This is a genomic window from Aquibium microcysteis (assembly GCF_014495845.1).
Lineage (GTDB): Bacteria > Pseudomonadota > Alphaproteobacteria > Rhizobiales > Rhizobiaceae > Aquibium > Aquibium microcysteis.
Genome location: NZ_CP061080.1, coordinates 5,615,224 through 5,671,987, shown reverse-complemented (window position 1 = coordinate 5,671,987; position 56,764 = coordinate 5,615,224). Strand labels below are relative to the sequence as shown.

The 56,764-nt window shown below is 69.2% G+C and carries 50 protein-coding genes (2 of these 50 running past the window's edge); 19 read left to right on the top strand and 31 right to left on the bottom strand.

Annotation, left to right across the window (positions count from 1 at the left end; genetic code table 11):
• The 10 genes from gp17 to IAI54_RS26660 form a co-directional block, all read right to left on the bottom strand.
• On the bottom strand, positions 1–200 hold the start of the coding sequence (gene gp17, locus IAI54_RS26705) for a tail completion protein gp17 (RefSeq protein ID WP_187970062.1). Its footprint begins 214 nt before the window's first position; 200 of the gene's 414 nt are visible here — the first part of the coding sequence; its start codon is at positions 198–200; the stop codon falls past the left edge of the window.
• The gene (locus IAI54_RS26700) at positions 197–616 is read right to left on the bottom strand and encodes an HK97-gp10 family putative phage morphogenesis protein (RefSeq protein ID WP_187970061.1); all 420 of its coding nucleotides are present in this window, start codon (positions 614–616) and stop codon (positions 197–199) included. Before IAI54_RS26700 ends, gp17 begins: the two co-directional genes overlap by 4 nt.
• Positions 617–618: 2 nt before the next feature.
• Entirely contained in the window at positions 619–972 is a 354-nt protein-coding gene (locus IAI54_RS26695) for a head-tail connector protein (protein ID WP_187970060.1), read from the bottom strand.
• Positions 969–1,562 (bottom strand): hypothetical protein, encoded by a 594-nt coding sequence (locus IAI54_RS26690; protein ID WP_187970059.1) that lies wholly within the window; start codon positions 1,560–1,562, stop codon positions 969–971. The genes IAI54_RS26695 and IAI54_RS26690 overlap by 4 nt, the downstream gene beginning before the upstream one ends.
• Positions 1,559–1,897 (bottom strand): endonuclease, encoded by a 339-nt coding sequence (locus IAI54_RS26685; protein ID WP_187970058.1) that lies wholly within the window; start codon positions 1,895–1,897, stop codon positions 1,559–1,561. The genes IAI54_RS26690 and IAI54_RS26685 overlap by 4 nt, the downstream gene beginning before the upstream one ends.
• Entirely contained in the window at positions 1,897–2,478 is a 582-nt protein-coding gene (locus IAI54_RS26680; protein ID WP_187970057.1) for a phage tail assembly chaperone, read from the bottom strand. The genes IAI54_RS26685 and IAI54_RS26680 overlap by 1 nt, the downstream gene beginning before the upstream one ends.
• 21 nt (positions 2,479–2,499) lie before the next feature.
• A complete protein-coding gene (locus IAI54_RS26675) occupies positions 2,500–4,068 on the bottom strand; it encodes a phage major capsid protein (protein ID WP_187970056.1) in 1,569 nt (522 codons plus the stop codon).
• Positions 4,061–4,384, bottom strand: coding sequence for a gene transfer agent family protein (locus tag IAI54_RS26670; RefSeq protein ID WP_187970055.1), 324 nt, complete (start codon positions 4,382–4,384; stop codon positions 4,061–4,063). The genes IAI54_RS26675 and IAI54_RS26670 overlap by 8 nt, the downstream gene beginning before the upstream one ends.
• Entirely contained in the window at positions 4,381–5,637 is a 1,257-nt protein-coding gene (locus tag IAI54_RS26665) for a phage portal protein (RefSeq protein ID WP_235679182.1), read from the bottom strand. Before IAI54_RS26665 ends, IAI54_RS26670 begins: the two co-directional genes overlap by 4 nt.
• A 156-nt stretch (positions 5,638–5,793) precedes the next feature.
• Complete coding sequence (locus IAI54_RS26660) at positions 5,794–7,581, bottom strand: site-specific integrase (RefSeq protein ID WP_187970054.1); 1,788 nt, start codon at positions 7,579–7,581, stop codon at positions 5,794–5,796.
• 115 nt (positions 7,582–7,696) lie between these two features.
• Between IAI54_RS26660 and IAI54_RS26655 the strand changes: the two genes are divergently transcribed.
• Together IAI54_RS26655 and IAI54_RS26650 are read left to right on the top strand one after the other, a co-directional pair.
• A complete protein-coding gene (locus IAI54_RS26655; RefSeq protein ID WP_187970053.1) occupies positions 7,697–8,047 on the top strand; it encodes a hypothetical protein in 351 nt (116 codons plus the stop codon).
• 255 nt (positions 8,048–8,302) lie between these two features.
• Positions 8,303–9,127 carry a manganese catalase family protein gene (locus IAI54_RS26650; protein ID WP_187970052.1) on the top strand — a complete coding sequence of 275 codons (825 nt, stop codon included), beginning with the start codon at positions 8,303–8,305 and terminating at the stop codon, positions 9,125–9,127.
• Positions 9,128–9,363: 236 nt separating this feature from the next.
• On the opposite strand, the gene IAI54_RS26645 is transcribed toward IAI54_RS26650, so the two are convergent.
• The 12 genes from IAI54_RS26645 to IAI54_RS26590 form a co-directional block, all read right to left on the bottom strand.
• Positions 9,364–10,164, bottom strand: a complete 801-nt coding sequence (locus IAI54_RS26645) for a 3-methyl-2-oxobutanoate hydroxymethyltransferase (RefSeq protein WP_187970051.1) — start codon at positions 10,162–10,164, stop codon at positions 9,364–9,366.
• A 24-nt stretch (positions 10,165–10,188) separates the two neighbouring features.
• The gene (locus tag IAI54_RS26640) at positions 10,189–11,421 is read right to left on the bottom strand and encodes an NAD(P)/FAD-dependent oxidoreductase (protein ID WP_187970050.1); all 1,233 of its coding nucleotides are present in this window, start codon (positions 11,419–11,421) and stop codon (positions 10,189–10,191) included.
• A 4-nt stretch (positions 11,422–11,425) separates the two neighbouring features.
• Positions 11,426–11,740, bottom strand: a complete 315-nt coding sequence (locus IAI54_RS26635; protein ID WP_187970049.1) for a MocE family 2Fe-2S type ferredoxin — start codon at positions 11,738–11,740, stop codon at positions 11,426–11,428.
• A 79-nt stretch (positions 11,741–11,819) separates the two neighbouring features.
• The gene (locus IAI54_RS26630; protein ID WP_187970048.1) at positions 11,820–12,914 is read right to left on the bottom strand and encodes a fatty acid desaturase family protein; all 1,095 of its coding nucleotides are present in this window, start codon (positions 12,912–12,914) and stop codon (positions 11,820–11,822) included.
• 85 nt (positions 12,915–12,999) lie between these two features.
• A complete protein-coding gene (locus IAI54_RS26625) occupies positions 13,000–14,187 on the bottom strand; it encodes an aldose 1-epimerase family protein (RefSeq protein WP_187970047.1) in 1,188 nt (395 codons plus the stop codon).
• A gap of 79 nt (positions 14,188–14,266) precedes the next feature.
• Positions 14,267–15,181: a sugar phosphate isomerase/epimerase family protein gene (locus tag IAI54_RS26620; protein ID WP_187970046.1), complete on the bottom strand. Its 915-nt coding sequence runs from the start codon at positions 15,179–15,181 to the stop codon at positions 14,267–14,269.
• 38 nt (positions 15,182–15,219) lie between these two features.
• Entirely contained in the window at positions 15,220–16,311 is a 1,092-nt protein-coding gene (locus IAI54_RS26615) for a Gfo/Idh/MocA family protein (RefSeq protein WP_187970045.1), read from the bottom strand.
• A 32-nt stretch (positions 16,312–16,343) separates the two neighbouring features.
• The gene (locus IAI54_RS26610; protein WP_187970044.1) at positions 16,344–17,402 is read right to left on the bottom strand and encodes an ABC transporter ATP-binding protein; all 1,059 of its coding nucleotides are present in this window, start codon (positions 17,400–17,402) and stop codon (positions 16,344–16,346) included.
• Positions 17,395–18,492: an ABC transporter ATP-binding protein gene (locus tag IAI54_RS26605; protein ID WP_187970043.1), complete on the bottom strand. Its 1,098-nt coding sequence runs from the start codon at positions 18,490–18,492 to the stop codon at positions 17,395–17,397. The genes IAI54_RS26610 and IAI54_RS26605 overlap by 8 nt, the downstream gene beginning before the upstream one ends.
• Positions 18,489–19,457, bottom strand: a complete 969-nt coding sequence (locus tag IAI54_RS26600; RefSeq protein ID WP_187970042.1) for a carbohydrate ABC transporter permease — start codon at positions 19,455–19,457, stop codon at positions 18,489–18,491. Before IAI54_RS26600 ends, IAI54_RS26605 begins: the two co-directional genes overlap by 4 nt.
• A gap of 640 nt (positions 19,458–20,097) precedes the next feature.
• Complete coding sequence (locus IAI54_RS26595) at positions 20,098–20,958, bottom strand: carbohydrate ABC transporter permease (protein WP_187970041.1); 861 nt, start codon at positions 20,956–20,958, stop codon at positions 20,098–20,100.
• 82 nt (positions 20,959–21,040) lie between these two features.
• Positions 21,041–22,648: an extracellular solute-binding protein gene (locus IAI54_RS26590; protein ID WP_187970040.1), complete on the bottom strand. Its 1,608-nt coding sequence runs from the start codon at positions 22,646–22,648 to the stop codon at positions 21,041–21,043.
• A gap of 356 nt (positions 22,649–23,004) precedes the next feature.
• Between IAI54_RS26590 and IAI54_RS26585 the strand changes: the two genes are divergently transcribed.
• On the top strand, positions 23,005–24,027 hold the full coding sequence (locus tag IAI54_RS26585; protein WP_187970039.1) for a LacI family DNA-binding transcriptional regulator: 1,023 nt from the start codon (positions 23,005–23,007) through the stop codon (positions 24,025–24,027).
• Between the two features lie 590 nt (positions 24,028–24,617).
• On the opposite strand, the gene IAI54_RS26580 is transcribed toward IAI54_RS26585, so the two are convergent.
• The 3 genes from IAI54_RS26580 to IAI54_RS26570 all read right to left on the bottom strand — a co-directional run bounded on the left by IAI54_RS26580 (position 24,618) and on the right by IAI54_RS26570 (position 27,291).
• Positions 24,618–25,022: a flagellar basal body rod protein FlgC gene (locus tag IAI54_RS26580; RefSeq protein ID WP_187970038.1), complete on the bottom strand. Its 405-nt coding sequence runs from the start codon at positions 25,020–25,022 to the stop codon at positions 24,618–24,620.
• 239 nt (positions 25,023–25,261) lie between these two features.
• A complete protein-coding gene (locus IAI54_RS26575) occupies positions 25,262–26,179 on the bottom strand; it encodes a 2-dehydro-3-deoxygalactonokinase (RefSeq protein ID WP_187970037.1) in 918 nt (305 codons plus the stop codon).
• 77 nt (positions 26,180–26,256) lie between these two features.
• Positions 26,257–27,291, bottom strand: a complete 1,035-nt coding sequence (locus IAI54_RS26570; RefSeq protein ID WP_187970036.1) for a LysR family transcriptional regulator — start codon at positions 27,289–27,291, stop codon at positions 26,257–26,259.
• A 223-nt stretch (positions 27,292–27,514) separates the two neighbouring features.
• Between IAI54_RS26570 and chvE the strand changes: the two genes are divergently transcribed.
• From chvE to IAI54_RS26520, 10 genes are all read left to right on the top strand, one after another.
• Positions 27,515–28,579 carry a multiple monosaccharide ABC transporter substrate-binding protein gene (gene chvE / locus IAI54_RS26565; protein ID WP_187970035.1) on the top strand — a complete coding sequence of 355 codons (1,065 nt, stop codon included), beginning with the start codon at positions 27,515–27,517 and terminating at the stop codon, positions 28,577–28,579.
• Between the two features lie 64 nt (positions 28,580–28,643).
• Positions 28,644–30,167, top strand: coding sequence for a multiple monosaccharide ABC transporter ATP-binding protein (gene mmsA / locus IAI54_RS26560; RefSeq protein WP_187970034.1), 1,524 nt, complete (start codon positions 28,644–28,646; stop codon positions 30,165–30,167).
• A gap of 10 nt (positions 30,168–30,177) precedes the next feature.
• Positions 30,178–31,419: a multiple monosaccharide ABC transporter permease gene (gene mmsB, locus IAI54_RS26555; RefSeq protein WP_187970033.1), complete on the top strand. Its 1,242-nt coding sequence runs from the start codon at positions 30,178–30,180 to the stop codon at positions 31,417–31,419.
• A 5-nt stretch (positions 31,420–31,424) separates the two neighbouring features.
• Positions 31,425–32,429: an AraD1 family protein gene (gene araD1, locus IAI54_RS26550; RefSeq protein ID WP_187970032.1), complete on the top strand. Its 1,005-nt coding sequence runs from the start codon at positions 31,425–31,427 to the stop codon at positions 32,427–32,429.
• Positions 32,430–32,444: 15 nt separating this feature from the next.
• Positions 32,445–34,187: an L-arabinonate dehydratase gene (araD, locus tag IAI54_RS26545; protein ID WP_187970031.1), complete on the top strand. Its 1,743-nt coding sequence runs from the start codon at positions 32,445–32,447 to the stop codon at positions 34,185–34,187.
• Entirely contained in the window at positions 34,174–35,109 is a 936-nt protein-coding gene (locus IAI54_RS26540) for a Gfo/Idh/MocA family protein (RefSeq protein WP_187970030.1), read from the top strand. Before araD ends, IAI54_RS26540 begins: the two co-directional genes overlap by 14 nt.
• A gap of 38 nt (positions 35,110–35,147) precedes the next feature.
• The gene (locus IAI54_RS26535) at positions 35,148–36,671 is read left to right on the top strand and encodes an aldehyde dehydrogenase (NADP(+)) (RefSeq protein WP_187970029.1); all 1,524 of its coding nucleotides are present in this window, start codon (positions 35,148–35,150) and stop codon (positions 36,669–36,671) included.
• Between the two features lie 983 nt (positions 36,672–37,654).
• Entirely contained in the window at positions 37,655–39,358 is a 1,704-nt protein-coding gene (locus tag IAI54_RS26530) for a thiamine pyrophosphate-requiring protein (protein ID WP_187970028.1), read from the top strand.
• Between the two features lie 91 nt (positions 39,359–39,449).
• Complete coding sequence (locus tag IAI54_RS26525; RefSeq protein WP_187970027.1) at positions 39,450–39,788, top strand: hypothetical protein; 339 nt, start codon at positions 39,450–39,452, stop codon at positions 39,786–39,788.
• An 83-nt stretch (positions 39,789–39,871) separates the two neighbouring features.
• Positions 39,872–40,222 (top strand): VOC family protein, encoded by a 351-nt coding sequence (locus tag IAI54_RS26520; RefSeq protein WP_187970026.1) that lies wholly within the window; start codon positions 39,872–39,874, stop codon positions 40,220–40,222.
• A 68-nt stretch (positions 40,223–40,290) separates the two neighbouring features.
• Here IAI54_RS26520 and IAI54_RS26515 read toward each other — a convergent pair whose 3' ends face one another.
• On the bottom strand, positions 40,291–40,680 hold the full coding sequence (locus IAI54_RS26515; RefSeq protein ID WP_187970025.1) for a hypothetical protein: 390 nt from the start codon (positions 40,678–40,680) through the stop codon (positions 40,291–40,293).
• A 2,430-nt stretch (positions 40,681–43,110) separates the two neighbouring features.
• On the opposite strand from IAI54_RS26515, the gene IAI54_RS26510 reads away from it, so the two are divergent.
• The gene (locus tag IAI54_RS26510; protein WP_187970024.1) at positions 43,111–44,361 is read left to right on the top strand and encodes an IS110 family RNA-guided transposase; all 1,251 of its coding nucleotides are present in this window, start codon (positions 43,111–43,113) and stop codon (positions 44,359–44,361) included.
• A 69-nt stretch (positions 44,362–44,430) separates the two neighbouring features.
• On the opposite strand, the gene smc is transcribed toward IAI54_RS26510, so the two are convergent.
• The 3 genes from smc to IAI54_RS26495 all read right to left on the bottom strand — a co-directional run bounded on the left by smc (position 44,431) and on the right by IAI54_RS26495 (position 49,293).
• On the bottom strand, positions 44,431–47,889 hold the full coding sequence (smc, locus tag IAI54_RS26505) for a chromosome segregation protein SMC (protein WP_187970023.1): 3,459 nt from the start codon (positions 47,887–47,889) through the stop codon (positions 44,431–44,433).
• Between the two features lie 60 nt (positions 47,890–47,949).
• Entirely contained in the window at positions 47,950–48,651 is a 702-nt protein-coding gene (locus tag IAI54_RS26500; protein WP_187970022.1) for a DsbA family protein, read from the bottom strand.
• 144 nt (positions 48,652–48,795) lie between these two features.
• The gene (locus IAI54_RS26495; protein WP_187970021.1) at positions 48,796–49,293 is read right to left on the bottom strand and encodes a DUF721 domain-containing protein; all 498 of its coding nucleotides are present in this window, start codon (positions 49,291–49,293) and stop codon (positions 48,796–48,798) included.
• 74 nt (positions 49,294–49,367) lie between these two features.
• On the opposite strand from IAI54_RS26495, the gene mutY reads away from it, so the two are divergent.
• From mutY to IAI54_RS26475, 4 genes are all read left to right on the top strand, one after another.
• Complete coding sequence (gene mutY, locus IAI54_RS26490; protein ID WP_187970020.1) at positions 49,368–50,495, top strand: A/G-specific adenine glycosylase; 1,128 nt, start codon at positions 49,368–49,370, stop codon at positions 50,493–50,495.
• Positions 50,492–51,109 (top strand): HAD family hydrolase, encoded by a 618-nt coding sequence (locus IAI54_RS26485; protein WP_187970019.1) that lies wholly within the window; start codon positions 50,492–50,494, stop codon positions 51,107–51,109. Before mutY ends, IAI54_RS26485 begins: the two co-directional genes overlap by 4 nt.
• Before the next feature lie 771 nt (positions 51,110–51,880).
• Positions 51,881–52,144, top strand: coding sequence for a helix-turn-helix domain-containing protein (locus IAI54_RS26480; protein WP_210321188.1), 264 nt, complete (start codon positions 51,881–51,883; stop codon positions 52,142–52,144).
• Positions 52,134–53,009, top strand: coding sequence for a reverse transcriptase family protein (locus tag IAI54_RS26475; RefSeq protein WP_187970017.1), 876 nt, complete (start codon positions 52,134–52,136; stop codon positions 53,007–53,009). The genes IAI54_RS26480 and IAI54_RS26475 overlap by 11 nt, the downstream gene beginning before the upstream one ends.
• A 161-nt stretch (positions 53,010–53,170) precedes the next feature.
• On the opposite strand, the gene IAI54_RS26470 is transcribed toward IAI54_RS26475, so the two are convergent.
• The gene (locus IAI54_RS26470; protein WP_210321187.1) at positions 53,171–53,623 is read right to left on the bottom strand and encodes a hypothetical protein; all 453 of its coding nucleotides are present in this window, start codon (positions 53,621–53,623) and stop codon (positions 53,171–53,173) included.
• Positions 53,624–53,952: 329 nt separating this feature from the next.
• On the opposite strand from IAI54_RS26470, the gene IAI54_RS26465 reads away from it, so the two are divergent.
• A complete protein-coding gene (locus IAI54_RS26465; RefSeq protein ID WP_187970016.1) occupies positions 53,953–55,059 on the top strand; it encodes an IS4 family transposase in 1,107 nt (368 codons plus the stop codon).
• Positions 55,060–56,070: 1,011 nt separating this feature from the next.
• Here IAI54_RS26465 and IAI54_RS26460 read toward each other — a convergent pair.
• Positions 56,071–56,764, bottom strand: the 3' portion of a protein-coding gene (locus IAI54_RS26460) for a site-specific DNA-methyltransferase (RefSeq protein WP_187970015.1). The gene runs 440 nt beyond the window's last position; the window shows 694 of its 1,134 coding nt (coding positions 441–1,134); the start codon falls outside the window, past its right edge; the stop codon is at positions 56,071–56,073.

Below are 56,764 nucleotides of genomic sequence, written 5' to 3'. Positions count from 1 at the left end.
AAGACACGCGCGACGAACTGGCCACCGGCCGCACGACCGAGATACTCTGTCTGCGCACCGGCCATGATGATCGAAGGGAAGTCGTCGGGTCTGGTAGGGCCGGCGCGCACCTGATCGGCCGCGACATGCGCGAGCACGCCCGGCGCGTTGATCAGGTGCGAGCGGATAGCCGTCTGAAGGGCAAGGGTCGGTTCGATCATGACTTGTTCCAGTGGTCGCGCACGGCCTTCGCAACGGCGCGTTTGGTGCGGCTCTTGAGCCGCTTCTGAAGCAGGCGCACGGCGGGCCAGAAGAACGGCTGCGCCTCATGGCGCGCGGTGCCGTATTCCTGAAGGTGCGGGTAGCGCACTGCGTCGTTGCCGGCCGTGACGAGCACTTCAAGCTCGGCGGCCACGCGTGCGCCGCCGGGCTGCGAATAGGCCGGCGTGGATGCGCCCGGCATGGTGACGGCGATCGACGCCTTGAGGTCGCCTTCGTCTTCAGGCGCAAGCGTGTGCATCATGTCGGCAAGCTCTTCGCCGGACTTCGCGAGCGCCGGCAGGACGGCCTTGCGCACCTCCTGCGGAATCGCTTCGATGCGGCGTTGCAGCCGCGCGACTTGCGACGACGTGGCCATGACTACATGGACCAGACGCGGAAGGGGCGAATGAGGTCGACCACGCCGAACGGCAGTTCGGCAGCCGTGACGCCGACCAGGCTCGCCTCACGGTTCTCGTAGAAGTGGCCGGCGAGCATGAGCACGGCCATGCGCACGGCGTCCGGCACCGGGTCGAGATCGGCAAGCGGCGTGCCGAGATAGGCGCCAATCCAGCTTTCGGCCGCGCGCTGCATACGGTGAAGCTGCGCGTTCTCGCCTGCGCAGTCGTTGACGTTCAGGTGCGCGCGAAGGTCTGCCGTGGCGACGCGGATTGCTTCCTGCGCTTCCCAGTCGGCTTGTTGCGCGAGTTCGTCTTCGATCGTTGCGTCGCTCATTTCCGGTCCATTTCAGAAAAATCTAATTCAGGAGTCTCTTGCGCGGCGCTCCCCGCGCCGGTCCCCTCGAAAGCCTTCAGGTTCGAACGTGCCCCCCGGACGGCGGGATTGTGCTTAAGGCGACTGACACGCGGTGCGCGCTTGAAGTCCTTGCTCAAAGCGATCTCCGGCGGATGGTTCTTCAGGCGCCCGACAAGAGTGCCGGGCGCAATGTCGAGATGACGCGACCACTCCGAGAGCCGCATGGTCAGGCCATGCGCCGAATAGATGGTCGGTGCGATCGGTGCCTTTGCAGGCTTGGCCGGCGACGCGAGCTTGAAGGGCACGCCTTCGGCTTTAGCTTGGTCGTGGCGCTCGAAGACGGACCTTGCCTTCTTGAGCGTCGCGGCGGGGTCGAGCCCGGCGAGGTTGCAGACTTCGACGAAGTCGGGATTGTTCAGGCGGAACCATGCGCGAGCCTCGCGCCGGTCGCGATCGGTGCGGCTGTCGGTCTGGTCGGCGGTGCCGTCGAGGATGGCGCGAAGGACCACGTTCACCCAAAGAACGCGCTCCTTGTCCGGGCCGTTTCCGGCGGGGCTGGTCGGTCTCATTGCTGGCGCTCCTTGGCGGCGTCGAGTGCGTTGCAGCGCTGGCAGCCGGCGCGCCAGTTCGATCGCATCATGCGAAGGTCGGGGCGCTTCCGGATGCTGATGACGTGCATGACGACAGTCGCCGGTGCGCCACATGCGCAATGCGAGTTCTGCGGCTCGGCGAGGAAGGCACGGGCGGCGTGCTGCCATTCGGCCGTATAACCGCGCTGGCGCGCCGACGGTCGCCGGGCGTCGTGACGAGCCTTGCGCTCGCGAGCGTCCCTGATCTGGCAAGGGCAGCGCTCGCCGGCGGCGATGATCTTCTGACAACGGCAGATGCGCGACGGGCCGGGCATTATCGCTTGCCTCGCTGAGCCTGGGCGCGAAGAACCTCGATACCGGCGCGCACCTCTTCCGGCGTGGGCAGGTCGTTCGGGTCGTATTCCTTGGCAGGCGCTTCGGCCGTGCCGTGAATGGCCTTGAGCTTGGCGATCAAGCCGCGCTGAGCGGCCATGATCTCGGCAGGCGTTGCCGCCCATGCTTGAGCCGGCGTCCAGCCAAGCCAGCCGGTCGCGATCTCGAAGAGTTGCTCGAAGAACTCGGCGAACGACAGAGGCGAGCCGGTGCCGGTCGTGCTCTGGTCGGAGTCGTCGTAGCCGATCATGACGGCCAGCACGTTGAAGAGCGCCGGCTTGATCACGTTGAGCCGGACAACGCCCGCTTGGTCGATCTCGCGCAAGAGGTTCGCCAAGGTGTCGTTGTCGCCGGTGAAGGCCACAAGATCAGCGACGATGCCCAGATTGCCTTCGTCGACTGCCTTGATGACGACGGCGATACCGTGCTTCTGCTCAAGCAGGCATGCGGCTCGCAACGACGGGCGCAAGGTCGCCGTTGCGCCGTCGATCGCGATCGTGATGGGTTGATATGCGAGCCGCATGGTCTTGTCCTTCAGGCCGGCTTAGGAAGCCGCCACCTTGAGCTTGATGAAGCGATCGGGGTGCGTGACGTCGCCGCCGGTGCGACGGCGAGCATGAAAGCGAACCTCGCCGTTGGTCGCGCGTGCGAACGGATCGCGGAGCACCTGAAGCTGAATGCGATCGATGATCCGATAGCCCTGAAGGTCGCCGAACACGATCGGCGTCGAGCCGGCCGCGATATCGGGCATGTCGAGACACTCGACGATCGGCCTTCCGAGCATGGTGATGGGCATGCCGGCCGTGATCGGGTCGATCACCAGATAGTGGCCGTCGCTGTCCTTCCACTTGCGGATGGTCGCCAGCGTGTTGCGGTTCATCATCCACACGCCACGCTGCGCATGCGTCGTCGGCAGCTTGTGATACATGGTGATCAGGACGTCGGCCGGATTGGTCGCCGGGAAGCTCGCCGCCGCGCCGGTGATCATCTCGGCGATGTCGCCATTGACGAGCAAGCCGGTCGGCTGGTTGTCGTTGTCGCCGGTGCCGAGCACGAAGGCGCGACCTTCGGCCGTGGCGAAGGCCTCGGCGAACTCCTGCTGAAGCTCGCCTTCGAGGTTGTAGGCGTTGTCTTCGAGAAGCTGGGCCGACACGTCGGTGAACGTCGCCAGTTCGTGCGGCTTGATCGAAAGCTGCTCATAGCTGCCCTGCGACGCCGTGCGATTGGCCGTCTCGCCGACCCAGTAGGCCGACGGCGAGCCGACGCGGCGCGGATACTTCGTCTCCGGGGCGCCGATCGTCACCACGCGCGCATACTGGCGAATGGGGCTGAACTCCTTGAGCAGCTTGATCAGTTCGGCCGCGAAGGTCTCCGGCGCGAGATAGCCGGCAGACGCCGAGACGCCGACCGTGAGAGACTTGCGCTCTTCGGCGCTCATCTGCTCGACGCCGCGCCGGGTGTAGAGGCTGAACGCCTTGGCCTCGCCGTTGTCGTTGTCGGCGGCCGGGTGGTTGTTGTTCGCCGCGATCGGGCGATTGCTCTTCGCTTCGAGCTTGTCGAGGCGCGCCTTGAGCGCGTCGAAGTCCTTCTTGTCGACGACGGGATCGGTCGCCGGGTCGTTCTTCAGTTCGGGATCCATGGTGCTTTCCTTGAGCGAATGTGCCGTGCCATCCGTGGCGGCTTTGATGGTCGTTATGGTCGCGCCGGGATGGCAGGGGACGGCGACGATGCTGATTTCGTGGAGGTCGAGGGCGGAGATCGTGCGCCCGCCGCCGGGGCGTGCCTTGGCGGTCTTGGTGACGAAGCCAATCGAAAGGCCGGTGACGGCCTTCTCACGGACCAGGGCGCGCACTTCACGGGCGCGCGCCACGTCGTCGACCAGAAGCCGGCCTTTCACCTGAAGCCCTTCGGGCGTCTCGGCGATCGAATCCCAGATGCCGACCGCTTGAGCCTGATCATGGGCGAAGAGCATCGGCAGATGGGCCGGCGAGCGGAACGCACCCTTTTCGATGATGTCGCCGACACGGTCGGCCGAACCGAACGGCCACGCGAGGCCGGTAATCGCGCCGGTCTCGTCGACCGTGATCGCGGCCTTGAATTCGAGCTTATCCATGGGCGGCGTCCAGCTTGGTCGCGCTGCCGAAGAACACGGTTTCGAGGATGGCAGCGGCGAGAGGGAAGGTTTCCGAGATCGGCCGGCCGGCGGCGTAGGTTGCGACCAGGGCAGCCGCTTCTTTGGGGCTTGCGCCACCGCCGATGAGGGCGAGCCGGATCGTCTCGGTGAGATCGGCGAGCGCGAAGCTGCGATCGAACACGCGGCGACACAGAAGGCCGATGCCGGCTCCCGTCTTGCGCTCAAGCTCCATGATCAACTCAGGCGGCAGGGCGAAGACGTGCTCGCCGTCGCCGAAGAATGCAACGTGCGTCATGCGGCTTCCTTCCGGGGCGTGGCATTGTCGTTGGCCGAATCCGAAACGGTTTCGTTTTTGCCGGGCGTGATGTTCGGATTGGCCAGCGTGTCGCCGCCATCCATGGGCGAGAGGTTGAGGCCGGAGCGGACTTCGTTGGCCGTCATCGCACCCATGGCGCGATACTGCTGATAGGTCGTCGCGCGCGTGGCGGCGTTGGCGGTCAAGAGATCGTCGACCACGAACTCGACATAGAAGCCGGCCGCGCGCTCGTCAGGCGCAAGCAGGACGCGCGCATAGGCCCATTCCCAATCATCCATCCAAGACCGGAGCGTCAGGGTCAGGAACGATTGGAACATCTCTTCGGCGTTCGACCAGGTCGCGCGCGAAAGCTCGAAGAGCAGATGCGGCGGGACGCGGAAGAGCCGGGCGATCTCGACGACTTGCTCGGTGCGCATCTCGGCGAACTGAGCGTCGGCCGACGTCAGCGCGATTTGCGCATATTTCCATCCGTCGTCGAGCACCATCGGCTCGGTGAAGCTGCCGGAGCCGGTCGCGGCGCGATATGCAGCCTTGATGCCCTTGATGATGCTGGCGCCGCTGCTGCCGTCCGAGCCGCCCTTCCTGTTGTCGTTGTAGAAGAGCGCCGAGGGCCGGGCGCCGCTGGCGAAGAGTTGCGCGGCATGGCGCTCAAGGATGGCGGCAAGGCCGATCGCTTCGCGGCCGGCCGCGATCGGCGAGACGTCGAGCGGCGCGCTGATATGGAGGATGTCGCGATAGGCATAGACGCGCTGCCCGGCGTGTCCGCCGACGACATAGACCGGCTCGCCGGTGACGCTGTCCTGCTTGATCGTGACGGACGTCGGGTCGAGACGGATGAACTCGACGACGCGATCGCCGACACGGTTGGCGAAGGCGAAGCCGTGACCGGTGAGAAGCGCGTCGGTTGTCAGTTGCGCGCGAAGCTTGCCGGCGCTGGTCCAGTCGTTCGCCTCATCATGGACAAGGCGATAGCCGGGGTGATCCTTGGCAGCGCTCTTGCTGCCGTCGGTCGAGGCGAAGACCTTCGCAGGAAGTGCGCCGATAGCACCGGCAATCAGGCTGACGGCCGAATAGACGGCCGGCACGCGAAGCGCCGAAGCCGGCGTGATGGCAGGCCCGCCGATGGTCGGCAGCACGCCGAACAACTCGAAGGCCGACGGGTCGGTGAGCGACATGGACTTCGCATCCATGTCGCCCCCAAACATACGCTTTACAGAACTCAGGAAACGCAACGCGACACATACCTAGTTTCGAACTAGGAATATTGTCCCATATGCCGAATCGCTTGTGAATCCGGAAAATCGTGTTGAGCGCGTTTTTCTTGAAGAACTTCTGCCTACCTGCACGACGATCAAGGTCACGACGAGACCGTGAGCCACGTCAACAGGCTATTTCAGATGATCAAGAGAGAGGCCGGGATAGGTTATCGAGTTGATGAGGTCGACACGTTGCTGAAGCATGCCTTGCGGCATTATCCCATAGCGGCCGGTCATGGTTGACTTGGTGTGACCGAGCATGAAACCGAACTGGTCGTCGAGATAGCCGGCACGACGAAGTGCGTCGGCCGCGCCATGTCTGAAGCTGTAGAGCGACAACCCCCGACCGTCTTTGATGCCGAGCTTGGTAAGAAACGGGCCGAACCACTTTGAGTATTCGGCGATCATCTGACCGCGACTATTGCGTTGAGCTTCAGGGAAAAGCCGTTGGTGTCCAGCCTTCTCCATGCCGTCACGATAGGCGATGAAGCCGAGCTTCACCAATTCAGGATGCACCGGCACAACGCGCATGCTGCCGTCCGACTTGACGCTCTTCTCACCTTCTCCCTCGGTCGTGATGTGCATGATCCAATGGCCGTGTTCCTGCCGCATGTCCGAGACTGCAAGTTGGGAAATCTCGGCAGGACGGGCACCAGAGAAGAGCATGATGAGCGGCACCCAGTAGCGATAATCTCTGATAAGCACATTTCCGGGTTTAGCAACGTTGCGCCATTCATCCGCGCTCCGGCATCCGGTGAACAGAGAGGACTTGAACAACGTATTCATCTGCTCGACCGTAAAAGGCACCGTCTTTGAAGCGCTAGACTTCTTCAGGAACATTCCGTCAACCGGATTGTGTTCAATATATCCGTGATTTACCAGCCATGAGCAAAAGGCACTAAGGCCGGCTAGGTAGCGATTGACAGTTCGAGATGAGATGAGCGGCTTCTCAATCTTCTCATTGTGGCGCACGATCTGCGCAATCTTCATGCCGGCGAAATCCTTCGTCTCCGTCGCCTTCACCGGGTAGCGCAGCAATAGCGCTTTCCACTCGCGCACGGCCTTCTTGTCGATCCGGCCTACCGGGCAAGTGCGGCCCACGTAGTCAACGAAGGTGCCGACGTCGCGCCTCGCTTGCGCGATCGTGTCGACCGAGATGCTCTTCGGGTTCTCGGCGGCATACACCTCGAAAAGCTCCATGATCGCCTCGCCCGGCTTGGCCTGCTCCCGCGACGTGCCGGTTGCGGGCTTCACGATGGGATCTTTGGGCGCGCCGCTGTAGTCGCCCCTGTCGCGCTCGACGGTGCGCTCCAAAGCTTCGATCTCGGCACGCATCATTCGGGAGGCGAGTTCGCCACGTTCAGGCGATAAAGGGTCGATCAGGAGCTTGTTTTGCTCAATGTAGGCGTCGACTTCATCGTCGATCAGCGCCGTCTCGCCTTCGGCGAGATGCTTGCGCAGCCATTCGAGTTTGACGCGCCGAGCATTGGCGTAGGAAGCGCGACGGTCCCTGAGCGTTATCAAGTCGAGGGTCGCGTGAAGGACTTCGGCCGGGTCGCTGATATTGATGTTCTCGCGCTGCGCACGTTCGATCGCAGCCTCCTTTGCAGCCTCGATATCAGCGGCGGTCGGCATGTGCTGGCGTTCCTGATCATCGCGCTCAAGCGTCGCTGTGTAGTGCTGCCACGTTGCATCCGCCTTGTCGCCGGGCGTCACGACGCGACGCGCCCGCGTGTCTTCGAACTCGGCTCGCCACGTCGCAATGACCGGCCACAGGCGGTTCTTCGCCGTCGCCTCGTCCTTGGTGCGCAGCGACTTCTTGCGCGTGGTGGTGCGATAATGGTCGACAAGATCGAGCGGTATATCGATGCGCGCATAGTAGGTCGCGCCGCGCCTTTCGAGGTAGGTCAGCCTTGCCATTTCCCGCCCTTCCGTAGCACCGTTCCGGAACACCAAACCGGAACAGTCTTAGGACGAAAAGGCACGCATTCGCAATAGCTTATTTGATTTCAGGCGCTTGCGGAAAACTGGATTAGTGTCCAGGCGCCCCAGCCACTTCCTATTTCCCGACTACGGCACCACGTTCAAGGTGACCCGGAGTCGTCCAACGACAGACAGCCATGTGGTCGATCCGCATGGCGATCCATCCGGCTCGCCGAGCCCCGGGGGCAAAATGAAGCTTCGATGGCCGATCAACCTGCTCGACGACGGCACGGTGGTCACGCAGGACGGCGAGTATCTCGGAACGTGGGGCACTGACGAATCCGACGCGTTCTACGAATTCACACCGGATGGCGCGACCCAACCCCTGATCGGTGACCCATTCATGAAATTTCTATGCGACAAAATTCAAGACTGGCATGACCGGCGCGAGAGCGGGACCTGATCTACTCGGCTCTCGTGCCCTCGCCACGTCGGTCGATCAGAGACTCTCAAGCCCGGCTCTGAACCTTTCGAGTTCCACAGGTGGCATGCGGGCGATGCAAGTCCTCGGCGAAGAGATACTGCGCGTCGGAGCGGTACCGGCGCCCGCAGCCTCCAGTTGACGCCCGGTCGCGGCGATCCGTCGGCGAACAATCGCAGGAACATTTGCCCCGGGGGCCGGTTCGCAGGGCGTAAACCTGACCCGAAGGGACCAAAAATGTTTCACCACTCCTCGAAGCTTCAATACGAAGTCCGCTGCGACAAGCCGAACCCGCTCTTCGCCAAGATGCTGCAGCAGGCGATCGGCGGGGTGGAGGGAGAGATCCGTGTCGCCATGCAGTATTTCTTCCAGGCCATGGGTGCGCGCGGCGACGACAAGTACCGCGACCTCCTGATGATGACCGCGACGGAGGAACTGTCGCATATCGAGTTCCTCGGCCACGCCGTGGCGCTGAACCTGGAGAACGCCCCCGTCTCGATGCAGGAGGAGGCGGCGAAGGATCCGATCGTCAACGCGATCCTCGGCGGCATGAACCCGCGCCACATCCTGTCGTCGGGGCTGTCGGCCATGCCGGTGAACGCCAATGGCGTGCCCTTCGACATGAGCCACATCTACGCGACCGGCAACCTGGCGGCCGACATGATGGCGAATGCCATGGCGGAAGGCTCGGGCCGGGTGCTCGCCTCGCGGCTCTACACGATGACCGACGATGCCGGCATGAGGGACATGCTGTCCTTCCTGATCGCGCGCGACACCATGCACCAGCAGCAGTGGCTGGCTGTGATCGAGGAACTCGGCGGGCTCACGGCATCGCTGCCGATCCCGAACTCGACGCCGGAGAGCCACGAGGCGCTGGAGCACTCCTACTACTTCCTCAACACCTCGCTGGACAAGCCGGCGCCGCAGGGCCGCTGGAGCTCCGGACCGTCGCTCGACGGACGCGCGGAATTCTCGGTCAGGGACAAGCCGGAGCCGCTGGGCCAGGTGCCGTCGCTCGGCAAGGCACGGCCGGATTCGGCGGCGCAGAAGGAGCAGATGTAGGGGGGCAGTCGGCAGTCGGCAGTTGGCAGTCGGCAGTCGGGGATGGTGAGTAGGGAGTAGGGAGTAGGGAGTAGTAGCGGTGATTGGGGTGGGCCGGGATAGGTGATAATCCGACAGGAGACCGCGACACGTCATAGTCTCCGAGAATCGATGGACACTACTCTCTACTCACGACTGCCGACTGCCGACTGCCCACTGCCTCCTCACGACTGCAGGCTGCCTGCTCCCTCCTCACCCTACTCCCGATCCACCTCCGCCATGAACTTCGCCAGCTCCGCGGGCGGCATGCGGACGATGTGGCGGTGTTCGGGGAAGGCGTGGGTTTCGACGTCGGCGGCGAATTCGCGGAAGGCTGAGATGCGTTCCTGCTGCAGGCGGTCGTATTCGGCGGCGAAGTTGCGGTAGACCTTGGAATGGCGCGGCATGTGGCCGCGATTGGCGCCGAGCACGTCCTCGGCGAAGAGATACTGCGCGTCGCAGCCGCTGCCCGCACCCATCGAGATCATGAACAGCGACGTGCGGGCCGAGATCGCCTCGGCGACCTCCACCGGCACCACCTCGATCTCGGCCCCGAAGGCGCCCGCGGCCTCGAGCTGGCGCACGGCGCGCAGGATCTCCAGCGCGCTCTCGGCGGTCTTGCCGACGGCGCGCCAGCCGCCCGTCCAGGTGCGGCGCGAGGGGATGAGGCCGACATGGCCGATGACGGGGACCGCCTCGTCGGCCATGCGCTTGACGGTGGCATAGCTCGCGCTGCAATAGACGGCGTCGGCGCCGGCCTTGACCATGCGGAAGGCCCAGCGGACGAAATCGTCGGCGGTGCCGATCTCGAAGAAGTTCTCGCCGGGCATGGAAAACAGCGACGGCGCGGCGTCGCGGTAGCGCGGGTCGAGCAAAAGGTCCGGCGGGATCGAGACGATGTCGATGCCGGCGCGCTCGGCGGCCTCGGCCTCCTCCAGCGTCATGACGCGCAGCATGGTGAGCTGGCGCTTTCCCTTGATCGCGCGCAGGTCGTGCACCGTGGGTCTCGTTCTGGCCATCTTGGTCTCCCCTCTTCCTGTCGCTCAGGCGGCGAGCAGGGATTTCAGCCTGGTTTCGGGTGCGGAAAGCCGCGCCGGATCGGGCGCGGCGCGGCGGGCGATCAGCGTTTCGGCGAGCCTGACGTCGCGGGCGACCGCGTTGCCGGGGCCGATGCCGCTCGCCGCGACGAGGCGGCCGTCATGGGCGAGGTGGAACAGCAGGAAGGCGCCGCCGCCGAGGTCGCGGCGCACGGTGGCGGCGCCCTCGTCGCAGAGGCCGGCGATCTGCAGCGTGACGTCGAACTGATCCGACCAGAACCACGGCACGGCGGCGTGGGCTTCGGCCCGGCCGAGCATGTTGCGGGCGGCGAGCGCGCCCTGCTCCTGCGCGTTGCGCCAGGCTTCGAGGCGGACGCGGCGGCCGTCGTAGAGGCCGAGCGGGAAGGAACAGCAGTCGCCGGCGGCGAAGATCGAAGGGTCGGAGGTGGCAAGCGTCGCGTCGACGCGGATGCCGTTCTCGACCGCCAGCCCGGCCTCGGCCGCCAGCTCGACGGCGGGGACGGCGCCGATGCCGACGACGGCGAGATCGGCGTCGAGGACGGTGCCGTCGGACAGCGCGGCGCGGACCCCCTCGCCTTCCTGCGCCAGGGCGGCGAGGGCGGCACCGCAGCGGATGTCTGCGCCGCGGTCGCGGTGCAGGCGCTCGACCTCGGCGGCGATCGCGGCCGGGACGGCGCGGGCGAGCAGGCGCGGCTCGGCCTCCAGGACGGTGACGCGGCTGCCGCGGGCGATGCAGGCTGCGGCGAGTTCGAGGCCGATGAAGCCGCCGCCGACGATCAGGATGCGGGCGCCGGGCACGAGCCGCGCGGCGATCGCCACGGCGTCGTCATGGGTGCGCAGATGGACGCAGCCCGGTACGCCCTCGGCGGCCGGCAGGCGGCGCGGGCGGGCGCCGGTGGCGAGGAGCAGGCGGTGGTAGGGAACGGTGCTGCCGTCGGCGAGGCGGATGGACCGGCCGGCGCGGTCGATGGAGACGGCCGCGACGCCGCGCAGGAGCCGGATGCCGGCCTCGTCGTAGCGGTGCGCGGCGGCGATCTCGGCCATGCCCGGCCGGTCGGCCGCAAGACCCTGCTTGGACAGCGGCGGGCGCTCGTAGGGGAGATGCGTCTCGGCGCCGAGCAGCGTGATCGGGCCGGCATAGGCTTCCTCGCGCAGCGCGAAGGCCGCGCGCGCGCCGCATTCCCCGGCGCCGACGATGACCATGCCCGGTTCGGCCATCGGCTCAGTCCAGGCCGATGAAGACCGTGCCGGCCTCCACCTTCACGGGATAGGTGGCGAGGTTGACGCAGACCGGCGCGCCCTTGGCCGCGCCGGTGCGGTAGTCGAAGCGGCCGTTGTGCTTGGGGCATTCGATGACGTGGTCCATCACCAGCCCGTCGGCGAGGTGGACCTTCTCGTGGGTGCACAGCCCGTCGGTGGCGTAGAAGCGGCCGTCGGGGGCGTGGAAGATCGCGAAGGTGCGCCCGCCGTGGTCGAAGCGGATCACGTCCTCCTCGTCCACGTCGTCGACCGCACAGGCTTCGATCCAGTGTGCCATTCGGGTTCCTTTCGGCATGCATGTGTCGGGCCGCCGCGCGCAGGCGCGGCGGGGCGTTGGTGACGGAGTGCCGCCGCCGCTATTCCGCGGCGGTGGGTGTGGCCAGCGCGTGGAACTCCTCGCGATAGGGTCTCGCCGACGGCGGCAGGTCCCTGCGGAGGTAGAAGTCCTCGTATTTCAGCTGGCGCAGCAGCACCGGCCAGGCCTCGCGGTAGGCGTGCCACATGGACGGGTTGGGCGCCGGCAGGTCGTGGCGGATCAGTTCGTGCAGCCGCGGCAGCGCGTGATAGGGCACCATGGGGAACATGTGGTGCTCGACGTGGTAGTTCATGTTCCAGTAGATCCAGCGGCTGACCGGGTTCATGAGCACGGTGCGGGTGTTGAGCCGGTGGTCGACGACGTCGTCGGCGAGGGCGATGTGCTGGAGCAGGCCGGTCAGCACCATGTGCCAGCTGCCGTAGAGGCGCGGCAGGCCGACGAGCATCAGCGGCAGGAAGGACCACGTATAGAGCGCGCCGGCGACGGTGGCGAGGTAGATGGCGACGTGCCAGCGCGCGGCGACGACGGCCCGGTGCCGCTCCATCTCCGGGATGTAGCTCTCCTCCTCGGCGTTGAGGCCGGCGAAGGCCTGGCGGAAGAGGCCGGGCAGCGCATAGCGGAAATCGAGCAGGCCGGTGAACATCAGCGCGGCCTTAAGGAGGTCCGGCGGCCGCATCACGGCGATCTCGGCGTCGCGGCCGACGATGATGGTGTCGGTGTGGTGGCGGGCATGGCTCCAGCGCCACTGCACCGGATTGCGCATCAGCATGAAGGAGGCGATCTGGTAGACGACGTCGTTCATCCAGCGGGTGCGGAAGGCGGTGCCGTGGCCGCATTCGTGCCAGCGCGAGTCGCTCGACGAGCCGTAGATGACGCCGTAGACGAAGAAGAAGGGGACGCACCACCAGGTGCCCCAGAACCAGATCGCGCCGGCGGCGGAGCCGATCAGCAGCGCGAACCACAGGAGGGTGTCGCGGATGGCGGGGCCGTCGCGGCGCTGCATCAGCTCCTTCATGACCTTGCGCGGCACCTCGGTGTGATACCACTCGGCCGAGGCCAGTCCGGTCTCGATGGCGCGCCTCGTGCTCTCGCCGACGAGGCTGTAGTCGCGCCTGGTCTTGTCGCTGCTGCTCATGATGTTCTCCACCTGCCGCTCCGGCCCGGGCGCAGGCTCCTCCCTTCGCCGGCCCGGCCGGCCATCGGCCGTTCGTCGCGTCGCTTCATGATGCCGATCCTCCCGACAGCGCCGGGAAGCGACCCGACGGCGCTGGGAAATCCTCGTCCGGCTGGCGGGCGATGGCGGCGATGCGCGTCTCGGCGGCGGCGATGGCGTCCGCACCGTCGAGCACGCGGAACGTCGCCTCGTAGGCGCGCTCCTCGCCATGTTCGAGCCAGATCATCTCGCCGCGCTGGCGCGCCGCATTGTCGCCGAGCACGTGATGGGTCGAGGGTTCGATGCCCATGGCGTACTGCCCGGCCTGGAAATTCTGCCACTGGTACATGCAGGGCAGCTGGCGCTTGCGGGTGACGAGTTCGAAGCCGAGGCCGATGCGCTCGTTGACGACGGCGACGGGCACCTCGCCCGAAGCGTCGGCGGCGAGATCGTGCTGCCAGACCTGCTCGCGGAAATTCAGCCGCGGCCCGGGCAGGCGGCGGTAGCCGACGTCCTGCGCGCGGTAGGCCTCGCCGGCATGGGCGGCCCAGACCACGTCGCGGACGGGCGCGACGTAGCGCGAGCCCTCGTCGACCAGCGGGTGGCTGACGTTGACGTGGTAGAAATACATGTGCGGCGTGCGCAGGAAGCCGTGGTTGACCACCCGGTCGCGGACGCGGATCTCCGAGCCGCCGACATCGGCCTCGATGCGGCGCAGGAGGTGGAGGTCCTCGCCGAAGACGGCGGACTGCTGGACGACGCCTTCCGCAAAGAGCACGCAGCGGTCGCCCTCCCAGGCCTCGCCATAGCCGGTCAGGCGGGCGGGGATGGTCGAGACGCGGCCGTGCAGGGTGTGCCGCACGGTCTTCTTGCCGGGATAGTGGTAGCTCTCGGCGGAGACCTCCTCGGGACCGAGGATGTGGTCGAGGCCGCAGGTGACGAGCAGGCCGGAGAAGGAGCGCGCCCAGGCGAGGCCCGCCTCGCCCTCGTCGTCGTGCAGGCCGGGATGGCGGAAACCCGCCGGCGAGTGCCAGCCGATCGCCTGGCCGCGATAGTCGCAGTCGGCGATGTCCAGCGCCCGGTCGACGAGCGCGGTGAAGCGCAGGCCGCTGCCGGTGCGGAACTCCAGCATGCGGATGCCGCGCTCGACGCCGTCGCCGAGCGTCATCAGGCGCACGCCGGCAAACTGCGACAGCATGCCGGAGCGCTCGGCAACCTGCCGGCGGGTCAGCGTCTGTCCGTAGAGTTCGACCATGTTCGCCTTCGCGGAGGGAGTGGGGGAGGCGCGGGGGCGCCTCCCTGGGAGGCGCGGGGCGCCTCCCGGGTTTCCTGGATCAGAGCCCGTTGGCGCGGAACCTGCCGTCGAGGAATTTCTTCGCCCGCGGCACGTCGTCTTCCGACAGGTGCTCGATGATGACCTCGATGTTGGGATGCTTCTCGGCGAGCCGCTGCAGATAGAGGTCGTAGTTGAGCGAGCCGAGGCCGGGGGCCGGCAGCTCGATCTCGCCGACGCCGCGGAAGGTGTGGCTCTCCAGCGCGTCGTCGTCGCCGATGTCGGCATGCTTCTCGGACTTGTCGTCGCCGGAGCGCTTGACGTCCTTGGCATGGGCGATGCGGATGTGCTGCGTCAGCGTGTCGAAGACCTGGTTGAGGATCTGGTCCATCCGGTCGATGTTGTGGGTCTCGAAATAGTTGGTCGGATCCATCAGCAGGCCGAGGCCGGGATGGTCGACCTGCGCGAACATCCTCACCGTCTCCTCGACGGAGCCGACGACGTTGTTGACGTAGGTCTCGAGCAGGAACACCGCGCCGTGGTCGTAGGCGGTCTGGGCGAGGTCGGCGATGACCTTGCGGCACTCCTCGAAGCCTTCCTCGGTCTTGTTCTTCGGGTGGTGCACCCAGTCGGATTCGGTGTTGTAGGTGCCGGTCTCGGAGATGACGTAGGGCGTGCCGAAGTGGCGCGCGTTGCGGATGATCTCCTTGAGATAGCCGACGCGGCGCTCCCGCTCGGCCTTGTCGGGATGGATGATGTTCGTGTAGCCCGAGATGCAGCAGATCGGCAGGTTGTGGTCGCGGAAGGTGTCGCGGACGGTCTTCGCCTTCTCCTTCGTGATCTGCCCTGCCGACAGGTCGATGTCCTTGAAGTGCAGATCGAGCTGGACGGTGTTGAAGTCGAGGGCGCGGATCTTCCTCGCGGTCTCCTCGAGCGAATAGGGGAAATACCCCGTGAATATGCCGGCTTGCATCATGGCGTTGGAACTCCTCCCGAGTTGCTTCGATGTCTGGATCAGTGAAGGGGGATCTCGGAGAGCCGCACGGTGCGGCCCTCCGCGATGGATCTGTAGCCGGCCTCGACCAGCGCCATCGTCCGGACGTTGTCGGCGACGGAAAGCGCGGGTTCGGTGCCGGTGGCGACGGCGTGCTGGAGCTGCTCCATGACGCCGATGAAGGCGTGCGGGAACCACATGGTCTCCCAGGTCGGGGTGACCCATTCGCCGCCGGTGGTCTTCGCCGAGGCGTAGGACAGCGTGGAGGCGGCGCCGGTGGGCCAGCCGATGGTGCCCCTGGCGGTGCCCTCCGTGCCCTCGACGCGCCAGCCGATGTGCTGGTCGTCCTTGTAGCCCTCCCGGCGCGGGCCGGACCAGACGTCCTCCAGCGACAGCGCGAGCACGCCGGACGGGAAGCGCAGCGTCGAGACGGTGATGCCGTCGGAATGGGCGAAACTCGTGCGGGGGTCCTTGCGGGTCAGCGTGGTGATCTCGTCGGGATCGCCGAACAGGAAGCGCAGCACGTCGAGATGGTGGACGCTCATGTTGGCGAGCGTCAGCCGGTCGTAATCCTCGAGGAAGCCCTGCCAGTGCGGGATGGCGTGCATGTCGATCTGGGCGAAGACGATTTCGCCGAGCGCACCGCTGTCGATGATCTGCTTCAGCACGCGCATCGACTGGTCGTAGCGCATGTTCTGGTTGACCGAGAGGATCTTGCCGGCTGCCTTCGCCTCGTCGCGCAGCTTGCGCGCCTCGTCGAGCGAAAGCGCCAGCGGCTTCTGGGCGAGGATCGCCTTGACGTGGGGCTGCCGCAGCGCGTGGCGGATCAGGGCCGGCTGCTGGTCCGGCGGGAAGGCGAGGTCGATGATCTCGACGGTCGCGTCCTCGATCAGCGCTTCGGGCGTGGCGTGGACGGTCGGGATGCCCCAGCGGTCGGCGACCTTGCGGGCGTTGGCCTCGGTGCGCGAGGCGATGGCCGCGACCGGGAAGCCGGCTTCCTTATAGGCCGCCAGGTGGCACTCGGCCATGATCATGCCGGCGCCGATGCAGCCGATCCTGTGGCTTTTCGTCCGCACCGTGACGTCCGGCTCGAAGCCCAACGCAGCACCCATTCGATCCTCCCTCGTTTCTTCCACTGACTGGCTCATCGCGGCATCGCGGCTCCGTCGCGCCCGAAGCGGTGCACCCTGCCCGCCTCGCAGGTGAGCGAGACCAGCGCCTCGGGGCGGATGTCGGGCTGGCCGCGCAGCAGCGCCCGCACGCGCGCCCCGCCGGCGTCGACGGTGACGACGGTGTAGCCGCCGAGCGGCTCGACCTCGTAGACCCGCGACGGGGGTCCCGCGGCCTCGGTCCAGGGCGCGACGCGGATGTCCTCCGGCCGCAGCCCGACCTCGGCCGTCGCGGCGTCGCCTTCGAGGCCAGGCGCGGCGATGGCGCCGTCGGCGATGAGGATGGCGCCGGCGCGCGCCTGCGTCGGCAGGATGTTGATCATCGGCGAGCCGAGCAGGCGCGCGACATAGGTGCTGGCCGGGCGGTCGTAGATCTCGACCGGGGTGCCGAGCTGGCGGATGACGCCGTGGTGGAGGATCGCCATGCGGTCGGCGACCGACATGGCCTCCTCCTGGTCGTGGGTGACGTAGACGAGCGTCTTGCCGAGCTCGCGCTGGATGCGCTTCAGCTCGACGCGGGTCTCCTCGCGCAGGCGGGCGTCGAGCGCCGAGATCGGGTCGTCCATCAGGTAGGCGGCCGGATCGCGCACCAGCGCGCGGGCGATGGCGACGCGCTGGCGCTCGCCGCCCGACAGCTGCGCCGGCGGCTTGTGCAGGATGTGGGCGATGTGCAGCTTGGCGGCGACGTCGGCCAGCCGGCGCGCGATCTGCACCTGCGGCATGCGGCGCTCGACCAGCGGGAAGCGGATGTTGTCGGCGGCACTCATGTGCGGGAAGAGCGCGAGGTTCTGGAACACCATGGCGACGTTGCGCTCCGCCGGCGAGACATGCGTGACCGGGCGCCCGCCGATCAGGATCTCGCCCTCGTCGGGGGTCTCCAGGCCGAGGATCAGCCGCAGGATGGTCGACTTGCCCGACAGCGGCGGGCCGAAGAAGCAGAAGAACTCGTTGTCCTCGACGGTGAAGCTGGCGTCGTCGACGGCGACGGTCCTGCCGTAGCGCTTGGTGACGTTGCGGAAGGCGATCTCAGCCATGGATGCCTCCGATCGCCATGCCGGTGGCGCGGTCGAAGACGCGCACCGCGTCCATCGCCGGGGCCACGACGACGGAGGCGCCGACGTCGGCCGCGACGTCGTTGCCGGCGACGAGCTTCATCGCCGTCTCGCCCTCGCCGAGATGGACGATGGTTCGCGCGCCGATGCGCTCGACGACCGTGACCGGCGCGGCGATGCCGGGGCCGGCGCGCTCGAGGGTCGCCTGCTCCGGGCGGAAGCCGAACAGCACGTCGCCCGGATGGCCGCGCAGGGCCTGCGCCAGCGGGGCGGGCAGCGGCGCGGTGGCGCCGAGCGGGCCCAGATCGACGACGAGGCCGCGGTCGCTCTCGGCCGGCCGGCCGGGCAGGAGGTTCATGCCGGGCGCGCCGATGAAGCGGGCGACGAAGACGTTGGCCGGATCGTTGTAGACCTCGATCGGCGTGCCGACCTGCTGCAGCACGCCATGATCCATGACGGCGATGCGGTCGGCCATGGTCATGGCCTCGAGCTGGTCGTGCGTGACGTAGACCATCGTCTGGCGGAACTGGCGCTGCAGGTGCTTCAGCTCGGTGCGCATGACCGCGCGGAAGGCGGCGTCGACGTTGGAGAGCGGCTCGTCGAGCAGGAAGATCGCGGGCTCGAGGATGGCCGAGCGGCCGATGGCGACGCGCTGCAGGATGTTGACGGAGAGGCCGGCGGCCGGCCGGTCGAGCAGCGGCGCCAGCTGCAGCAGCTCGGCGATGGAGGCGACGCGCCGGTCGATCTCGCTCCTTGGCCGGCCGTGCATGCGCGGCCCGTAGGCGAGGTTCTGGCGCACCGTCATGTGGGTGAAGATCGCGTAGTTCTGGAACACGAAGCCGACGCCGCGCCGGCCCATCGGCACGCCCGCCATGTCGCGGTCCCCGAACAGGATGCGGCCCTCGGTCGGATCCTCCATGCCGGCGATCATGTTCATGGTGGTGGACTTGCCGCAGCCGGACGGTCCGAGCAGCGCCATGAACTCGCCGTCGGCGATGGCGAGATCCATGGTCTTCAGCGCAGTGAAGTCGCCGAATTTCTTGACCAGGCCCTGGAGGTGGATCGCGCTCATGCCGGCACCGCGCGCACTGCCGCCATGCGCTTCATGGCGAAGACGGTGACGATGGACAGGACGAGCAGGATGGCGAGCGCGATGGCCGCGACATATCCCCAGATCAGGTCCTGCGTGGTGACCTTGTAGATGTAGACCGAGATCGTCTCGGTGGCGACGCCGGGGCCGCCGCCGGTCATGATGTAGAGCGTGTCGAAGATCTTGAAGTTCTCGATGGCGCGGATGGCGAGCGCGATGATGATGATGGTCTTCATCTTGGGGAGCACGATGGTGACGAAGCGCTGCCAGGGGCCGGCGCCGAGCAGGGTGGCGGCGCGGATCTGGTCCTGCGGCACGCCGACCATGCCGGCGAGCAGGATCAGGAACATCAGCGGCGTCCACTGCCAGATGTCGGCGATCATCACCGCGACGAGCGCGAGCGTGGGATCCGACAGCCAGGCGATGGAGATGCGCGTGCCGAGAAGCGTGGACAGCACGTCGTTCACAGGTCCCCCCGACTGGAACAACATGAAGAACATGTAGCCCGCCACGGCGGGAACCACCATCATCGGCATCAAGAGGATGGAATAGAAGACCCGCTTGCCGGGAAACTCGTCCGCAAACAGGGTCGCGAGCCCGAGGCCGAGCAGGAACTGGACGGGCACGCAGACGAGCATGACGACGGCGGTGCGCCAGAGCGCGCTCCAGAAGCGGTTGTCCTGCACGAGGTCGGCGTAGTTGTAGAAGTCGTTCCAGCTCTCATAGGCCATCCACCAGTCGCGGCCGGAGAGCGGCGACCAGTCGGTCAGGCTGATGTAGAGCTGCATCAGGAGCGGGAAGACCGCGATGAACAAGACGAGGATCTGCGCCGGCAAGGTGAGCCGGAAGCCGAGGCGGGCGGATTCGGAGTGGGCGGAAGCGCCGGGCCCTGCGGGATTTGCCACGCGGATTGTCTCCTCGTCCCGGGAGGTCACGATCGCGCTCATGACGTCGGCCTCGCGGGACCGGGGCACACGCCGATCCGGCGAGGATGGCGCGAGGCACCCCCACCCCTTGCCCCTCCCCTCAGGGGGGAGGGGGACCGCGACGCGTCGCGCCTCGCTTCGGCTCGTGCCTGGAGGGCGCGGCGGGCGGAACGGCGTGTCGGGCTCGCGGGACCGGGGCACACGCCGATCCGGCGAGGATCGCGCGAGGCACCCCCACCCCTTGCCCCTCCCCTCAGGGGGGAGGGGGACCTGGAGGCATCGCGCCTCGCTTCGGCTCGGGCCTGGAGGGCGCGGCGGGCGGAACGGCGTGTCGGGCTCGCGGGACCGGGGCACACGCCGATCCGGCGAGGATCGCGCGAGGCACCCCCACCCCTTACCCCTCCCCTCAGGGGGGAGGGGGACCGCGACGCGTCGCGCCCGTCTTCGGCTCGGGCCTGGAGGGCGCGGCGGGGGGAACGGCGTGTCGGGCTCGCGGGACCGGGGTGCGCGCCGATCCGGCGAGGATCGCGCGAGGCACCCCCACCCCTTGCCCCTCCCCTCAGGGGGGAGGGGGACCGCGACGCGTCGCGCCCGTCTTCGGCTCGGGCCTGGAGGGCGCGGCGGGCGGCAGCGGTGCCGGCGATGGTGGCGGTGACGGCGCTCATTGCTTCAGGGCTCCGAAGGTGAGGCCGCGGACGAGGTGGCGCTGGATGGCGATGCCCATGATGACGGGCGGGACGGCGGCGATGAGGCCGAGCGCCGCCTTGGCGCCGTAGAGCTGGCCGGTCATGGAGGAGGACAGCGAGGCCATGTAGACCGGCACCGTGACCCATTCGCGCGTCGTCAGCAGGAGCGCGATCAGATAGTCGGACCAGTTGAGGATGAAGACGAAGAGGGCGGCGGAAGCGAGCGGCGCGCGCATCATCGGCAGGGTGATGCGGGTGAAGACGCGCCAGCGCGAGCAGCCTTCGACCAGCCCCGCCTCCTCGATCTCGCGCGGCATGTCGTCGAAGAAGGTCTTCATCAGCCAGAAAGCGAAGGGCAGCGTGACGATGCCGTAGACCAGCGCCAGGCCCCACCAGGTGTCGGTGAGATTGAGGAAGGCCCACATGATCATGACCGGGATCATCACCGCCATCGGCGGGAAGAGGCGCAGCTGGGTCAGCGCCAGCGGCAGGTTCTGGCCGGAGCCGAACCGCGACAGGCCGTAGGCGGCGGCGGTGCCGGCGGTCATGGCGATCAGCGTGCCGAAGCTCGCCGACAGCAGCGACGACAGGATCGGCTTCATGGCGGTGCGGTCGAGCGCGACGATGAGGCTGGAATCGGACTGGCCGAAGATGAAGCGGAAGTTCGACAGCGTCGGCTCCTGCGGCCACCAGGTCAGGTCGGCGCCGGTGGCGGACCATTCGCCGACCGGCTTGAAGGCCATCGACACCATCCACAGGATCGGAACGAGCGTGACGGCCAGCGCCGCGAGGATGGCGGCGTAGCGGAACAGCTCGAATGGGACGGAACGCTTCATGGAAAAGGGAGGCTCGTGTCGCTTGGAAATGTGCGGGAGGGGCGCCGTACCGCCCCTCCCCCGTCCGGCCGGTCCGGGAGGGTCAGCCGATCGGATCGACGATGGTGGGCCAGGCTTCCTTGTTGGTGCGGATCGCCTCGAGCAGCTTGTCCTCGCCGGTGCGCCGCGCGATGCGCTGCCATTCGCGCTCGGTGTCGGCCATGGCCTGCTCGGCCGTCTTGGTCTTCGTCAGCGCCGCGACGAGGTTCTCGTCGAGGGCGTTGTGGAAGGCGGTGGCACCCGGGTAGTTGATGGTGGGCACCGTGCGGGCGACCGTCTCGCGCACCACGTCCATGTGGTAGTCGTGGTAGGTGCCGCGCACCAGCGGGTCGGCGAAGTCGGACAGGCGGAAGGGATCGAAATAGCCGCCCGGGTTCGCCGTCATCCAGGCATAGATGCGCGCCGAGCCGACCCATTGCAGGAAGGCGTAGCAGGCCTCCGGGTTCTTCGCCTGCGAGGACACCGAGGCCGAGAGGTTGAGCCACAGCACCGAGCGCCGGACGAGCCCGCCGTCGACCTCGCGGCCGGGCGGCAGCATGGAGCCGACCTTGCCGGTGACCCTGGAATCCTTGTTGGCCGGATTGTCGAGGAACTTCGGCAGGTTGGAGAAGGCGCAGGTCATCGCCGCGCCGCCGTTGGCGAAATTGCCGTACTGCTCGGGCCAGCCCCAGGAGATGGCGTCCGGCGACTTGTAGGCGAGCGAAGCGACATATTCCTGCGTCGCGGCGATGCCGGCCGGCGAGTTGATCAGCGGCTTGCCGTCGTCGGCGAAGAGGAACTGGTTGGGCGAGCCCATCGAGACGTAGCGCTGGTACCAGTTGGTGTAGCCCCAGCCCTGGTTGCGGATGTCGGTAGAGCCGAGCAGGCCCTTGTCGGGCCGGTGGAAGAACAGGCCGATCTCGTCGAGCTGCTTCCAGGTCTTCGGCGGCGCGAGGTCGTAGCCGTATTTGTCCTTGAAGGCCTTCTGCTCGGCCGGATCGCCGAAGAGATCGGTGCGGTAGACCCAGGTCTGGAAATCGCCGTCGAGCGACACGCCATAGGTGGAGCCGCGATACTGGTTGAGCAGCGAGACGCCCTTGGCGCCGCCGACATAGCCGTTCTGCGGATCGTCCCATTCCGGCCGGTGTTTGGCGACGTAGTCGTCGAGCTTGATGATGCCGCCGGTCTCGGCGAGGTCGCCGAGGCGGTTCCATTCCACGGCGTAGATGTCGTAGGCCCCACCCTTGGTGGAGATGTCCTGCATGGTCTTGGTGAATTCCTGGCCGTTCGGCACGCCGACGATCTCGAGCGTGATGCCGGTCTCCTTCTCCCAGAGATCCTTGATCGACGGCGCGCCGGCCGGGAAGGGCTGGGTGAGCTGGCCGATGGAGCCGTCGGACAGGCCGAGCACGATGCGGTCGACGCCCGAGGCCTTCAGCGCCTTGGCCGCCTCGATGGCGCGGCCTTCCGGCGTGTCGGCGCCGTACTGGTAGCGTTCGGCGCCGTCGAAGCCGGTGGGGCCGCCGACCATGCCCGGCGCCAGCGCGTCGGCGGCATAGGCGCGGCCCGGCCGGATGAACCTGGGCGCGATCCCGATCGCGCCGACGGTGAGTGCTGCCTTTCCTCCGGTCGCAAGCAGCCTGCGACGCGACATGCGCATCAGTTCGGTCATCGACATTCCTCCCTCGGGCCTCGATCGAGCCCGTATGATGAAGATTGACGACTCGAATTGATGATGTCAACATCAAATCAAATCAGAAAACGTCATTCCGTGATGAGGCGATGGATAAGCTCGCGGAATCAACGGGATCGGGATGCGGACGAGGCGCAGAGCTTCAGAGGAAATGATGGTTTCTGATGGTTTTCCTTGCAGGACGACGCGTCGTCCGCGCCGCGGACGCTGCGTCACCGCCTTGCGGAGTTGTCGTCCTGCCGCCGCCGCAATACATCATTTCCCATCAGACTCGCCCTGCCGACCGTCAGGACCGCCGCCGCCGATCATGACCCAATCCAGCCGGAACCCGTGACATGCGCTCCACCGTGACCGACATCGCCCGCGAGGCCGGCGTATCGGCAGCGACCGTCGACCGGGTGCTGAACGACCGGCCGGGCGTGCGCGAGCGGACCCGCCAGGTGGTGCTGGAGACGGCGCGGCGGCTGGGCTACATCGGCGCCGGCGAGACCGGGGCACCATCGGCGGCGCAAGGCGCGATCCGGCTCGACTTCGTGCTGCCGGTCGGCACCAACAGCTTCATCCGCATGCTGCACGAGAACCTGCGCACGCAGGGCGCGGCACGGCCGGAGCTCGACGTGCGGGTCCATGCCATCGAGGGCTTCAACCCCGACACGCTGGCAGCCATGCTGAACGAGCTGGCCGGGACCTCGATGGGCATCGGCCTGATCGCGCTCGACCATCCGACGGTGCGCGAGGCGATCCGGGCGCTGTCGGCCCGCGACGTCAAGGTGGTGACGCTGGCGACCGACGTGCTGCACGTGCCGCGGGTGGCCTATGTCGGCATCGACAACCGCCAGGCCGGGCGGCTGGCCGGACACCTGCTCGGGCGCCTGCTCGGCCGGCAGACGCCGCGCAAGGTGGCGATGTTCGCGGGCTCGCTCTCCTATCGCGGCCACCAGGAGCGCGAGATGGGCTTCCGCCACATCCTGGCGGAGGAGTTTCCCACCCTGTCGATCGTGGAGCTGCGCGAGATGCTCGACGACCGCGAGCGCGCCTACAGCGAAGCCGTCGCCCTGCTCGACCGCCACCCCGACCTCGCCGGCATCTACAACATCGGCGCCGGCAACCAGGGCATCGCGCGGGCGCTGCGCGAACGCGGCCGCGACGGCGCGGTGATCCTGATCGGCCACGAACTGACGGAGGGGACGAAGCGGCTGCTGCTTGAAGGGACGATGGACGCCGTGATCGACCAGAACCCGCGGGTGGAAGCGCGCGAGGCGCTGAACATCCTCACCCACGCGGTGCAGGGCGTACCCTACGAAGGCCACCCGCCACGGCTGCATCTGATCCTGAAGGAGAACATTCCGGAGGTGTGACGGGGAGCCGTCGTCGCGCCCGGGGGTCCTGCCTTCCCGCGAGCGATCCCCTTTCGCGCGTCATTCCGGAGCGGACGCCGAGCGCAGCGGAGGCGGCCGGATCCGGGATCCATGCCGTGACGTCCGCGGGAGGGCTCGACACGATCGGCGTCACGGAATGGATTCCGGACAGCCGCTCCGCGCGTCGCGCGGCGCGACTTCCGGAATGACGCGGGAGTGGTGCGGGGACTGTCTTTACGCCGGCCCGGCCTCCCCCTCACCGTCCCGGGCTGCGCCCGGGCCACCTCTCCCCCATGGTCATGGGGGAGAGGAAGGGCGCTCGGCGGGCGGGCGTCATCGACGGCCCCGGGAGGAGGACTGCCGCGATGGTTGCGTCCAGGGCGGCACCGGCGACGCGTCATTCCGGACCGGAGGCCGAGCGCAGCGGAGGCGGCCGGATCCGGAATCCATTCCGTGACGTCCGCGGGAGGGCTCGACACGATCGGCGTCACGGAATGGATTCCGGACAGCCGCTCCGCGCTCCGCGCGGTGCGACTTCCGGAATGACGCGGCGGCCGGTGCGGGGACCGTCGTTGCGACGGCCTGCCGCGCTACGCCTCGTCGCCGAGGTCGTAGAGGGCGCGCATCATGTCGGAGGCGGTTTCGTAGACGGCGAGGCTGGCGCGCAGGCCGAGGCTGGCTTCCATCACGCTGGTGACTTCGCCGAGGAGGTCGACGTTGGGCGCGGCGACGAAGCCGTTCGGGTCGGCGAAGCTGGCCGACGGCTCGTAGGCAGGCATCGAGGCGGGGATCAGCGGACGGACGATGGCGACCGTGCCGCCGCCGGGCGCAGCCGACTGCTCGACGGCAAGCGGCTGGTAGGCGCCGGCCGCGCCGGCCGCCGGGTCGAGCGCGCCGGTGGTGCGGGCGTTGGCGATGTTGCTTGCCGCGACGTTCAGGCGCGTGCTCTCCGCGAGCATGCCCGAAAGCGCGATGCCGGCCGCGTTGCCGATCATGAGGGAAGCCCGGTGACGTTCATGCGCGTGGTTTTAGGCGCAACCTCTTGCGCGGCGGTTTACCGGATCGGTGGCATTCGAACGACTTGGGCGGTGCTTTCGTCGGATTTCGGCGCAGCCCCTCATCCCCCTGCCGGGACCTTCTCCCCGTGGAACGGGGAGAAGGGGCGTGGCCGCGATGGCAGCGGCAAGGTGGCGGCGCTGGCGCCGCGCGGAGGTCCGATGCCGGTGGCGGCGGGTCACCGCCAGAGCGCACGGGCGGCGTCGTGGAGGCCGCGGCGGACGAGGGTGCCGCCGTCGAGGAGGCTCGCGCGGAAGCCGGCGAGGCGAAGTGCGGTGGCGTAGAGGTCGGCCTGGAGGCCCGCGGCGACGAGGCCGACCTCGCTTGCGGTGCCGTGGGCGGCGCGGGCGGCGGCGATCTCGGCGCCGATGAGGAGGCCGGACAGGCGGGCGCGGGGATCGGGCGCGGCGCCGAGCAGGCTTGCGGCGCGCAGCGAGAAGAGCCGGCCGGTGAGCGCCGCGCCTTCGGCCAGCATGTCCTCGACGCCGCCGCGGAAGGCGGGGCCGGCGGGATCGACGGCGCCCTCGCCCAGCGTGTCCTTCAGGATGCTGTGGCCGCCGATGACGGCGAAGAGTTCGCCGGTCATGAAGGTGGTGAAGGCGACGAGGCGGCCGGCCTCGACGACCGCCCATTTGGAATGGGTGCCGGGCAGGCAGACGAGGCCGTCGCCGAGGCCGCCCGCCACCGCGCCGGCAAGCTGCGTCTCCTCGCCGCGCATGACGTCCTCGCGGCCGGGCAGGCGCTGGCAGACCCCGGGCAGGATGCGCACGTCGCGGGTGGCGTGCGGGACGGCGACGGCGCCCGCGTGCAGCGCGCCGAGGCCGACGGGGGCCGTGAGGTAAGGCGCCTCGCGCCAGCCGCCGCGGGCGCCGGCCATGCCGGCGACGATGACGGGCAGGTCGGAAGCCGCGCCGAGGGCTGCGAGATGGGATTCCATGACGGTCTCGAAGCGGTCGGGCATGCAGGCGCGCATGCCCTCGCCGCTGGCGCGTTCGCCGAGCACGGCGCCAGTCGCGTCGAGCAGCCAGACGCGCAGGTTGGTGGTGCCCCAGTCGATGGCGGCGCAGAAGGGCGGGGTCGGGGTCTGGCCGGTCATCGGGCGTCTCCGGAAAGGGGTCTGGTGGTCTCGGGTCTGCGGTCTCGGATCGGTCCGCCCCGGTCCGGCGGAGGGAGCTACGGGACGGGCGGGGCTTCGGCATCCCGCCGCGCCATCCGCGCGCCGTCGATGGCGTCGCGGGCCATGTCGTACAGGATGCGCGAGGCGGGCGACAGGCTGCGTTCGGCGTGGGTGATCAGCGAATAGGCGGGGACGCTGATGGCGGCGTCGACGGGGAGGACGACGATGCGGCCGTCGAGCCCGTCCTCGCGGCTGTAGAAGTCGGCCACGGCCCTGGCGACCATCGAGACGGCGTTGGTCTGGCTGATGTAGGCCAGCGTCAGCAGCAGCGAGGAGGTGGAGAGCACCTTGCCCGGCAGCGGGATGCCGTGCGCCAGGAGGTGGTTCTCGACGGTGCGGCGCATCAGGTTGCCGCTCGCCTGGAGAACCCAGTCGTAGGCGACGCAGTCGGCGAGCGTCACGCGGGCCTTGCGGGTCAGGGGATGGCCGCTGCGGGCGATGACGCCGAGCGGTTCCGTGCCGATCTCGGTCAGCCGGAACATCCGCGGATCGACGTCGCCGAGCAGGCGGCCGATGAAGAAGTCGACGCGCGAGGCGAGCAGGTCCTCGGCCAGCCGGTCGCTGGTGTCGACCGAGACGGTGATCGAGATCGCCGGATGGGTGACGCGGGCGCGGCGGATGACGGGCAGGACGAGATCGAGCGCCGGGCCGGTGACCGAGCCGATCGACACGGTGCCCTGGCTGCCGCGCTCCATCTCGACCAGCTCGCGGGCGGTGTCGTCGAGATTCTGCAGCATCGTGGCGGCGCGCAGCGCGAAGCGCTCGCCGAAGGGCGTGAGCACGATGCCGCGGGCGTGGCGTTCGTGCAGCGGCACGCCGACGATCGCCTCCATCTCGGCGGCCATGCGCGAGGCGGCCGGCTGCGAGATGGCGAGCTGCGCGGCGGCCGCCCCCATCCGCCCGGTCTCCTTCAGCGCGCAGATCAGCCGTAGATGCGCGAGCCGCAGGCCGCGCCGGACGAGATCGTCGCGGCCCGGCAGGGCGGACGTGCCACGGATACGGTCGTCCAGGGTCTCCTCCCGGGTCGTCATGCCAATTCCGGTATGACTAACACGCCGAATTGCATTTGACGAGCATGGCTCGAATGATAGCAATCGCGCGACCGAGGGGAGGAACCGGTTCCTGGGCAACCGGACCTTCGGCGACGGGAGGAAGGGCGAGGCCATCCGAGGGATGGCCGCCGGCTCCCCGTGCACCGCATCGAACCGTTCCGGCAGCCATGCGCCGGCACATTCCGTCATGGGAGGAAGATAGATGAGACTTCTCAACGTTGCGCTGGCGGCCACCGCGCTGATCGCGTCCGCCTTCGCCGTGCCGTCCTTCGCGCAGGACAAGGGCACCATCGGCATCGCCATGCCGACCAAGTCGTCGGCCCGCTGGATCTCGGACGGCAACTCGATGGTCGAGCAGTTCAAGGCCGCCGGCTACGAGACCGATCTGCAATATGCCGAGGACGACATCCCCAACCAGCTCGCCCAGATCGAGAACATGATCACCAAGGGCGTCGACGTGCTGGTGATCGCGGCCATCGACGGCACGACGCTGTCGAACGCGCTGGAGAACGCGGCGGCGGCCGGCATCAAGGTCATCGCCTACGACCGCCTGATCCGCGACAGCGGCAATGTCGACTATTACGCCACCTTCGACAATTTCAAGGTCGGCGTGCAGCAGGCGAGCTCGCTGGTGAAGGGACTGGGCGAGCGCTTCGGCGACGGCCCGTACAATGTCGAGCTGTTCGGCGGCTCGCCGGACGACAACAACGCCTTCTTCTTCTACAACGGCGCCATGAGCGTGCTGCAGCCGCTGATCGATTCCGGCAAGGTCGTGATCGTGTCCGGCCAGACCGGCATGGACAAGGTCGGCACGCTGCGCTGGGACGGCGCGGTGGCGCAGGCGCGCATGGAGAACCTGCTCTCGGCCAACTACACCGACAAGCAGGTGCACGGCGTGCTGTCGCCCTATGACGGCCTGTCGATCGGCATCCTGTCGGCGCTGAAGGGCGTCGGCTACGGCTCCGGCGACCTGAAGATGCCGATCGTCACCGGCCAGGACGCCGAGGTGCCGTCGGTGAAGTCGATCCTGGCCGGCGAGCAGTATTCGACCGTGTTCAAGGACACGCGCGAACTCGCCCGCGTCACCGTGGGCATGGTCAATGCGGTGCTGGGCGGCGGCGAGCCGGAGATCAACGACACCAAGACCTACGACAACGGCGTCAAGGTCGTCCCGTCCTACCTGCTCGAGCCGGTCTCGGTGGACGCGAGCAACTGGGAGGAGATCCTGATCGGCAGCGGCTACTACACCAAGGACCAGGTGCAGTAAGGCGACCGGGACCGACATCGGCGGAAGGCGGGCCTCGCCTTCCGCTACTCTCAGGGCAGCACAGATGACCGCCGACATCCTTCTCGACATGCGCCAGATCACCAAGGCGTTTCCGGGCGTGAAGGCGCTCGACCGGGTCGATCTCAAGGTCCGGCGCGGCGAGATCCACGCGATCTGCGGCGAGAACGGCGCCGGCAAGTCGACGCTGATGAAGGTGCTGTCGGGCGTCTATCCGGCCGGCAGCTTCGAGGGCGAGATCGTCTTCGACGGAAAGCCCGCGCAGTTCCGCGACATCGCCGACAGCGAGCATCGCGGCATCATCATCATCCACCAGGAACTGGCGCTGGTGGCGCAGCTGTCGATCGCCGAGAACATCTTCCTCGGCAACGAACGCGCCCGGCGCGGCGTGGTCGACTGGCGCGAGACCAACCGGCGCACCGAGGCCCTGCTCGCCAAGGTGGGGCTGAAGGAGCCGCCGACGACGCTGGTCGACCGGCTGGGCGTGGGCAAGCAGCAGCTGGTGGAGATCGCCAAGGCGCTGTCGAAGGACGTCAAGCTTTTGATCCTCGACGAGCCGACGGCGGCACTGCAGGAGACCGACAGCCGCAAGCTGCTCGACCTGCTGCTGGAGCTGAAGGCGCAGGGCGTGACCAGCATCCTGATCTCGCACAAGCTCGGCGAGGTGCGGCAGGTGGCCGACCGCGTCACCGTCATCCGCGACGGCACCACGGTGTCGACGCTCGACGCCGGCGCGGGCCTGTCGGAGAACGACATCGTGCGCGACATGGTTGGCCGCGACATGACGCACCGCTTCCCGGAGCACCGGCGCCGGCCCGGCGACGTGCTGATGGAGGTGAAGGACTGGACGGTCTGGCATCCCGAGCGCGCCGACCGCAAGGTGATCAAGGGCGCGAGCTTCACGGTGCGGGCCGGCGAGGTGGTGGGCATCGCGGGCCTGATGGGCTCGGGCCGCACCGAACTGGCCATGTCGATCTTCGGCCGCTCCTGGGGCCGCGACGTCTCCGGCACGGTGACGCTGAAGGGAAAGCCGGTCGACGTCTCCACGGTCGGGCGGGCGATCGAGGCGGGCATCGCCTACGTCACCGAGGACCGCAAGTCGCTCGGCCTGATCCTGGACGAGCCAATCCGCTTCAACACGACGCTCGCCAATCTGGAGGGCGTGTCGACGCGCGGGGTCCTGAAGCGCAACGAGGAGACGCGGGTGGCGGAACGCTACCGCGCGGCGCTGAACACGCGCACGCCGACGGTGTTCCAGAAGGTGGTCAACCTGTCGGGCGGCAACCAGCAGAAGGTGGTGCTGGCCAAGTGGCTGTTCACGGCGCCCGAGGTGCTGATCCTCGACGAGCCGACGCGCGGCATCGACGTCGGCGCCAAGTACGAGATCTACGGAATCATCAACCAGCTCGCAGAACAGGGCAAGGGCGTGGTGATGATCTCGTCGGAAATGCCGGAACTGCTCGGCATGTGCGACCGCATCTACGTGATGAGCGAGGGCGCGCTGGTGGGCGAACTGGCGGCGGCGGACGCCAGCCAGGAGCGCATCATGTCGCTCATCGTCAACGACTAGGGAGAAGAGGATGGCTCTGGCCGAAGGCGTCAACAAGACGGGCGAGACGGGCTCCGCCAGGGGGATCGGCGCCTACCTCGCCTCGCACCTGCGCGAATACGGGCTGCTGCTGGCGTTGATCGTCGTCATGATCTTCTTCCAGATCGTGACCGACGGGACGCTGCTGCGCGCCGTCAACGTGACCAACCTGCTCTTGCAGAACAGCTACATCGTCATCATGGCGCTCGGCATGCTGATCGTCATCGTGGCCGGGCACATCGACCTGTCGGTGGGCTCGGTGATGGGCTTCATCGGCGCGCTGGCGGCGGTGATGATGGTCAACCACGGCTATTCCATGCCGGTGACCATCGTCGTGTGCCTGGTCGTCGGCGGGCTGATCGGCGCGGCGCAGGGCTACTGGGTGGCCTACTGGAAGATCCCCTCCTTCATCGTGACGCTGGCCGGCATGCTGGTCTTCCGAGGCCTGTCGCTGTGGCTGCTGGAGGGCCAGTCGGTCGGGCCGTTCCCGCGCGAGTTCCAGGTGATCGCCAACGGCTTCGTGCCCGACCTCTTCCCCGCCGGCTTCGGCGCGGCGCTGGCCGGCCTGTTCGACGTGCGGCAGGTGAACGTGCTGGCACTGGCGGCGGGCGTGGTGACGGCCGCGGCCGTGGTGTGGATGGGCATGACGCAGCGGGCGCGCAACCGCGCCTACGGCATCGAGGACGAGCCGATGGCCTTCTTCGCGGTGCGCAACGCCATCGTGGCGGCGGCGCTGGTCTTCATCACCTTCAAGCTCGCGACCTTCCGCGGCCTGCCCAACGTGCTGATCACGATGGGCGTGCTGACCATCATCTACGCCTTCGTCACGGCGAACACGGTGATCGGCCGGCGGGTCTACGCCCTCGGCGGCAACCAGAAGGCCGCCAAGCTGTCGGGCATCAACACCGAGCGCCTGTCCTTCTTCGCCTTCACCAACATGGGCGTGCTGGCTGCGGCCGCGGGCCTGGTCTTCGCCGCGCGGCTGAACACGGCGACGCCGAAGGCGGGCTTCGCGCTGGAGCTCGACGTGATCGCGGCGGTCTTCATCGGCGGCGCGTCGATGTCGGGCGGGGTGGGCACGATCATCGGCGCCGTCGTCGGCGCCTTCCTGATGGGCGTTCTGAACAACGGCATGTCGATCATGGGCATCGGCATCGACTACCAGCAGATGATCAAGGGCCTGGTGCTGCTGGCCGCGGTCATCTTCGACGTCTACAACAAGAACAAGGGCTGACGGCCATGCTGCTTTCCCAGATCAGGACTCCGGCGGGCGACCTCAGGGTGATCGCCCGCGAGGGCACCGAGGCCTTCGAGGTGCGCGAAGCGGCGAGCGTGCTGGCGCTGGCGCTCGACTGCGCCCGCGACGGCGAGACGATCGCCGACCGCATCGGCCGGCTGGGCTTCGGCCCGGCAGTCGACCTCGCCAAGGCCTACGAGGAGGGGCGGCTCACGTCGCCGATCCTGCATCCCGACCCCGCGCATCTGCACCTGACGGGAACCGGGCTGACGCATCTGGGCTCGGCGGCGACCCGCGACGCGATGCACCAGAAGACCATGAAGGCCGACGAGGCGACGCTGACGGATTCGATGCGGATGTTCCGCATGGGCGTCGAGGGCGGCAAGCCGGCGAACGGCAGGCCCGGCGTGCAGCCGGAATGGTTCTACAAGGGCAACGGCACGATGCTGGCCGCGCCGGGCGCGGCCCTCGCCTCCCCCGCCTTCGCCGACGACGGCGGCGAGGAGCCGGAGATCGCGGGCATCTACGTGATCGGCGCCGACGGGCAGCCGTTCCGGGTGGGCTTTGCGCTCGCCAACGAGTTTTCCGACCATGTGATGGAGCGGGTGAACTATCTCTACCTCGCCCATTCGAAGCTCCGGCCCGCCTCCTTCGGCCCGGAGATCCTGGTGGGCGAGCTGCCGCAGGACGTGCGCGGCACCTCGCGCATCCGCCGCGACGGCAGGGTCATCTTCGAGAAGCCGTTCCTGTCGGGCGAGGCGAACATGTCGCACACCATCGCCAATCTGGAGCACCACCACTTCAAGTACGGCGTGTTCCGCCAGCCGGGCGACGTGCACGTGCACATGTTCGGCACGGCGACGCTGTCGTTTGCCGACGGCATCCGCACCGAGCCGGGCGACGTCTTCGAGATCGAGGCGGCGCCCTTCGGCCTGCCGCTGCGCAATGCCTGGGCGGTGACGCCGAAGCCGGGCCGGGACGAGTTCGTGCGCGTGAGCGCCCTCTAAGGATTGGATCGACCGATGAGTTTCCGGAAGGCACCCTGGCCGCGCCGACTGCGCTCGCAGGAATGGTATGGCGGCGAGAGCCGCGACGCGATCTACCACCGCTCCTGGATGAAGAACCAGGGCCTGCCGGCCGACCTGTTCGACGGGCGGCCGGTGGTGGGCATCTGCAACACCTGGTCGGAGCTGACGCCGTGCAACGCGCATCTGCGCGACCTCGCCGAGCGGGTGAAGCACGGCATCTACGAGGCGGGCGGGCTGCCGGTGGAGTTTCCGGTGTTCTCGCCGGGCGAGCCGTCGCTGCGGCCGACGGCGATGATGTACCGCAACCTCTGCGCCATGGACGTGGAGGAGGCGCTGCGCGCCAATCCGCTCGACGGCGTGGTGCTGCTGGCCGGCTGCGACAAGACCACGCCGGCGCTGCTGATGGGGGCGGCCAGCGTCGACATCCCGGCGATCCTGGTCTCGGGCGGGCCGATGCTGAACGGCTGGTTCCGCGGCGAGCGGGTCGGCTCGGGCACGGCGCTGTGGCAGATGTCGGAGGACATCAAGGCCGGCAAGATGAGCCGCGCCGACTTCCTGGAGGCCGAGCAGTCGATGTCGCGCTCGCCGGGCTCCTGCAACACGATGGGCACCGCCTCGACGATGGCCTCGATGGCCGAGGCGCTGGGCATGGCGCTGTCGGGCAATGCGGCGATCCCGGCGGTGGATTCGCGGCGGCGGGTGATGGCCCACCTGACCGGGCGGCGCATCGTCGAGATGGTGAAGGACGACCTGAAGCCGTCGGACATCCTGACGCGCCAGGCCTTCGAGAACGCGATCCGGGCGAACGGCGCGATCGGCGGCTCGACCAATGCGGTGATCCACCTTCTGGCCATCGCCGGCCGCGTCGGCGTCGACCTGACGCTCGACGACTGGGACCGCTGCGGCCGCGACATCCCGACCATCGTCGACCTGATGCCGTCGGGGCGGTTCCTGATGGAGGAGTTCTTCTATGCCGGCGGGCTGCCGGTGGTGCTGAAGATGCTGCTCGACGGCGGCAAGCTGCACGGCGACGCGCTGACGGTCTCGGGCCAGACGATGGCGCAGGAGATCGCCGAGGTGCGCAACTGGAACGAGGAGGTGATCCGCCCGGTGGCACGCGCGCTGACGCAACAGGGCGGCATCGCCGTGCTGCGCGGCAACCTGGCGCCGAACGGCGCGGTGCTCAAGCCCTCGGCGGCGAGCCCGCACCTGATGCAGCATCGCGGGCGGGCGGTGGTGTTCGAGGACATCGACCACTACAAGGCGCGCATCGAGGACGAGAGCCTGGACATCGACGAGACCTGCGTGATGGTGCTGAAGAACTGCGGCCCGCGCGGCTATCCCGGCATGGCCGAGGTCGGCAACATGGGCCTGCCGCCGAAGGTGCTGAAGAAGGGCATCACCGACATGGTGCGGATCTCCGACGCGCGCATGTCGGGCACGGCCTACGGGACCGTGATCCTGCACACCTCGCCCGAGGCGGCGGTCGGCGGGCCGCTGGCGATCGTGCAGGACGGCGACATGATCGAGGTGGACGTGGCGGCGCGGCGCATCCATCTCGACGTGCCGGAAGAAACGATCCGTGCGCGGCTGGCCGCCTGGGCGCCGACGGTGAAGGAGCCCGGCAGCGGCTTTGCGCGGCTGTTCCACCTGCATGTCGGCGGCGCCGACACCGGGGCGGATTTCGACTTCCTGATCGGCGCGCGCGGCCACGAGGTGCCCCGTGAAAGCCACTGAAGCCACGAAGATCGCGATCGTCGGCCTGGGCAAGATCGCGCAGGACCAGCACATCCCCTCGATCGGCCGGCATCCGGGATTCTCGCTGTCGGCGATCGTGACGCGCGGGGCGGGTCTGCCCGGCTTCGACCATTTCACGCGGCTCGACGCCATGCTCGAGGCGCGGCCGGACGTGACGGCGGTGGCGCTGTGCGTGCCGCCGCAGGTGCGCTTCGGCATGGCCTGGGCAGCGCTTTCGGCCGGCCGCGACGTGCTTCTGGAGAAGCCGCCGGGGGCGACGGTGGCCGAGGTGCAGGCGCTGGCCGAGCTCGCCCGGGCGAAGGGCCGGACGCTGTTCGCCACCTGGCACTCGCGCTTCGCGCCGGGCGTGGCGCAGGCGAAGGCCTGGCTCGCCGGGCGGCGCGTGACCGGGGCGGCGATCGTCTGGCGCGAGGACGTGCGCCAATGGCATCCGGGCCAGGCCTGGATCTGGGACGCGGGCGGCATGGGCGTGTTCGACCCCGGCATCAACGCGCTGTCGATCCTGACCGAGATCATGCCGACGCCGGTGCACCTGACGTCGGCCGAACTGGAGTTCCCGGAGAACCGCGACACGCCGATCGCCGCGCGGCTTTCCTTCGCGGATGCGGCGGGAGCCACCGTGACGGCCGATTTCGACTGGCGCCAGACCGGGCCGCAGACCTGGGACATCGCCGTCGATACCGATGGCGGATCGCTGAAGCTGTCAGCCGGCGGGGCGAAGCTCGAAATCGACGGGCAGGCGGTCGACCAGCCGGCGGAAGCCGAGTATGACGGCATCTATGCCCGTTTCGCGCAGCTTCTCGCGGCGGGAGCGAGCGACGTGGACGCCTCCCCCCTGGTCCATGTCGCGGATGCCTTCATGCTGGGCCGGCGCATCGTGACGGATCCGTTCCACGACTAGCCTCCCCGGCCAGCCAGATACAGACGGAAAGGACGACCATGACCGACAGCTATCAGCCGAGCGGAAAGCACCTCATTGCGGGCGAATGGGTGGCGGGCGACGCGACGTTCTCGTCGCAGCCGGCCAGCGGCGCGCCGCATCGCTTCGCCGCCGGCACCGCCGCGCATGTCGACCGCGCGGCGAAGGCCGCGGAAGAGGCGTTCTGGAGCTACGGCTATGCCTCGCGCGCCGAGCGCGCCGCCTTCCTCAACGCGATTGCCGACGCGATCGAGGCGCGCGGGCCGCAGATCACGCAGATCGGTTCGGCCGAGACCGGGCTGCCGGCCGCACGGCTGGAGGGCGAGCGCGGCCGCACGGCGGGCCAGCTGCGGCTCTTCGCCGGCCACATCGAGAAGGGCGACTATCTCGACCGCCGCCACGACGCCGCCCTGCCCGACCGCAAGCCGGCGGCGCGGCCCGACATCCGCCTGGTGCAGCGCGCGCTCGGCCCCGTCGGCGTGTTCGGCGCCTCGAACTTCCCGCTCGCCTTCTCGACGGCGGGCGGCGACACGGCCTCGGCGCTGGCGGCCGGCTGCCCCGTCGTCGTGAAGGGCCATCCCGGCCATCCGGGCACGGCCGAGATCATCGCCGAGGCGATCCTCGAGGCGATCGAAAAATGCGGCGTGCATCCGGGCGTGTTCTCGCTGGTGCAGTCGAACAGCCGCGAGGCCGGCGAGGCGCTGGTGCAGCATCCGCTGATCAAGGCGATCGGCTTCACCGGCTCGCTGAAGGGCGGGCGGGCGCTGTTCGACCTCGCCTGCGCACGGCCCGAGCCGATCCCCTTCTTCGGCGAGCTCGGCTCGGTCAACCCGATGTTCCTGATGCCGCATGCGGTGAAGGCGCGCGGCGCCGAGATCGCCGCCGGCTGGGCCGGGTCGCTGACGATGGGGGTGGGCCAGTTCTGCACCAATCCCGGGCTCGGCGTGGTGATCGACGGGCCGGACGCCGACGCCTTCGAGGCGGCGGCAGCCGAGGCGATGGGCAAGGTCGCGGCGCAGACCATGTTGTCGGAGGGCATCGCCAGTGCCTTCCAGGCCGGCCAGTGCCGCATCCGCGACACCGACGGCGTGCGCGAACTGGTGGCGTCGAGCGTCGAAGGCCGCAATGTCGGGCCGTGGCTCTACGCCGTCCCGGGCGAGACCTTCCGCGCCAACCCGGCGCTGGCCGAAGAGGTGTTCGGGCCGCTCGGCGTTCTGGTGAAGGTGCGCGACGAGGCCGAGATGATGGCGGTGGCGCAGGGGCTCGACGGCCAGCTCACCTGCTCGCTGCAGCTCGACCCGGCCGACACGGCGCTGGCTTCGAGGCTCGTGCCGGTGCTGGAGCGCAAGGCCGGCCGGCTGCTCGCCAACGGCTTCCCGACGGGTGTGGAGGTGGTGGACTCGATGATGCATGGCGGGCCTTACCCGGCCAGCACCAACGTCTCGACGACCTCCGTCGGCACGCTCGCCATCCGCCGCTTCCTGCGGCCGGTGGCGTATCAGAACATGCCCGACGCGCTGTTGCCGGAGGATCTGCGGGGCTGACGCAAGGCAGTCGGCAGTCGGCAGTCGGGAGGAGGCTCCTGGGACGGCGCCTTTCCTCTCCCCCGGGCAGGGGGAGAGGTGGATCGGGCGAAGCCCGAGACGGTGAGGGGGTGCTTCCGGTGCTGCGTTCTCGGCCAGAGTCATCGGATGAGCCCGGCAATACGCAAGCCGTCGCACCGCATCCTCACACAGCTGCGCGGCGCGAGGCAGCACCCCCTCTCCGGCCCTGCGGGTGTCCAGCCGATAGAGGGGTGACATTCTGAACCGGATACATGGGTTACAGTTCTCCCCTTTCCGCAGAGCCCACCGCCGCATCCTCGCACCGCTGCGCGGCGCGAGGCAGCACCCCCTCACCGTCTCGGGCTTCGCCCGAGCCACCTCTCCCCCTGCCCGGGGGAGAGGACGGGCGTCGCGGCTTCCCTTCCGCCTTCGTCATCAACTCTGCTGCACCCGAGCATCTGCAGGCGGGCATCGAAGACCGCCCGCGCGGCCTCCCTCGCCAGCGTCATTCCGGGGCCGCGCAGCGGAACCCGGAATCCAGAGTGGTGACCGAGGCGGAAATGCGCGGCGTTCGTGCCCCCGTCCGGGCGCCGGCGCTCTGGATTCCGGGTTCCGCTGCGCGGCCCCGGAATGACGTGTCACGCGGGCCGGCCGCATCGGGACGGACGCCGAGGTTGAGGGGCTTGCCGCCGGAGCTTGCCGACGCAGCGGAACCCGGAATCCAGAGTGGTGACCGAGGCGGAAATGTCCGGCGTTCGTGCCCCCGTCCGGGCGCCGGCGCTCTGGATTCCGGGTTCCGCTGCGCGGCCCCGGAATGACGTGTCACGCGGGCCGGCCGCATCGGGACGGACGCCGAGGACGAGGGGCTTGCCGCCGGAGCTTGCCGGCGGAGCCGGGGCCGGCGGAGCTGCGGTGCCACCTCGGGGCTTCACTCCGGGTTGCAGCCGTCGTAACACGGGGGCGTGCAGTGCAGGGAGGTCGGCATGCTCGAACAGAACCAGATGACGGCGGGCGGCGCGATCTTCACGCGGCTGAAGGTGCTGGGCGTCGACTACGTGTTCGCCAATTCGGGCACGGATTTCCCGCCGATCATCGAGGGACTGGCGGAGGCGAAGGCGAGAGGGATCGACCTGCCGCAGGCGCTGGTGATCCCGCACGAGCACGCCGCGATGGGCATGGCGCATGGCTATTATCTGATCTCCGGCCGGCCGCAGGCGGTGATGCTGCACACCAATGTGGGGCTGTCGAACGGCGCGACCGGGGCGATCAACGCCGCCTGCGAGCACGTGCCGATGCTGATCATGTCGGGCCGCACGCCGATCACCGAGAAGGACCGCTTCGGCGCGCGCACCGTGCCGATCGGCTGGGGCCAGGAGATGCGCGACCAGACCGCGCTGGTGCGCGAGGCCTGCAAGTGGGACTACGAGCTGCGCTTTCCCGAGCAGATCGTGGAGCTGCTCGACCGGGCCGCGGCGATCGCCGAATCGACGCCGAAGGGCCCGGTCTACCTGTCGCTGCCGCGCGAGACGCTGTGCGAGACGCTGCCGGCGAGCGCGATCGAGGCGCCGCGCTCGATGGCGCCGGTGGCCGGCGCGCCGAACCCGGCCGCGGTGGCCATGGCCGCGGCGCTGCTGGCGAAGGCCGAGCGGCCGCTGGTGATCGCCCAGCGCGGCGCCGGCGACGCGGCGAGCTTTGCCGCCTTCGGCGCCTGGGCGGAGCGCTGGGGGATCGCCGTGTCGTCCTGGTGGGCGACGCATCTCGCCATCTCGACCGAGCATCCCTGCCATGTCGGCTGGGACCCGGGCGCGGCGCTGGCCGAGGCCGACGTGGTGGTGATCCTGGACAGCCTGGCGCCGTGGTGGCCGGACCGCCACGAACTGCGCGACGACGCCAAGGTGATCAACATCGGCCCCGACCCGCTGTTCAGCCGGTTTCCGGTGCGCAACTTCCGCTCCGACGTGACGATCGCCGGCGAGAGCGCGCTGACGCTGCCGGCGCTGTTTGCCGCCATGGAGGCCCTGCCCCGCGACGAGGCGGCGATTTCGGCGCGGCTGGCGCGGCTGACGGAGACGTCGGGCCGCACGCGGCGGGCGCTGCGCGAGAAGGCGGCGGAGACGGCGCGCGGCATCACCAAGCACTATGTGAGCCTCTGCCTCGGCCAGGCGCTGGAGGGCATCCGCTCCAGCGTGTTCTCCGAGCTCGGCGCGCAGCTCGGCGTGATCAGCCGCACGGAGCGCAATTCCTGGTTCCAGGAGCCGCATTCGGGCGGGCTCGGCTGGAGCTTTCCCTGCGCCATGGGGGCGCAGCTCGCCGACCCCGACCGGGTCTGCGTGGCGGTGATGGGCGACGGCTCCTACATGTTCGCCAACCCGACCGCCTGCCACCAGATCGCCGAGGCGCTGGCGCTGCCGGTGCTGGTGATCATCGTCAACAACGAGGAATGGGGCGCGGTGCGCGCCTCGGTGGCCGGGCTCTATCCGAACGGCTACGCCTCGCGCGCCAACGAGATGCCGCTGACGGCGCTGAAGCCCTCGCCGAGCTTCACGCGGACGGCCGAGGCGAGCCGCTGCTGGAGCCGGCGGGTGACCGATCCGGCCGACCTGCCAGGCGCCATCGCCGGCGCGCTGAACGTCGTGCGCTTCCAGAAGCGGCCGGCGCTGCTGGACGTGGCGGTGTTGCCGGACTAGCCTTCGCGGCCGCCGCGGGCTATCTGCTTGCGGTCGAGGGCGCGCGCCCGGCCGCGACCTCGCCAGACCCCACGCCTTCGAGCCCGCAGCCATGACGCCACGCCTCCTGATCGTCCTGCCCCTCCTCGCGCTTGCCGGCTGCACCGGCGTCGCGCCGGTGCTCGACGAGGAGGTGGTGTCGTCGATGGATTTCGACGGCACGCCCTGCGCGGACCTGGTCGCCTGGCGCGACGCGCTCGCGGCCTCGCACGGGCTGCCCAGCGACACCACCCCGCTGGTTCCGGGCCGCCGGCCTTTCTATGCGCCGCCCGGCACGGGCACGATGGTGCCGGACATGCGCACGCCCTGGACGCGCGACCGCAGCCGCGCGATCGGCGAGATCAAGGCGATGGACGGCTCGATCGAGCGCCGGCAGTGCCGCGGGGCGTGAGGGTCCCGAACGGAAAGCGACGAAGCGGGTTGATCGACAACCGGGAATGGTATAGAACATACCATGAACGAATGGAGGCGACCATGCGAACCACCGGCAAGCTCGACTACATCGAGATGCCCGCCCGGGGCGGCACGCTGGACGGCGTGAAATCCTTCTATGCGGCGGCCTTCGGCTGGACCTTCACCGATTACGGGCCGACCTATTCGGCCTTTTCGGAGGGGCTCGACGGCGGCTTCGACGCCGACCAGGCGGCCGTTTCGAAGCCCCTGCCGGTGCTCTATTCCGACGCGATCGAGGAGACGCTGGTGCAGGTGCAGGCCGCAGGCGGGACGATCCTGCGCGAGATCTTCGACTTCCCGGGCGGCCGGCGCTTCCACTTCGCCGACCCGGCCGGCAACGAACTGGCGGTGTGGGGACCGGCTCGCGGATGACGGCGGCGCGGTTCGGCACGGCTCCGCCCGGCAGGATGGCGGTCCGGGGACCGGCGGCGGGGAACTGATCAGGACCGTCCGGCGAGAACCCGGCGCAGGCGGCCGGTGGCGAGGCCGACGTCGGGCTCCTTCTGGATCGCGGTGAGGTGGCGCAGGCGGAAGCCGTCGTCGGGCTTGAGGCTGCCTTCGCCGAGGAGCGCGCGCGCCTCCTCGCGCAGGCCGTCGAAGATGCCCGGCGCGGCGATCGTGCCTTCGTCGCGGTGCTGGTCGATGCGGACGACGAGATCCGGCACGGCCTTCATCCAGGCGAAGCGCGGCTCGCCGATGAGCGCGAAGAGCCGCGTGTAGGGGCTGTCATAGGCCGGATCGCCGCCGATCTCGGCCTGCAGCAGCGCCCGGTGGAAGGCCTGGAGCGCCAGCGAGAGTTCGGCGGCGCGGGCGGAATGGTCGTCGGTCATGGCGGTCTCCGATGGCAAGCGTGTGGTCGACGACGATGGAGGATTGGGCGACCACCGTAAAGAAGGCGACGGGCCTGCAGCGCAGCGGAAAAGCAGGGACGGCGCCGGCGGCGGCATCCGCCCCTCCCCTTCGTCATCCCGGAACGCGTCGTCGAGCGCAGCGAGACGGTGCGTATCCGGGACCCATTCCTCGACGGTGGCCGTCGGTGGGGCGGCGGCATTGGCGGTCCGTCCTCCACCCCACGCAGTGGGGGCGGAGGTGGCGTCGCGAAGCGACGACGGAGGGGGGGAACGACGCTGGTGGATGCGGCGACGATGGTGACGGCGGCCACGACCGTGGATCGGCGCTGGCGGAGGGACGGCGCCGGCTGTCGGCGGCCTCGTCGTGCACCGGATCGCGGGGATGCGCGGCGAGGCATGGATCCCGGATACGCCGTCCTGCGCTGCGCTCGGACGCCGTTCCGGGATGACCCGGGGTGAGGGATGGCCAGGCATGGCCGCGACGGGTCCGGCCCGGGGCAGCGGGCTCCCCCTCCGCCTCGCTGCGCTCGGCACCACCCCCCTCTGCGTGGGGTTGGAGGATGGGCGGCGGTGCTGGCGGTCCGTCCTCCACCCCACGCAGCGGGGGCGGAGGTGGCGTCGCGAAGCGACGACGGAGGGGGGCGCGACGCTGGTGGATGCGGCGACGATGGTGACGACGGCCACGACCGTGGAGCGGCGCTGGCGGCGGGACGGCGCCGGCGGTCGGCGGCGCGGACCTCGTCGTGGACCGGATCGCGGGCATGGACGGCGAGGCATGGACGGCGAGGCATGGACGGCGAGGCATGGATCCCGGATACGCCGTCCTGCGCTGCGCTCGGACGCCGTTCCGGGATGACCCGGGGTGAGGGATGGCCAGGCATGGCCGCGACGGGTCCGGCCCGGGGCAGCGGGCTCCCCCCTCCGCCTCGCTGCGCTCGGCACCACCCCCCCACTGCGTGGGGTTGGAGGATGGGCGGCGGTGCTGGCGGTCCGTCCTCCACCCCACGCAGCGGGGGCGGAGGTGGCGTCGCGAAGCGGCGACGGAGGGGGGGTGCGACGCTGGTGGATGCGGCGACGATCGTGACGGCGGCCACGACCGTGGAGCGGCGCTGGCGGAGGGACCGCGCCGGCGGTCGGCGGCGCGGGCCTCGTCGTGGACCGGATCGCGGGGCATGGACGGCGAGGCATGGATCCCGGATACGGCGTCCTGCGCTGCGCTCGGACGCCGTTCCGGGATGACGAAGGTGAAGGGGTGGGGACGCGCGAGGCACGGCCGCGACGGGTCCGGCTCGGGGCGGCGGGATCCCCCCCTCCGCCTCGCTGCGCTCGGCACCTCCCCCCCACTGCGTGGGGTTGGAGGATGGGCGGCGGTACTGGCGGTTCGTCCTCCACCCCACGCAGTGGGGGCGGAGGTGGCGTCGCGAAGCGACGACGGAGGGGGGGGCGCGACGCTGGTGGATGCGGCGACGATGGTGACGGCGGACACGACCGTGGAGCGGCGCTGGCGGAGGGACGGCGCCGGCGGTCGGCGGCGCGGACCTCGTCGTGGACCGGATCGCGGGCATGGACGGCGAGGCATGGATCCCGGATACGCCGTCCTGCGCTGCGCTCGGACGCCGTTCCGGGATGACCCGGGGTGAGGGATGGCCAGGCATGGCCGCGACGGGTCCGGCCCGGGGCAGCGGGCTCCCCCTCCGCCTCGCTGCGCTCGGCACCACCCCCCCACTGCGTGGGGTTGGAGGATGGGCGGCGGTGCTGGCGGTCCGTCCTCCACCCCACGAAGTGGGGGCGGAGGTGGCGTCGCGAAGCGACGACGGAGGGGGGGCGCGACGCTGGTGGATGCGGCGACGATCGTGACGGCGGCCACGACCGTGGAGCGGCGCTGGCGGAGGGACGGCGCCGGCGGTCGGCGGCGCGGGCCTCGTCGTGGACCGGATCGCGGGGATGGGCGGCGAGGCATGGATCCCGGATACGGCGGCCTGCGCTGCGCTTGGACGCCGTTCCGGGATGACCCGGGGTGAGGGATGGCCAGGCATGGCCGCGACGGGTCCGGCCCGGGGCAGCGGGGTCCCCCCCTCCGCCTCGCTTCGCTCGGCACCTCCTGTACCCTTTCTCCTGCGGTTTCTGGATGCACGCCGTGGGTCGCGCGACGTGAAGCGGAGCGGAACGGAGCGTGACCCACGGGCGACGGCCCGAATCGGCGTAGCTTTCCCGAACCGAGCCGATCCGTCGGGAGCGACCAATCACCTCCTGTGGCCCGACCACCTGGGGGGGACGCGTGCCCCGACGGATTGGCCGTGATCGACGCCCCGTGGGGAGTCCGCGCCGGACCTTCGGATCATCGTCCGAGCGCCAGTACAGGGATCGGCGAAGGTCGCGGTGGCTCGCATGCTCGAAGGGAGAAAGGACATGACCGATCAGAAACAGTGGTATGCCGGCGTCGACTGGGCGTCGCAGAGCCATCATGTGTTCCTCACGGACGGTGATGGCCGGAGAATCGGCGAAAGGGTCTTCAGGCACGGCGGCGAAGGCCTCGCCGAGATGGCGGCCTGGCTGACGTCGACCAGCGGTGCGCCCGAGGCGGGCCGGATCCGGGTCGCGATCGAGGTGCCGCATGGCCCCGTGGTCGAAACGCTGGTCGAGCGCGGCTTCGCGGTGCACGCCATCAATCCCAAGCAGATGGATCGCTTCCGCGACCGCTTCACCCTCGCCGGCGCCAAGGACGACAGCCGCGACGCGGAAGTGATGGCCTCGGCCCTGCGAACCGATGCCCGGTGCTTCCGGCCGCTCGCGGCCGCCGATCCCGTCGTCGTCGAACTGCGCGAGTGGTCGCGCATGGCCGAGGGTCTCGGTGCCGAGCGCAGCCGGCTGACGAACCGCATGCGCGAGCAGCTCTGGCGCTACTTTCCGGCGCTGCTCGAGCTCGAAGACGATCTCGGCGCCGCGTGGCTGCTCGATCTGTGGGAGACCGCGCCGACGCCGGCCAAGGCCGCGCGCATCCGCGAGGCGACGATCGCCGGGCTTCTCAAGCGCCATCGCATCCGCCGCTTCGATGCCGCCCATGTGCTCGCCGCGCTGCGCAAGCCGCCCCTCGCGGTCGCCGCCGGGACGACCGAGGCCGCCAGCGCCCACATCGACATGCTCGTTGCGCGCATCCGCCTGGTGAACCGGCAGCTCAGGCAGGCCCACCATCAGCTCGATGCCCTGACCGCCCGCCTCATCCCCGCCGAGGAGACCGAGCCGGGGCAGGTGAAGCAGCATGACGTGGAGATCCTCGCATCCTTGCCGGGAGTGGGAAGGATCGTCCTCGCCACGCTGCTTGCAGAAGCCTTCGATGCCCTGCAGCGACGCGACTACGCCGCCTTGCGCAGTCTGACAGGAGTGGCGCCGGTCACCAAGCGGTCGGGCAAGAGTTGCATCGTCATCCGACGACAAGCCTGCCACGACCGGCTCGCCAATGCCGTGTACCACTGGGCGCGCGTCGCCATCCAGCACGACCTCAACAGCCGTTCGAAGTATACCGCCCTTCGAAGCCGAGGTCACAGCCACGGACGCGCCCTGCGCTCCGTCGCCGACCGCCTCCTCAACGTCGCCTGCGCCATGCTGAAGGCCGGAACCACCTTCGACCCATCCCGGGCGACCCAGAAAACCCCTTGCTAGACGGTGGGGAGTCCCCCCCACTGCGTGGGGTTGGAGGATGGGCGGCGGTGCTGGCGGCGGGGGCCGGGTTCAGACGGCTTCGCGGATGCGCTCGGCGGTCTGGAGGTCGACGGAGACGAGCTGGCTGACGCCCTGTTCGGCCATGGTGACGCCGAAGAGGCGGTCCATGCGGGCCATGGTGATCGGGTTGTGGGTGATGATGACGAAGCGGGTCTGCGTCGTGCGAGCCATCTCGTCCATGAGGTTGCAGAAGCGCTCGACATTGTGGTCGTCGAGCGGCGCGTCGACCTCGTCGAGCACGCAGATCGGTGCCGGATTGGTGAGGAAGACGGCGAAGATCAGCGCCATGGCGGTGAGCGCCTGCTCGCCGCCGGAGAGCAGCGTCATGGTCTGCGGCTTCTTGCCCGGCGGCCGGGCGAGGATCTCGAGGCCGGCCTCGAGCGGATCGTCGGATTCGACGAGCTGGAGCTCGGCCCTGCCGCCGCCGAAGAGATGGGTGAAGAGGCGCCGGAACTGGCCGTCGACGACGTCGAAGGCGGCCAGCAGCCGCTCGCGGCCCTCGCGGTTGAGGCTCTGGATCGCCTGGCGCAGCGTCCGGATGGCCTCGACGACGTCGCCGCGCTCCGACACGATCAGGTCGAGCCGGCCGGAGAGCTCGCGCTGCTCCTCCTCGGCGCGCAGGTTGACGGCGCCGAGCCGCTCGCGCTCGATGCGCAGACGGTCGACGCGGCGCTCGACCTCGGCCAGGTCGGGCGCGGGATCGCCGGGCTGCAGGCCGGTCTGGCGGATGACGAGGTTCGGCGCGACGCCGAGCGTCTCGGCGATGCGCCCCTCGGCCTCGCGGCGGCGGTCGTCGGCGGCCGCCAGACGCTCCTCGGCGCGGGCGCGGGCCTCGCGCGCCGAGGACAGGGCCTGGATCGCGGCGGTGGCGGCCTTGTCGAGCGCGGCCTGCGCGGCCTCGGCCGCGGCCAGCCGGTCGGCCGCCTCCCGGCGCTTCTTCTCGGCGGCCGACAGTTCGGCCAGAAGCGCGCGGCGGCGGTCGGCGAGGTCGTCCGGCGCCTCGGCCATGGCCGCGCGCTCCGCCGCCGCCTCGGCCCGGCGGCCGGCCAGCGCGGCGATCTGGCGGTCGGCATTGGAGGCACGGGCGGTCCAGCGCTCGCGCTCGGCGGCGATGGCCGCCAGCCGTGCGCGGCGCGCCTCGGCCTCGCGCCGCGATCCGTCGAGCGCCGCGCGGGCGTCGGCGACGGCGGCGCGATCGCGGGCCACGGCGCCGGACCGCGCCTCGAAGACGGACTGCAGCGCGCGCGGATCGGGCGCGGCGGCGAAGGCAGCCTCGGCCTGCGCCAGAAGGCGGGCGGCCTCGTCGCGGCCCTCGCTGACGCGGGCGAGCGCCTCGGCGAGCGCGGCGCGGCGGGCAGCGATCTCGCCGGCCGCGCGTTCGGCACGGGCAAGCTCCTCGCGCGCCTCGCCGAGGCCACGCTGGCTCGTCCGCCAGGCCTCGCGCGCGGCCTTCTCGGCCTCGACCGCGGCGCGCAGCGACGCCTCCGCCTCGGCCAGCCCGGTCTCGGCCTGGCGCAGGCGGCCGGCCGCGGCGACGGCCTCCCCCTCCAGCTCGGCGAGCCGGTTCTTCTGCGCGAGCCGCTGCGCGGCGGCGGTGGGCGCGTCGGCGCCGGCCACGAAGCCGTCCCAGCGCCAGACCGCGCCGTCGCGGCTGACGAGACGCTGGCCGGGCGCAAGCAGCGGCTGCAGGCGGGGACCGTCGGCCTTTTCGACGATGCCGATCTGCGACAGCCGGCGGGCGAGCGCCTGCGGCGCCTCGACATGCGCGGCGAGCGGTTCGGCGCCCTCGGGCAGGGCCGGATCGGCGGGCCCTGCCTGCGCCCCGCCCCAGTGGGCCGGAGCCTGGCGATCGAGCGGCGCGTCGAGATCCTCGCCGATGGCGGCACCCAGCGCCGTCTCGTAGCCGCGCGCGACCCTGATCGCTTCCAGCGCGGCCGGAAAGCGGCCCGGGCCGCCGGCGCCGAGCACCCTCGCCAGCGTGCGGGCCTCGGTGTCGACGCGCTGCAGGGCGGCACGCGCCTCCTGCACGGCCGGGCGCAGCGACGCCTCGCGGGCGCGCGCGGCGGCCACCGCCTTCTCGGCGGCGACGGCGGCGGCCTCGGCGGCGGCGGCGCGCGCGGCGGCCTCGTCGGCGAGCCGCTTCCGGTCGGCCGGATCCGGCAGCGCGGCGAGGCGCGCCACGATCTGCTCGGCCTCGCGCGCGGCGTCGGCCAGCTGGCGGTCGAGCCTGCCCTTGCGGTCGGCATGCTCGCGCATCGACCGTTCGAGCTGCATTCGCTCGGCGGCGGCCTCGGCCCGCCCGGCGGTGACCTCCGCCAGCGCGGCCTCGCTTTCGGCGAGCCGGACGGTCGCCGCCTCGAGGGCCCGGCCCGCGGCCGCCTCGCGCTCGCCGGAACCGGCGTCGGCGCGCGCCAGCGCCGCCCCCTCGGCATCGAGGCGCGCCAGCGCCTCGGCATCGTCGCGCACCATCTGCTCCTCGCGGGCGATGTCGGCGTCAAGCTGGACGAGGCGCTTCTCCAGTTCGTCGGCCCGGGCGCGCAGGCGCTGCGCCTCCTCGTCGAGCTGGGTGCGGGCGATGCCCAGGCGCTGCAGCACGGCCGCCGCCGCCGCCGCCGCCTCGCGCAGCTCGGGCAGCTTCATGGCGCCGACGCCCTGGTCCCTGGCGGCGGCCATCTGCGCCTGCGCCTGCGCGGCGACGACGGCTGTGGCGGCGGTGAGCGCCTGCCCGGCCTCCGCCTCCTGCGCCTTCGCCTGCGTCCAGCGCAGATGCAGCAGCGTGGCCTCCGCCTGGCGGATGTCGGCCGAGAGCGCGCGGAAGCGCGTGGCCTGGCGGGCCTGGCGCTTCAGGCTCTCGATCCTGCTCTCGAGTTCGCCGGTGACGTCGTCCAGCCGTTCGAGGTTCTGTTCGGCGGCGCGCAGGCGCAGCTCCGCCTCGTGGCGGCGGGTGTGGAGGCCGGAAATGCCCGCCGCCTCCTCCAGCAGCGCGCGGCGGGCCTGGGGCCTGGCCTGGATCAGCTCGCCGATGCGGCCCTGCCCGACCATCGAGGGCGAGCGGGCACCGGTCGACTGGTCGGCGAAGAGCAGCTGGACGTCGCGCGCCCGGGCCTCACGGCCGTTGATGCGGTAGACGGAGCCCGCCTCGCGCTCGATGCGGCGCGACACCTGCAGCTCGTCGGCATCGTTCCAGCCGGGCGGCGCGGTGCGGCCGGAATTGTCGAGGAAGAGCGTGACCTCGGCGGTGTTGCGGGCGGGCCTGGTGCCGGAGCCGGAGAAGATGACGTCGTCCATGCCGGACGCGCGCATGTTCTTGTAGGAGTTCTCGCCCATGACCCAGCGCAGGGCCTCGACGAGGTTGGACTTGCCGCAGCCGTTCGGGCCGACGACGCCGGTGAGCCCGCCCTCGATGACGAAGTCGGCCGGCTCGACGAAGGACTTGAAGCCGAGGAGGCGCAGGCGCGAGAAGCGCATCAGGACGCTCCCCGCAGGACGGGCGGCACGGCGATGCCGCGCCGGCCGGTCGGGGCAGGATCAGAGCAGAGGGTCAATGATGGCCGAGAACTCGCCAATCGACATGGCCCCCGCATATTTCTTTCCGCCGATGAAGAAGGTCGGTGTCGCGTCGACGCCGAATTCCTTCTCGCCGCGATCCTTCACCGCCCTGACATCCATCAGAAGCTTCTGGTCGGTCAAGCAGGCCTCGAAGGACTCCTGTGAAAAACCGGCCAGACGGGCGATCTGCAGCAGCGCGGCGCGCGCGTCCTGGACGCGGACCCAGGATTCCTGCTGCCGGAACAGCACGTCGACCATGGCGAAATACTTGTCCTGCGAGCAGCGGGCCAGCATGAAGCCGGCCTCCGCGCGCGGATCGAAGGGGAACTCGCGCATGATGAGCTTCACCTTGCCGGTGTCGATGTATTTCGACTTCAGCTCCGGGAAGGTGGTGGTGTGGAAGGCGGCGCAGTGGCCGCAGGTCATCGAGGCATATTCGACGATGGTGACGGGCGCACCGGCCTCGCCGTAGACCTTCTCGGGCAGCGGACCCGGGGCCAGCAGCTTTTCCATGTCGACCGTCCCGCGTGAATCGGGCGCGGCCTCCGTGGCGCCGGTCGTGGTGCTGTCGGACTGCGCCTGCGCCGGCCCGGCCGCGTCGCTGCAGGAGGCCAGCAGAGCGGCCGCAGGCAGGAGCGCCAGCGATCCGACGATCTGACGACGCGAAACCTTGTGTATCATTCGAATCACCCAGTGCGATCAGGACAATGTGACGACGGCCAGTGAAGGACGACAGTGCGCGCTATTTATGGCAGACGCGGCGTCGATCACAGCCCCCTTTTTCACGCCGGGATCACGAAGGCGCGACGACCGGGCGCGTCGGGCTCAGCGCCTGGAGCCGATGACGGAGCGGCCCAGCCGTTCGAGCGCGGCCCGCAGGCCGTCGTCCTCGATCTTTCCCACCGTGCCGGCGAGCTGCGTCGCTTCCTCGGGGCGCAGCGGCCGCGGCGGGCGGGGCACGTTGGCCTGCGGGACCGTCACCGGCTTCTGGACGATCCTGATGCGGCCGATGGCCTGGAAGCCGAGGAAGGCGTTGACGCGGGCGATGATCTCGCCGGTCTCGTGCTGGAGACGCAGCGCCATGGCGCCCTCGCAGGCGATGATCAGCGTGGCCGGCTCGAAGGGATCGTCCTCGGTCATGCGGCGCGGCCAGGCGATGCGCTCGGGACGGGTGGCGCCGGCGAGCCGCGTGCCGACGATCTCCTCCCAGGACTGGACGAGGCCGACCGTCATGCCGGCGCGCTTGCGCAGGACGGGATCGAGCAGCGCGGTGGCGAGGTCGCTGACGTGCACGGCGCCGGCCCGGCCGGGCTTTGCTGTCATCTGTGGCGTTTCCTCATGGCCGACGGGTCTGCTATGGCCGGGGACGAGCCGCCGCCAGGAGCGCATGATAGCGCATGAATGCCCGCACGATAAGGACGAAGGACGACGGGCCGGCGATCGCCGCCGCGCTGCTCGACTGGTACGACCGGCATCACCGGCGGCTGCCCTGGCGCATCGGCCCGGCCGAGGCCCGCGCGGGCGCACGCCCCGACCCCTACCGGGTGTGGCTATCGGAGATCATGCTGCAGCAGACGACGGTGCAGGCGGTAAAACCCTATTTCGAGACCTTCACCCGGCGCTGGCCGACGGTGGCGGCGCTGGCGGCGGCCCCCGCCGAGGACATCCTGAAGGCCTGGGCCGGGCTCGGCTATTACTCGCGTGCACGCAACCTGAAGACATGCGCCGAAATGGTGGCGGAGCGGCATGGCGGGCGGTTTCCGGACGATCTGGACGGGCTGAAGGCGCTGCCCGGCATCGGCGACTACACGGCCGCCGCCATCGCCGCGATCGCGTTCTCCCGGCCGGCGGCGGTGGTGGACGGCAATGTCGAGCGGGTGATGACGCGGCTCGCCGCCATCGCCACCCCGCTGCCGGCCGCCAAGCCGCAGATCAAGGCGCTGGTGCAGGAGCTTCTGCCCCCCGACCGGCCGGGCGACTTCGCGCAGGCGACGATGGATCTCGGCGCCACGATCTGCACGCCGAAGCGGCCGGCCTGCCCGCTCTGCCCGATCAACGACGGCTGCGCGGCGTTTCGCGCGGGCACGCAGGAGCAGTTTCCGGTCAAGGCGCCGAAGGCGGAAAAGCCGGTGCGGCAGGGCGCGGCCTTCGTGGCGGAGAACAGCCGCGGCGCGGTGCTGCTGCGCCGGCGGCCGGACAAGGGCCTTCTCGGCGGCATGAGCGAGCCGCCGACCAGCGCCTGGACGGCGCGGGTGGACGGCGCGGCCGGGACCGGTGCGGCGCCCTTTTCGGCCGACTGGCGGCCGGCGGGCACGGTGACGCACGTCTTCACCCATTTCGAGCTCAGGCTTTCCGTCTACCACGCCCGCACCGACCGCGCCGCGCCCGCCGGCGCCTGGTGGTCGGCGCGCGCGGAACTGCCCGGCGAGGCGCTGCCGACCGTCATGAAGAAGGCCATCGAGACCGCCATACCGGGCGCGACCGGCAAGCCGGCCGCCCGGCGTCCCACGAGGAGTGAAGCATGACCGCGATCCGCCACATCGTCTTCGACATCGGCAAGGTGCTGATCCACTACGATCCGGACCTGCCGTTCAAGCGCATCATCCCCGACGCGGCGCGCCGGCGCCGGTTCTTCGAGACGGTCTGCACGCATGACTGGAACCTGGAGCAGGACCGCGGCCGCAGCTGGGCCGAGGCCGAAGCGCTGCTGATCGCCAGCCACCCGCACGAGGAAGACAACATCCGCGCCTTCCGGAAATCCTGGCACGAGATGGTGCCGCACGCCTATGACGACACGGTGGCGATCATGACCGGGCTGATCGACGCCGGGCACGACGTGACCATGCTCACCAACTTCGCCGCCGACACCTTCGCCGAGGCCCGCCAGCGCTTCGACTTCCTCAACCGCCCGCGCGGCGTGACGGTGTCGGGCGAGATCGGCCTGATCAAGCCGGACAGGGCGATCTACGACCGCCACGCGCGCGATTTCGGCCTCGACCCGGCGGCGAGCCTGTTCATCGACGACAGCGCCAAGAACGTGGACAGCGCCCGGGCGGCGGGCTGGCAGGCGGTGCTGTTCGAGGGGGCGGGGAAATTGCGGGCGGATTTGCGGGGGATGGGGGTGGGGGGGGTAGGATGAGTCAGGCGGCGCGGATCGCGCATGACCGCGTTGCGGACGTCCGCCAAGTCGCTGAATTTCTACCAAAATCCGACATTAGTTTCATTAAGCGGTATCCGTTCGGAATGACTTCCCTCGGGAACGCAAGCGGAAGATGCCGCTCTGGCAGTACTATTGTGAGTGCGGATCGGCAGTGACAGGCGCCATAGGCGCACCAAGAACGCTAACGCCAAGCCAAAAAAGTTCGCTGATAGCGAACTTTTTTCTTGCACCCTCGCGTGTTCCAAGCTATTTTGGGTTATCGATAGCTGAAGGGGATAGTCATCACTCGCTGGGGCCTTGAGAGAGGCCTCGTGGAAGGTCGATAGCCTTCTAAACTCCGGCCGGCAGGTGCGCGTTACGGCGTGCATGGCGGCGCGGGCGTGCCCCGATGGCGGGGCACGCCCGTACAGGCAGGGTTTACCGTTCTCGCCCCTCTTTCCAAACCGCGATGGCGCCCCAGCGATCCTGCTGGGGTGGTGTTGGAAAGGAGAATGCGATGGAAACATCGAAAAATGTCGATCGAGAACGGCGACGGACCAAACCTAAACGGAAGAAGTGGGCTCAAATCCTGCTTCGTCCGCAAACGGTAACATTACTGGTTTCAATAGGAAAGATCGCGGCTTACGTGTTGTGGCTGATCTACCTGATCATCGGTAAGTATAGGGAGTAGTCCGTCGCCCTGCTTTGTATTTTAGAAAGGACGCTGCAATGTTGAATGAAGCTCTTCGTCTGATACGTGTTTATCATGACATGAAGCAGAACGAAGCGGCGGAGAAGCTCGGCATCTCGAAATCGTACCTGTCGGAGATTGAGAAGGGTCATAAAGAACCTTCACTTGAACTGATAAGGAAATACGAAAACACGTTCGACATACCTGCATCATCAATCATGTTCTTTTCAGAGAATATGGGAAAATCGCACGTGAGAGAGAGAGCTAGGACTTTCGTTGCCTCTAAAATCATCAGCTTGATGACGTTTTTAGAGGATAAGGCGGAGAGGGCGCATGCCGACTGATCGCAAGCGCTACGCACTCGATCAATCACCGTTCTATAAATTGAGAAACCGCAGGCGGCTGGCCGAGCTCTTGGGCGTGTCTCCGGCAGAGTTACGCGCACTCTGCGAACAGACCGACTCCCTCTATTCCGAGTTCGACGTTCCGAAGAAAACCGGGGGCGTGCGTGGCGTCGAAAACCCGCGTCGGCAGCTTAAGATGGCGCAAGCAAATATCGCTCGCTTACTTGGGCGCATTGCTCCCCCGGATTACCTTTTCTGCCCGGTGAAAGGGAGATGCTATGTCACGAACGCTGCGCAGCATCGAGGACAGCGCGTCGTCCGTTGTCTCGACGTGCGTAAGTATTTCCCTAGCACGTCATCGCGCCGCGTTTTCTGGTTTTTTCGGACAGTCATGCGCTGCGAAATCGACATCGCTGCGGTCCTAGCGCGACTTGCGTGCTACCAGGGTCACCTGCCTACGGGCAGCCCCCTTAGCCCAATCATGGCGTATTTCGCTCACTACGATGTTTGGGAGGCTATCGCCGGCATCTGTAAAAAGTACGGATACCGCCTAACAGTTTACATCGACGACGTTACGATTTCCGGCAGGTCGCTCTCGCCGCAAGTTATTTGGCGGATAAAGCGCGAAATCCATAGATCTGGCTTGCGCTATCATAAAGAAAAACACTTCGTTGACAGACCAGCCGAAATCACCGGTGTCATAGTCGATGGCGATCGCCTGCTCGTACCCAACCGTCAGCTAAAGAAAGTCCACCAGGCGCGACAGTCGCTAAGGGCGCAAATCTCACCCGATGCGGAAAAGAAGCTCCGAGAGCAATTGCTCGGCCTCCAAGGCCAGGTCGCGCAAATCGCTTCGGTGAAGTGATGATCTGGGTAGGGCGCACGTTGCCGCCGAAAACCTTCGGCACCTGAACGAGCGCTTTTTGTGCCCAGCCAGCCAGAAGCCGCCATTCCGCCTTTCCACCCCCTAACAGACACCCAACCCCAACATCGCGGCCCTCGGGGCCGGCCGTCGCGTTCCGCAGATCAGGCGATCGGACGTGCTTCGATCGACCGCGGTATCGCGTCCCCCTCAGCGCCGTTCGACGGCCGTGAGCAGGGTGTCGAGCAGGGCGTGGAGTCTCGGCTCCATGTCGAGGCCGGCGACGGCCGCCTGCTCCATTTGGGCGGGGTGGACGAAGACGGTGACCGCACGCAGGCGACGCCGGCGGCGGCGGCGAGGTCGGGGATGCGGAAATCGCCGCGGGCGGTCCCGTCCGCCAGCACCTGACGCACGAGGCCGATCATGGCCCGCGCATGGGCGGCGACGAGATCCCGGCGTTCGGACAGGATGCGGCGATAGTGGCCATGGAACTCGGGATCGTCGCCGAGCCTGGCGCGCTTGCGGCGGTGGAGCGCGAGGACGAGACCGCGCAGCCGCTCCGGCGCGGGGCCATCGGCCTTCGCGAAGCGCGATGCCAGATCGGCTTCCTCGGCCATCGTGCGGCGCGGGCGTCGGGCGAGAACCGATCGATCCGTGAGGAACGATTGCTCAAGCGTCGCCTGGGGCGCGCGATCTGCATCGGCTCTCGGCCGATGCCGGGCTGCCGGCCGGACGCGACGATTTCATCCGGAATGTTCGCGCGACCTTCCGCGTCGTCATGCCTGCGCTTGTCCCGAGACTCCGCCCCCGGCGCGCATCTGGAAGTAGCGATATCGCGCAAGGCGCCGGGAGGGCCACCCTTCGGGGGACGGCAGATCCTCGGGACAAGCCCCATACGCGCTAACATAGCGTTGACGGTGCATTCGGCGCGTGATTCGTTTGGCGCATGAATGATTCGCTGCACGCCATGAATTGGGACGAGCTGGTCGCGCGACTGGGCTCGGAGGAGGAGTTGACGAGGAGCGCGCGGGAGGCGGGTGCGCTGCTTCGAAAGCGGCAGGTGTCCAGCGCCACAATTCTGTTGCGGTTGTGTTTCGCCTATGTGCTGGGGCGGTTTTCGCTTCGCACGCTGGCGGCCTGGGCCGAGCAGCGAGGCCTGGCGTCGATGTCCGACGTGGCGATGCTCAGGCGGCTGAAGGCCAGTGCCGACTGGGTGGGCGACCTGGTCTCGGACCTGCTCGCCGAGCGCTGCCCCGAAGCCCTGGCCGGTTCGAGCGGCGGACTGCGGATGATGGCGGTCGACGCCACGGTGGTGGCGCCGCCCGGACCCAAGCGGGCCTATTGGATGGTGCATACGGTGTTCGACCTCTCGAGGCTCAGGCTGTGTTCGGTGGACGTGACCGATCGGCATGATGCCGAGCGGTTGTCGCGCGGCGTCGTCCAGGCCGGCGAATTGCGGATCGCCGATCGCGCCCACGCCAGGGCGGACGATCTGGCTCGGGTGGTCGAGGCTGGCGGCGCGTTCCTGGTTCGCGCCCCTTCGACCCATCCGCGCCTGCTGGATGGGGAGGGTCGGCTGCTGGATCGTCTGGCGCTGTGCCGCGAGGCGGGCGAGAAGGGCGTGCTCGATCGGCCGGTGAGGGTCCAGGACCGCAAGTCGAAGGTCGAGGTGGCCGCCCGGGTGGTGATCCTGCCCCTGCCGCCCGAGGCGGCGGCGAAGGCCAGGCGCGCGGCGCGCCGTCTGGCCGCCAAGGCGGGGTACGAGCCCAGCGAGGCCGGCATCGAGATGGCCGGTTGTCTGGTGCTGCTGACGTCGCTCCCGTCGGACGGCTGGCCGCCCGAACGGCTCGCCTCGACCTATCGGCTGCGATGGCAGGTCGAGCTGGCGTTCAAACGGATGAAGTCGCTGGTGGGCCTGGAAGACCTCCGCGCAAAAGATCCCAACCTGGCGCGCCTGTGGATCAACACCGCCCTTCTGGCCGCCCTGCTGACCGAAGACGACCTGCCGGCCCTCGGTCCCGAGGCGCCGGACTCTCTCCCCCTGGCCGCCTGAACCGGGCCGCCCTGCCGATCTGGCGTCTCGCAGCCATGGCGCTCGCCAACATCTCCCTGGCGGTCTTGCAGGGACCAACCAGACGGATCCCCATCGACCGTCTGCTCCACCGACTGCGCGAGCCACCGCGACGACGGCGCGCAATTGCACATCGGCAGCTATGTTAGCGCGTATGGGGACAGGCCCGAGGATGACGACCGGATTCGCCGGTGCGACCGGGGTGGGTTGGCGCTTGCGGCCGGCCTTGGCTGCGGGCGTTGGTTCGACCGGGTCTTCTCATCCCCCTGCCCGCGTGGCGGCAGGACGCTCGCCGGGCGGAAGGCAGACACCACGCCGAAGCGGGAACGCGGGCCGGGACACGGGCTTTGCGGTGCCGGCGTTGATCTTTCCGGCGACGGGACGTCCGTTCGGAACGTTTCGCGCAACCACCGGCGCCGTCATCCTCGGGCTTGTCCCGAGGATCTGCCAGCGTCGCGAAACGTGACGGTCGCGCCATCGCGCATGGCGCCGAAATGCCTCTTTTGCAGGGGGCGGCAGATCCTCGGGACAGGCCCGAGGATGACGACCGGATTCGCCGGTGCGACCGGGGTGGGTTGGCGCTTGCGGCCGGCCCTGGCTGGGGCGTCGGTTCGACCGGGTCTTCTCATCCCCCTGCCCGCGTGGCGGCAGGACGGTCGCCGGGCGGAAGGCAGACACCACGCCGAAGCGGGAACGCGGGCCGGGACGCGGGCCTTGCGTGCCCGGCGTTGATCTTTCCGGCGACGGGACGTCCGTTCGGGACGCTTCGTGCAACCTCCGGCGCCGTCATCCTCGGGCCTGTCCCGAGGATCTGCCAGCGTCGCGAAACGTGACGGCCGCGCCATCGCTCATGGCGCCGAAACGCTTGCACGGCGGCGGGCGGCAGATCCTCGGGACAGGCCCGAGGATGACGGCCGGATTCGCCGGTGCGGCCGGGGTGGGTTGGCGCTTGCGTGCGGCCCTGGCTGCGGGCGGCGGTGGGATCGCCTCTCCTCACGCCCCCGCCGTGCGCATGCCCTGGCGGACGAGGCTGCGCAGGTCGTCGATGGGTTTCAGGGCGCCTTCCTCCTCGACGTGCCAGAAGGTCCAGCCGTTGCAGGCGTCGAGGCCCTGGACGCGGGCGCCCATGCGGTGGATGGAGCCGGCTTCCGAGCCGATGGCGAGGGTGCCGTCGGCGCGCACGATGGCCGTCCAGCGCTTGCGGGCGTCGGTGAGCAGCGTGCCGGGGACGACGAGGCCGGCTTCCACCAGGCTGACGAAGGCGACGCGGGGTTCGGCGCGCTTGCCGGTCATCAGCGCGATCTCGGCGTCGCCGAGCGGCTCGACGGCGGCGATGCGGGCGGTGGCGGCGTCGATGTAGTCCTGCTCGCGCTCGCAGCCGACGAACCGGCGGCCGAGGCGCTTCGCTACAGCGCCGGTGGTCCCGGAGCCGAAGAAGGGATCGAGGACGACGTCGCCCGGCCGGGTGGAGGCCATCATGACGCGGGCGAGCAGCGCCTCGGGCTTCTGGGTCGGGTGGACCTTGCCGCCGTCCTCCGTCTTCAGGCGCTCGGCGCCGGTGCAGATCGGGAACAGCCAGTCGGTGCGCATCTGCAGGTCGTCGTTGGAGGCCTTCAGGGCGTCGTAGTTGAAGGTGTAGCCCTTGGCCGCCTGGTCGCGCGAGGCCCAGATCAGCGTCTCGTGCGCG

Coding starts and splice junctions, on each gene's coding strand:
- IAI54_RS26680 (WP_187970057.1), bottom strand. CDS start 2,478: ATGCGGCTCGCATATCAACCCATCACGATCGCGATCGACGGCGCAACG.
- IAI54_RS26700 (WP_187970061.1), bottom strand. CDS start 616: ATGGCCACGTCGTCGCAAGTCGCGCGGCTGCAACGCCGCATCGAAGCG.
- IAI54_RS26695 (WP_187970060.1), bottom strand. CDS start 972: ATGAGCGACGCAACGATCGAAGACGAACTCGCGCAACAAGCCGACTGG.
- IAI54_RS26535 (WP_187970029.1), top strand. CDS start 35,148: ATGACCGACAGCTATCAGCCGAGCGGAAAGCACCTCATTGCGGGCGAA.
- IAI54_RS26465 (WP_187970016.1), top strand. CDS start 53,953: ATGAATGATTCGCTGCACGCCATGAATTGGGACGAGCTGGTCGCGCGA.
- IAI54_RS26500 (WP_187970022.1), bottom strand. CDS start 48,651: ATGATACACAAGGTTTCGCGTCGTCAGATCGTCGGATCGCTGGCGCTC.
- IAI54_RS26495 (WP_187970021.1), bottom strand. CDS start 49,293: ATGACAGCAAAGCCCGGCCGGGCCGGCGCCGTGCACGTCAGCGACCTC.
- IAI54_RS26580 (WP_187970038.1), bottom strand. CDS start 25,022: ATGATCGGCAACGCGGCCGGCATCGCGCTTTCGGGCATGCTCGCGGAG.
- IAI54_RS26485 (WP_187970019.1), top strand. CDS start 50,492: ATGACCGCGATCCGCCACATCGTCTTCGACATCGGCAAGGTGCTGATC.
- IAI54_RS26520 (WP_187970026.1), top strand. CDS start 39,872: ATGCGAACCACCGGCAAGCTCGACTACATCGAGATGCCCGCCCGGGGC.
- IAI54_RS26675 (WP_187970056.1), bottom strand. CDS start 4,068: ATGGATAAGCTCGAATTCAAGGCCGCGATCACGGTCGACGAGACCGGC.
- IAI54_RS26585 (WP_187970039.1), top strand. CDS start 23,005: ATGCGCTCCACCGTGACCGACATCGCCCGCGAGGCCGGCGTATCGGCA.
- araD1 (WP_187970032.1), top strand. CDS start 31,425: ATGCTGCTTTCCCAGATCAGGACTCCGGCGGGCGACCTCAGGGTGATC.
- IAI54_RS26475 (WP_187970017.1), top strand. CDS start 52,134: ATGCCGACTGATCGCAAGCGCTACGCACTCGATCAATCACCGTTCTAT.
- IAI54_RS26690 (WP_187970059.1), bottom strand. CDS start 1,562: ATGAGACCGACCAGCCCCGCCGGAAACGGCCCGGACAAGGAGCGCGTT.
- IAI54_RS26670 (WP_187970055.1), bottom strand. CDS start 4,384: ATGACGCACGTTGCATTCTTCGGCGACGGCGAGCACGTCTTCGCCCTG.
- IAI54_RS26615 (WP_187970045.1), bottom strand. CDS start 16,311: ATGGGTGCTGCGTTGGGCTTCGAGCCGGACGTCACGGTGCGGACGAAA.
- IAI54_RS26635 (WP_187970049.1), bottom strand. CDS start 11,740: ATGGCACACTGGATCGAAGCCTGTGCGGTCGACGACGTGGACGAGGAG.
- IAI54_RS26685 (WP_187970058.1), bottom strand. CDS start 1,897: ATGCCCGGCCCGTCGCGCATCTGCCGTTGTCAGAAGATCATCGCCGCC.
- IAI54_RS26595 (WP_187970041.1), bottom strand. CDS start 20,958: ATGAAGCGTTCCGTCCCATTCGAGCTGTTCCGCTACGCCGCCATCCTC.
- IAI54_RS26620 (WP_187970046.1), bottom strand. CDS start 15,181: ATGATGCAAGCCGGCATATTCACGGGGTATTTCCCCTATTCGCTCGAG.
- mutY (WP_187970020.1), top strand. CDS start 49,368: ATGAATGCCCGCACGATAAGGACGAAGGACGACGGGCCGGCGATCGCC.
- IAI54_RS26640 (WP_187970050.1), bottom strand. CDS start 11,421: ATGGCCGAACCGGGCATGGTCATCGTCGGCGCCGGGGAATGCGGCGCG.
- IAI54_RS26525 (WP_187970027.1), top strand. CDS start 39,450: ATGACGCCACGCCTCCTGATCGTCCTGCCCCTCCTCGCGCTTGCCGGC.
- IAI54_RS26470 (WP_210321187.1), bottom strand. CDS start 53,623: ATGGCCGAGGAAGCCGATCTGGCATCGCGCTTCGCGAAGGCCGATGGC.
- IAI54_RS26660 (WP_187970054.1), bottom strand. CDS start 7,581: ATGGCAAGGCTGACCTACCTCGAAAGGCGCGGCGCGACCTACTATGCG.
- IAI54_RS26530 (WP_187970028.1), top strand. CDS start 37,655: ATGCTCGAACAGAACCAGATGACGGCGGGCGGCGCGATCTTCACGCGG.
- IAI54_RS26610 (WP_187970044.1), bottom strand. CDS start 17,402: ATGGCTGAGATCGCCTTCCGCAACGTCACCAAGCGCTACGGCAGGACC.
- IAI54_RS26480 (WP_210321188.1), top strand. CDS start 51,881: ATGAAGCAGAACGAAGCGGCGGAGAAGCTCGGCATCTCGAAATCGTAC.
- IAI54_RS26600 (WP_187970042.1), bottom strand. CDS start 19,457: ATGAGCGCGATCGTGACCTCCCGGGACGAGGAGACAATCCGCGTGGCA.
- IAI54_RS26605 (WP_187970043.1), bottom strand. CDS start 18,492: ATGAGCGCGATCCACCTCCAGGGCCTGGTCAAGAAATTCGGCGACTTC.
- IAI54_RS26630 (WP_187970048.1), bottom strand. CDS start 12,914: ATGAGCAGCAGCGACAAGACCAGGCGCGACTACAGCCTCGTCGGCGAG.
- chvE (WP_187970035.1), top strand. CDS start 27,515: ATGAGACTTCTCAACGTTGCGCTGGCGGCCACCGCGCTGATCGCGTCC.
- IAI54_RS26570 (WP_187970036.1), bottom strand. CDS start 27,291: ATGACGACCCGGGAGGAGACCCTGGACGACCGTATCCGTGGCACGTCC.
- IAI54_RS26575 (WP_187970037.1), bottom strand. CDS start 26,179: ATGACCGGCCAGACCCCGACCCCGCCCTTCTGCGCCGCCATCGACTGG.
- IAI54_RS26650 (WP_187970052.1), top strand. CDS start 8,303: ATGTTTCACCACTCCTCGAAGCTTCAATACGAAGTCCGCTGCGACAAG.
- smc (WP_187970023.1), bottom strand. CDS start 47,889: ATGCGCTTCTCGCGCCTGCGCCTCCTCGGCTTCAAGTCCTTCGTCGAG.
- IAI54_RS26625 (WP_187970047.1), bottom strand. CDS start 14,187: ATGGTCGAACTCTACGGACAGACGCTGACCCGCCGGCAGGTTGCCGAG.
- IAI54_RS26510 (WP_187970024.1), top strand. CDS start 43,111: ATGACCGATCAGAAACAGTGGTATGCCGGCGTCGACTGGGCGTCGCAG.
- IAI54_RS26645 (WP_187970051.1), bottom strand. CDS start 10,164: ATGGCCAGAACGAGACCCACGGTGCACGACCTGCGCGCGATCAAGGGA.
- araD (WP_187970031.1), top strand. CDS start 32,445: ATGAGTTTCCGGAAGGCACCCTGGCCGCGCCGACTGCGCTCGCAGGAA.
- IAI54_RS26515 (WP_187970025.1), bottom strand. CDS start 40,680: ATGACCGACGACCATTCCGCCCGCGCCGCCGAACTCTCGCTGGCGCTC.
- mmsA (WP_187970034.1), top strand. CDS start 28,644: ATGACCGCCGACATCCTTCTCGACATGCGCCAGATCACCAAGGCGTTT.
- IAI54_RS26590 (WP_187970040.1), bottom strand. CDS start 22,648: ATGACCGAACTGATGCGCATGTCGCGTCGCAGGCTGCTTGCGACCGGA.
- mmsB (WP_187970033.1), top strand. CDS start 30,178: ATGGCTCTGGCCGAAGGCGTCAACAAGACGGGCGAGACGGGCTCCGCC.